Origin of the sequence: Arthrobacter sp. USHLN218 (genome assembly GCF_037144715.1) — a bacterium.
Lineage (GTDB): Bacteria > Actinomycetota > Actinomycetes > Actinomycetales > Micrococcaceae > Crystallibacter.
In genome coordinates this window covers 1-56,643 of the sequence record NZ_JBBCYT010000002.1, presented here as the reverse complement: position 1 = coordinate 56,643, position 56,643 = coordinate 1, and the positions used below count along the sequence as shown (strand labels likewise).

Here is a 56,643-nt window from a genome sequence, read left to right as displayed (position 1 = left end):
CTGAACCCGGCGAGCGCGGCCCGCGAGCAGATTCCCAACCAGGTGGACAAAAGCCTGCAGACCACCCGGCGCTTCGACGCCCTCAAGCTGTGGCTGACGCTGCGCACCATGGGAGCGGACGCCATCGGCACGCTGCTCGACGCTGCGATCGATCTGACCTTGCGGACCGCACGGCTGCTGGAAGCGGACCCGGATTTCGAACTCGCCGCTCCCCCGCAACTGAGCACCATCGTCTTCCGCTACCGCCCGGCGGGCGTAGGCGAGGACTGCGCAGACGACCTCAACCGCCATATCCGGCGCGCGCTCTTTGCCTCCGGCGACGCGGTCGTCGCGGGCACCACCGTGGACGGCCGCCATTTCCTGAAACTCACGCTCCTCAACGCGGAGACGACCCTGGCCGACCTGGCCGGGATCCTGGACCTCGTCAGCCGTACCGGCGACGCCTGGCTGAACGGAGGCGAAGCATGAGCGACCACGTCTACGACTTCCTCGCCATCGGCGCCGGCCCGTTCAACCTGGGACTGGCGGCCCTGGCCGAACCCATCGCGGAGCTCGACGGCCTCGTCCTCGAGTCCCGCCCCGGGTTCGACTGGCATCCCGGCATGATGCTCGAAGGCTCGCACCTGCAGGTCCCGTTCATGGCGGACCTCGTCACGATGGCGGATCCGACGTCGCCCTACTCGTTCCTGAACTATCTGAAGCAGGCCGACCGGCTCTACCGCTTCTACATCCGCGAGGACTTCTACCCGCTCCGTGCCGAATTCAACGCCTACTGCCAGTGGGTCGCCGGGCGGCTGCCGAACGTACTGTTCGGAGAACACGTCACCGGCATCGACTACAGCGGCGGCCTCTACCGCGTGCGCTCCCGGAACCGCTGCGGGGACACCGTGCGCACTGCCCGGCGGCTGGTGCTCGGCACCGGCACCGTGCCCTACGTGCCTCACGCCTGCCGGGAAATCCTCGGCGCCGGCGGCGCCGCCCTGCACAACTCCGCCTACCTGGCGCGGAAGGCCGAGCTGCAGGCCGGCCCCAGCATCACGATCGTGGGCAGCGGCCAAAGCGCCGCGGAAATCTACTACGAGTTGCTCCAGGACATCGATGCCTGCGGCTACGAGCTCAACTGGGTTACCCGCTCCGGCCGCTACTTCCCGCTGGAGTACACCAAGCTGACCCTTGAGCTCACCTCGCCCGAGTACGTGGACTACTTCCATGCCCTCCCCGGCGGGACCCGGCAGCGGCTCAACGCCGAGCAGAAGAACCTCTACAAAGGCATCGATGGGACACTGGTCAACGCCATCTACGACCTGCTCTACGCGAAGAGCCTCTCCGGACCGGTCCGCACCCGGCTGTTGCCCGGCTCCGCCGTGACCGGCGCCTCCTATGACCAGGCCTCCGGCCTCCACCGGCTGGAACTGCACCACGGCGAACAGGACCGCCGGCACCGGTTGGATAGCGCCGCCGTCGTCCTCGCCACCGGCTACCAGTACCGCGAACCGGACTTCCTCGCCGGTATCGGACACCGCATCCGGCGCGGCCCCGACGGCCGGTTCGACGTCACCCGCAACTACAGCATCGGCACCATGCCGGCCGAAATCTTCGTGCAGAACGCCGAACTGCACACGCACGGCTTCGTGACTCCGGACCTGGGGATGGCCGCCTACCGCAATTCCTGCATCATCCGCGACATGCTCGGCTGGGAGTACTACCCGGTGGAGCGGCGGATCGCCTTCCAGGAGTTCGGGGCGCCGCTGCCGGGGCCGGATCCAGAGCCGGTTCCGGTTTCCGCTGGCGCGGAGGCCCTCCGATGAGCGCGCTGCCGGAATTCCGCTTCGTCCCGGCGGACCCCGAGGCCGATGCCGTCCTGCTGCACGGGTGGGTCACCCGCGACTACGCGCGCTTCTGGGGCATGCTCACGGCGTCCCCTGAAGACGTCCGGGCCGAACTCGCCGGCATCGCCGCCAATCCGCACCATGAGGCGTGGCTGGGGTACGACGGCGGTGTCCCCGCCTTTCTGATGGAGCGGTACCTGCCGCAGCACTCGCCCCTGGCCGGGCTCTATCCGGCCGCGGAGGGCGACATCGGGATGCACCTGCTCGTGGGACCGCCGGACGCACCGAGGTCGGGGTACACCACGGCGGTCTTCCGCAGCGTGCTCGAATTCCTCTTTTCCTCCCCCGCTGTCCGCCGCATCGTGGTCGAACCGGACGTCCGCAACACCAAAATCCTGGACCTGAACCGGCGCCTGGGGTTCCGCCGGCAGAGCCGTCTCCGGCTGCCGGATAAGGAGGCCTGGCTGAGCTTCTGCACCCGCGAGGACTTCGCCCGCGCCAGCCTCTCCCTCGCAATCCCGACCTCGGTCCAAACCCCAGCCCGAACTTCCACCCGCACGTCCGAAGGAGCCACCCTATGACCGCCGCAGCACTCCCCCGCGCCGCAGCCCCCGGTACCGCAGCATCCGGCGCCGCAGCCCCCGAGCGCTCGTCCACTCCGGAACCCGCCCATCTGCAGCCCGACGCCTGGGTGGCGGCCAACCGCCTGCTGGTCCGCAAGGCAATTGCCGAGTTCTCGCACGAGCGCCTCCTGCGGCCCGAGCCCCTGGGCGGCGGCGCCTACCGGCTCGCCTCCGATGACGGCGCCTCGGTCTACCACTTCGCCGCCGACCGGCTGGAACTGGACCACTGGAGCATCCCCGCCGCCAGCATCCATCGGGTGCGCCAAGGCACGGAGCTTGCGCCGGATGCGCTGGACTTCATCCTGGAGTTCCGGCACGCCCTGGGTATCGGCGAGGAGATGCTGCCGGTGTACCTTGAGGAGATCAGCAGCACGCTCGCCGGGCACGCCTACAAGCTCACCGCCCGGGACCCCGGTGCTCCCCGGCTCGCCGCAGGATCCAGCGCCGGCCAGGACCCGGCGTCGGACTTCCAGGAGATCGAACGAAGCATGTCGGAAGGGCACCCCTGCTTCGTCGCCAACAACGGCCGGCTGGGCTTCGGGCTCACCGACTACCTGGCCTACGCGCCCGAGGCCGGGCAACCAGTGCGGCTGGTCTGGATCGCCGTCCACCGCGGCAACGCGGCGTTCAGCGCGCTGCCCGGGCTCGGTATCCGCGAACACCTGGCCGCCGAGCTGGGCAGCGACACGCTGGCCGCCTTCGAAGCGGAACTTGGAGCCCGCGGACTGGCCCCGGAGGACTACCTGATGATGCCGGTGCATCCGTGGCAGTGGGAGAACAAGCTCGCGGTGACCTTCGCTGCTGAGATCGCCCAGTCCCGGATCGTCCTGCTTGGCGAGGCGGCGGACAGCTACCAGGCCCAGCAGTCGATCCGCACTTTCTTCAACCGGAGCGCGCCGCACAAGTGCTACGTGAAGACGGCGCTGTCCGTGCTCAACATGGGGTTCATGCGGGGGCTCTCGGCGGAGTACATGGCCGCGACGCCGGCGATCAACCAGTGGCTGCACGAACTGGTCTCTACCGATCCCACGCTGCGGCGGCACGGCTTCGGCGTGCTCCGCGAAATTGCGGCGATCGGCTACCGGAACCGGTACTACGACGAGGGCGCACCGAGCGGTTCCGGGCACCGCAAGATGCTGGCCGCGCTGTGGCGGGAAAGTCCGCTGCCGCAGCTCAACCCGGGGCAGCAGCTCGCCACAATGGCTTCACTGCTGCACCTCGATAGCGCGGGGCGCCCGCTGGTCTCGGAATACATCCGGCGGTCCGGGCTGCCCGCCGCCGAATGGCTGCAGCGGTACCTGGAGGCCTACCTGGTGCCGCTGCTGCACTGCTTCTACCGGTACCAGCTGGTGGGCATGCCGCACGGCGAGAACATCATTCTGGTGCTCGAGGACGGGGTTCCGGTGCGGGCCATCCTGAAGGACATCGGCGAAGAAGTGGTGCTCATGGCGGACACCGTCCGGCTGCCGGACGAGGCCGCCCGCATCCGGGTCGAGGTGCCGGAGGAGGACAAGCTGCTGTCCATCTTCACCGACGTCTTCGACTGCTTCTTCCGCTTCCTCGCCGCCACTCTGGATGGCGACGGGCAGCTTGGCGAGGCCGCTTTCTGGCGCACCGTTGCAGGGACGGTGGCGGACTACCAAGCGGGACATCAGGACCTGCGCCCGGCGTTCGCCAGGTACGACCTCTTTGCCCCGCAGTTCGCGCTCTCCTGCCTGAACCGGCTGCAGCTGCGCAACAACCAGCAGATGCTGGACCTCGCCGATCCCTCCGGAAGCCTGCAGTTCGCCGGGAACCTGGCCAACCCGCTGGCCAAATTCCGGCCCTGACCCTGTCAGTCGCTGGGCGTGGTGTCCGTGGTCAGTCCCCGGTCGTCCGAGGTCTGCCGGTCCTTTTCCTCTGCGGGGCCGGCGGCCTCGTCCGGCTCCGCAGAGCCCGCATCCGCGCCAGCGGTGTCCGGGGCCGCTTCCGGTGTCTCCTCCGGTTCGAAGGTGGAGTCGGCACCGCCCGCGCCCACGCCGACGCCGTTCTTCGTATTGGGGATGGTGCCTTCGGGCCCGGCCTTGTCGTCGGCGCGGGACTGGGAACCGTTGTCTTCGCTCATGGCCGTCTCCTTATATCGGTTGCGTCATATCAGTTGTGCCGTCGGGTGCAGAACACGGCCCGGGGGCCGTAGACTCCACGCTAACAGCGGAACCACACGTTGGTCAGCAGGCTTACCTGATCCCGTGGACAGAAGGGAAACGTGCCATGGCAGACCGAACCCCCACCAACCAACCCGGAAACCGCGAGGGCGCGAGCGCCAGCCGCACCGCGATGATCTGGATCTTCACCATCGCGGCCCTGCTCCTGCTCGTCCTGCTGATCGTCTTCATCCTGCAGAACCAGGATGCCGTCATGGTCCGCTACTTCGGGCTGGAGGGGCAACTGCCCCTGGGAGTCGCCCTGCTCATCGCCGCCGTCGCCGGCGGGCTGCTAGTGGCGGCGTCCGGTGTCGCCAGAGTGACGGCGCTGCGGATCAAGGCGCGCCGGGAAGCCAAGCGGCAGGCTGGCCGCCCGGCCTCCGGCGCGGCCCAACGGGACGCAGCTGAAGCACCGGCCCCGGAAGCGCGCCGCCTTGATGCGGGAGCCGGCGATACGGGCACACCCGGGGCCGCCGCGGAGCCCCCGGCCGGAAGCCGGGACCGTTTCCCGGAAGGGTAGTCCGGTCCCCTGCATCGCCGGCCGTGGGCAGGCGACAGCCCCATGGCCGCGAGCGCCGGCTACCCGCTGGAGGACGTCTCCGTGGTCAGGCCCCGGTCGTCCGGAGTCTCGCGGTCGAGTTCCTCCGCAGGCCCCGGAGTGACCCCGGGTTCCGGGAACGTGATGTCCCCGGGACGGGCCAGCGGATCGTCGGCGGAGGCGACCTCGGCCGCCCCGAGTTCGGGCGCCTGCTGCTCAAATGCCACCGGCTCGGGCCCCGGGTACGTAGCCTCGGCCGCCCGGTCGCCGCCCTCCGGCGCGGCGTCCTGCGCCCGCTCCCGTTCCTGCCCGGACCCCGGCTCCTGCTGACCCTGGTCCCGGCCATCCGGCGCCGCCCGTTCCCCTGCTGCTTCCGGTTCCTCGCTCATCGCACGCTCCTCACCTCGGCACTGTCGTGCACGGCCACCGGCCGCGCACAGCCCACGCTAATCCGCCGGGCGCCGCCGGTAAAGGGAGCACAGGCGCGGCCTTCGGCGGAAGGTCAGTAGGGTAGAGGGATGAAGCGTCCGACCATACTTGCAGTCATTTTGGCCGGAGGTGCCGGAAGCAGGCTCGGCGTGCTGACGGACCGGCGGTCCAAGCCGGCGATGTCCTTCGGCGGCCACTACCGGCTCATCGACATCCCGCTCTCCAACCTCAAGCACAGCCACATTCCCGATGTCTGGATTGTCGAGCAGTACCTCCCGTACTCGCTCAACGACCACATCTCGAACGGCCGGCCCTGGGACCTGGACCGCACCAGCGGCGGGCTGCGCATCCTGCCCCCGTACGAGGGCGCGGAGGGCGAAGGCTTCGCCGAGGGGAACGCGGACGCGCTGCACCGGCAGGCCGGCCTGATCCGCGAATTCGATCCGGACCTGGTGCTGGTGCTCAGCGCGGACCACCTCTACCGGCTCGACTTCCGCGACGTCGTCGACACCCACCTGGCGGCGGAGGCCTCGCTGACCATGGTCACCACGACCATAAAAGGCGATGCGTCGCGCTACGGCGTGGTCCAGGCGGAGCGCGGGCGCGTGACCGGATTCGACTACAAGCCGGAGCGGCCCGAATCCGACCTGGTCGCCGCCGAGATTTTCCTGTATGACGCCGACGCCCTGCTGGAAGCGATGGACCGGTTGGCGGAAGCAGAGGGCGGCCTGAAGGACTACGGCGACAGCCTGGTCCCGGATTTCGTCGAGCGGCAGACCGTGGCCGAACACCGGCTGGACGGCTACTGGCGGGATGTCGGCACCGTCCGCAGCTATTGGGAAGCGCACATGGATCTGCTTACCGATGACGGCTTCGACCTGCACGATGCCGGCTGGCCCATCCTGACGGCCAGCCCGCAGCTGATGCCCGCGCGGGTCGCCGCCGGGGCACGGATCGAGGACAGCCTGGTTTCCGCGGGCGCCACGGTCCGCGGCACGGTCGTGCGCAGCGTCATCGGGCCCGGCGCGGTGGTCGAGGCCGGAGCCTACGTGGCCGAATCGGTACTGCTGCAGGACGCCAAGGCACGCAGCGGCGCCAAGCTGGTGCGGGTCGTGGCCGACGCTTCTTCCGAGGCCGGGGCCGGCGCCATGGCGGGCGCCTCCGACGGCGACATCACCGTCCTGGGCAGCGGCGCGTCCGTGCCGGGAGACCAAAGGATACCCGCCGGCGCTGAACTGGACCCCGAGGCCCCGTAGTTGTCCTCCACAGCGGCACGCGCGCAGGGCATACCGTCGGCCGCGCATGAAAAGATGGAAGGCGTGCCACAGCTTTCCTTCCCGCAGGTCGACGCCGGCGAAATCATCCGCCACGTCGGCGGGGCGGCCTTTGCCCGGGGGAAGACGTACTCCAGCGGACGTTCGGTCCAGGACCTGAGCTGGGACCCGGATACGGGGGTGCTGGCAAGCCGCGTCCAGGGCACGGCGGCCGTGCCTTACCGCTGCCGCATCCGGCTGAAGCAGACCGGCGCCGGCTACCGGCTCGAGGAAAATTCGTGCAGCTGCCCGGTGGGCTGGGACTGCAAACACGTCGCGGCCACGCTGCTCTTCGCCAACCTCAGCAATCTCCAGTCCCGGGAGGAACTCAAGCTGCCCGCCCCGGCCGCCTCCCCCTCGGGAGTACCGCAGTGGCAGCAGGCGCTGGGTCCCCTGCTCGAGCCTGCGGCGGCGGCTTCCGCACGTACGCCCCGGCTCGCCGGCAAACGGGCCGCCGGCAAGGTCCAGCCGCTGGGCCTGCAGTTCGAAGTACGTGACCAGACTCTGCAGGCGCATCAGCAGTGGCGGCCGGGCTCCGGCGTCAGCCACAGCGGCCGGGTGCCCACCAGCCGCCTGCAGCTGGGCGTCCGTCCGGTCGTCCGCAGCGACAACGGCCGCTGGGTGCGCAGCAACCTGCGCTGGAACTCGATCAGCTTCAAGACGTACGGGCTGAACCTGGACCCCGAACAGCACCGCTGGTTCTCCCAGTTCGTGCCGCTGCACCGCGCCAACGGCCAGCTGCATTTCGGCGAGGACAATGACTGGCTATACCTGGACGAGTTCAGCAGCCCCCTGCTGTGGCGGCTCCTCGACGAGGCGAGGCAGCTGGGGATCGAGCTGATGGGCGCCAAGGCGGACACCAGTCTTGTCATCGGCCGGCACGCGGAACTGCGGCTGGACGCGCGCTCCCCGGAGGAGGGCACCGGCCTCCGGCTCGATCCGGTGCTGTTCATCGATGGCGAGATCCAGCCGCTCGAGAGCGCCGGAGCCATCGGCAACCACGGTGCCTACAGCTACCAGGCGGAGCTGCGGCAAATCACGCTGGCTCCGGTGGACCGGAAGCTGAGCCGGGCGGAGCAGGAGCTGCTGCAGCGCCCCGCGACCGTGACCGTGCCGGCCGGGGACGTCCCGGAATTCCTGGAACGGGTCTACCCCCGGCTGCAGCGCACGATCAGCCTGACCAGCACGGACGCGTCCGTCGAACTGCCCGAAATCGTCCCGCCGGAGCTCGTGCTCACTGCCACGTATGGCAAGGCCAACACTCTGAAGCTCGGCTGGGGGTTCGAGTACCGTTCCGGCGACGCCGCGGTGCGCAAACCGCTCGACGCGGCCGCGTCGGATGGCGGGTACCGCGACACGGAGACCGAAACCGCGCTGCTCGCCGCGGTCCGCCGGATCCTCGGCTCCGAACCCGCGCAGGCGGAATCAACGCTGCGGGACATGGCCGCCGTCGAGTTCACCCAGGACGCACTCCCGCAGCTGGAGAAGCTGGACGGCGTCAGGGTGGACATCGTCGGCGAGCGCCCGGACTACCGGGAACTGACCGCCACGCCGGAGCTGACCATCAGCACCGTGGAAACGGAACAGACGGACTGGTTCGACCTGGGCGTCATGGTCAAGATCGAGGGACGCGAAATTCCCTTCGGCAACATATTCCGCGCGCTTTCCAGGGGCCAGAAGAAGCTGCTGCTGGTCGACAAGACCTACCTCTCCCTCGAACAGCCGGTCTTCGACCGGCTCCGCGCCCTGGTGGACGAGGCGATGGCGCTACAGGACCGGAACAGCGGCGAGCTCCGGATCAGCCGCTACCAGGCCGGGCTCTGGGAGGACCTCGAGGAGCTGGCCGTCGAGACGGAACAGGCCAAGGCCTGGCAGGACTCCGTCAGCGGCCTGCTGCAGCTTTCCTCCGTGGAGCCGACGCAGCTGCCCCGGGGCCTGCACGCCGACCTGCGGCCGTACCAGCGCGAGGGTTTCAACTGGCTGGCTTTCCTCTGGCGCTACCGCCTGGGCGGCGTGCTCGCGGATGACATGGGCCTCGGCAAGACCCTGCAAACATTGGCGTTGATCAGCCACGCCAAGGAGTCCGCGGATCCGCCCGTGGCCCCGTTCCTGGTGGTCGCACCGACCTCCGTGGTGCCGAACTGGGTCCACGAGGCCGCCCGCTTCACCCCCGGATTGCGGGTAGCCGCGGTAGCCGAGACCCAGGCGCGCAGCCGCCGGCCGCTGGCCGAAACCGCGGCGGGGGCGGACGTCGTCGTTACTTCTTACGCGATTTTCAGGATCAACGCCCAGGAGTACCAGGCGCAGGAGTGGGCCGGCCTCATCCTCGACGAGGCCCAGTTCGTGAAGAACCGCACCACCAAGGCGCATCACGCCGCGCGGGACCTGAAAACCGGGTTCAAGCTGGCCATCACCGGCACGCCGATGGAAAACAACCTGATGGAACTGTGGTCCATCCTCGCGATCGCGGCTCCCGGGCTGTTCCCCTCGGCGCAGAAATTCGCGGACCACTACCAGCGGCCGATCGAACGCTCCGGCAGCGCGGAGTTACTGGGCAAACTGCGACGACGCATCCGCCCTCTCATGTTGCGCCGCACCAAGGAAGCCGTCGCCACGGACCTCCCGCCGAAGCAGGAACAGGTGCTGGAGGTTGACCTCAGCCCGAAGCACCGCAAGATCTATGACACGCACCTGCAGCGGGAGCGCCAGAAGATCCTGCGGCTGGTCGAGGACATGGACCGGCACCGCTTCACCATCTTCCAGTCGCTGACGCTGCTGCGGATGCTCAGCCTGGATGCCTCGCTGGTCCACGAGGATTACTCGTCCGTGCCCTCCAGCAAGCTCGACGTGCTCTTCGAACAATTGGAGGACGTGCTGGGCGAAGGCCACCGCGCCCTGATCTTCAGCCAGTTCACCAGCTTCCTGAAGAAGGCCGCCGCACGGCTGGACGTCGAAGGCGTTGAGTACAGCTACCTGGACGGCACAACGCGCCGGCGGGCAGAAGTGATCAACCGCTTCAAGGAAGGCAAGGCGCCCGTCTTCCTGATCAGCCTCAAGGCCGGCGGTTTCGGACTCAACCTTACCGAGGCGGATTATTGCTTCCTGCTCGACCCGTGGTGGAACCCCGCGAGCGAGGCCCAGGCGGTGGACCGCACGCACCGGATCGGCCAGACCAAGAACGTCATGGTCTACCGGATGGTCGCAAAGGGCACGATCGAAGAGAAGGTCATGGCCCTGAAGGAAAGCAAGGCCAAGCTGTTCTCGTCGGTGATGGACGACGACGCGATGTTCTCCTCCAAGCTGACCGCCGAGGACATCCGCGGCCTGCTGGAGAACTGAGCGCCCGGGCTGGACCGGGCGTTCAGCGGTGCGCCAGCGCCCCGCGGTAGACCCACCGGCCCTCCTCGCGCACGAACGTGCTGACCTCATGCTGGTCCTGCGCCGCTCCGCCGGCCCGGAAGCGCGCGCGGAACTCGACCTTTCCTGCCGTGTCGTCCGGACCGCCCCGCACCACCCGGATGACCTCAAGACCCTCCCACTGCTGCTCCGGATCGAGCTCCAGCGAGCGCGGTCTTGTTTCCGATGACCAGCTGCGCAGCAGGTAGGCGCTGTCCCCGGCGACAAATGCCGAATAGCGCGAGCGCATCAGCTCCTCGGCCGTCGCCGCCTCTGCCAGGCCGGCATGGAGGCGTCCGCAGCAGTCGCGGTAGGCCGCCGAGCTGCCGCAGGGACAGGGGGCGGACGGCGCAATCGATTCGCGGAACATGGCTGCCATCCTAGGCAACCGCCTGCCGGGCCCCGAGGAAAGGCATCAGCTCGGCCAGGACCTCATCCGCCGGGAAGAGGGTCGAGGCGTGCGTGCGCCCCGGCAGCGGGACGAAGCGGGCCGCGGGCATCAGCGCGGCGGCGCGCCTGGAGTCGTCGAACCTGGCCGTGTCCTCGGTGCCGGCCATGAGCAGTACGGGCATCCCCAGCGAGGCCAATTCGGCTTCGGTGAGCCCGGGTTCCTCCTCGGTCCGTTCGAAATAGGCCGCCAGCGCCTGAGGGTCGTTGGCCTTGAAGGCCACCTTGGCGGCGGCATCCAGCGGCTTGCCCGCCGCTTCCAGGCCGTCGATGAAGCCTTCCATCCCGCCGCGGCGCAGTTCCTCGAGGTAGCCGTCGAAGAATATCCTGGCCACCTGCCCCTGCTGGGCCCGGTAGGTGCCGCCCAGCGTCGCGAGCCGTTCCACGCGCTCGGGGGCCGCCGCGGCCAGCGCGAAACCCACCCGCGCCCCGAAGGAGTATCCCGTCACCGCGGCACTGGCGATCCCCTCCGCGTCCAGGACTGCCAGGACGTCGCCGACGACCAGCGGCATCCGATAGGACTCGGCGTCGTGCGGCTTGCCGCTACGGCCGTGGCCCCGCAGGTCGATCCGGACCACGGTGAAATCGGCGGCCAACGCCCCCACGTACCCGAGCCCGCGCCAAATCGCGCGCGAGAGCGCGGAACCGTGCAGGAGTACGACGGCGGGTCCCTCCCCCGTGATGTCGTAGGCGATCGAGGTCCGGTCCACGGGGTTTGCAGCTTCAGGCATGACCTCAGTCTATGGACCGGCGCCCGAAGGAATGGTCATGCTCGCCGCAGCCCGTGCCGCCAGCGCCGGAACCTGCCGGTCAGTGACCGGCCGGCGTGCTGGTGTCCTTCCTGCTCGAACGGGTCGGAAACATCGTCCGGCAGCACTCCGTCCTCGCCCGCCCTGACGTGGCCGGTGCCGGGCCCGGGTATCTGGGCAGCCGCGAGGTTCGGCATCACCGGATCGTCTCCCGAGCCGTGCAGCGGCAGCGGGCCCATGCGTTCTTCCGGTGCTGCTCCAAAAATTCTCTTCCGCTTGGTCGCCATCGCTGCTCTCCTCCAACGCGCCACTGTTCCTATTGTCGCGCCGGTTCTACCGGAAAGTAAGGGGGCGGCGGTCAGTTCGACGGCGCCACCTCGACGGCAAACTGCCCCACCTGCCACGGGTCGATGGCAGGAACAGCCAGCTTCCGGAAGCCATCGACGTTCCGGGACACGATCGTCAGGCAGTGCTGCACGGCCGTCGCCGCTATCAGGGAATCCACGGCGGTGACCTCGGGATTCCCCGCCATCGGCGCCCAGGACATCGCCACGCCCAGGTCCACCGGCAGGATGAACCCGGAGAAGCGCGAGGCCAGTTCGCCGAGCCAGGCGCCGCCGTCGTCCGGTCCCCTGCCCTCCTGGCTGCCCAGCAGATGGAGCTCCGCCACTGACAGCGCGGAAATGTAGATGCCCAGGTGCCGGCGGCGCTGCAGGAAATCGACGACCGCCGGATGCGGTTCGGCGCGGCGCACTTCGGCGACGACGTCGGTGTCCAGCAACAGGCCCGAAGGACCCCTCACAGGCCCGCCGCGCGTGGCGTCCGCGCATCCTGCCGGGCCGGGAGGCCAGCGGGCCCGAGCAGGAAATCGACGAATTCCTGGCGTGCGGCCGTAACTTGTTCGTAGTCGGAAAGGCTCATCACGCCTAGGCCGGCGTGGGCAGTATTAGCTGTACTCATGGAAGCGGTGCCGGGCACCGGTCCTTTCACGTGCTCTTGCCCGCACCATTTGCCAGTAGGCGAATGCAGGCCGCTTCGTCATCCGAACCACCCAGAGAGCGTGGGGTTGGTACGCGGCCAAGTCGGAGCTTAGCGACCGCAATTCCTGAAGCTGAAGCGAGTATAACCAGAGCTTGTGCCGCCAGTCACGGGCCGCCTCGTCACCGGAAGTAATAAGGCCTAGCGGTCCGTCACGAAGGCCTAACGGGCTGTCACGGCGAGTAACGGGCCTACAACAAAATGTTTACTTCGCAGCAACCGTTTGGCTATGTGCATGCGGGACCCTATAGTTGGAAATGCTTCACGAGATGTGATCCGCAGCACACCGGCTCGCCGGGTACTGCAAGGCTCCGACCGATCACGCACCAACCCCATGTTCGCGGGTGGTTCGGATGACGAAGCGGCCTGCATTTCACAGGACAACGAGGTTCTGAAGGGGACTCGGTGCGGGCAAGAACAACCGGAGAGAACAAGAATGATGAGTGCATATCCAATAGAAAAAGACAGCCGCAGCGGCCACCGCGAGCGCACCGTCGGTCTCTGGGACAACAGCGTTCTGGACGAGTGGGTCGAGGTAGCCGTACATATCGAGGCTGAGCTGAGCCTGGTCCAGTTGTGCCGGGACGGCGTACAGAAAATGCTGTATTCCGAGGACATCGGCGCCGTGCTGGAAGCGGCCATGGACTCGGACGGCTCCGCGCTGTGGTGCGAGAAGTACTCCAAGCTGCTCATTCCCAGCACCCGTCCGGGCGCGGGCAACCGCTTCTTCTCGCTGCGGCGGATGCTGAACGACGACGGCGGAGCACCGGACTGCCACTAGCGCGCCTGGCGCTGCGGTGGGGTGTCCGTTCTGGGATGTCTGCTGATTTGTCCGTTACTTGGTTTGCGCCCTTGCCCGCCTGCCCGGTTTCGGGCGGTCCGGCCGGACGGGCGCAAACTGTCGGACACGGCTGATAGAAGTTGAGCATAAAGAGCCGCCCGCCGGCCCGGGGCCCCGACAGGGGTCTCGGAGCCGGCGGGACCAACTTCTCCTCCAGGAGGCACCGTGTTCCTGCTCGACCCGCTGCTGCCCGGCGCGCCACGGGACCTGATCTTCACCGCGAGCGACCTGGTGGTGGCGGCGCAGTGCGAGTACGAACTGCTGCGGAAGCTGGATGAGAAACTTGGGCGCAGCCCGAAGGCGGAGTTCCCGCCGGACGAGATGCTGGCCCGCACGGCTGAACTGGGCGACGTCCACGAGCACCGCGTGCTTCAGGGCTTCCGGGACACCTTCGGGGCCGGCGTGGTGGAAATCGCCGGAATCGCGGACTACACCAGGCCGTTGCTAGAGGCCAAGCACCGGGAATCGATCGCGGCGCTGCGCTCCGGTGCGGACGTGGTGTTCCAGGCTTCCTTCTTCGACGGCAGCTTCCACGGCCGTTCAGACTTCCTCGTCAGGGAAGGTGACGGCTCCTCGGCCCGCTACGCCGTGTACGATTCCAAGCTCGCCCGGCATGCCAAGGTCACGGCGCTGTTGCAGCTGGCGGCGTACGGCGACCAGCTGATAAAAGCCGGTATCGACCCTTCGCCCACCGTGACACTCGTGCTGGGCGACCGTTCCCGCAGCGACCATAGCCTGCGCGACCTGCTGCCGGTCTTCCGGGAGCGCCGCCGCCGCTTCCTGGAGCTCACGTCCGCCCACCGGGCCCAACGTGCCCCCGTGGCATGGGGAGATGACCGGCATACAGCGTGCGGGCGCTGCGACTACTGCGCCGAGCAGGTAGCGCTCCACCGGGACGTGCTGCTGGTTTCCCGGATGAGCCCGGTCCGTCGCCGCCGCCTGCGGGACCTGGGCGTCACCACGATCGACCAGCTGGCGGCCATGGAGCTGCCCCCGGGTGAGGCACCGGACGGCGTGCTGGCCCGGCTGCGCGACCAGGCGAGGATGCAGACCGGCATGGAGGAACCGGACGGGGCCGTGCAGTACACGGATGGCGACGGAACCCGGCACAGCCTCGCCTACCGGGTGCTGGCAGCAAACGCGCTCGGAACACTCCCCGCACCAAGTGAGGGAGACATCTTTTTCGACTTCGAAGGGGACCCGCTCTGGCAGGACCAGGCCGGGACCTGGGGACTGGAGTACCTGTTCGGGGTCATGGAGAACCCGCCGGCCCCCGGAGCCGCCCCGCCCTTCCTTCCGTTCTGGGCCCACAGCCGCGCCGAAGAAGGCAAAGCTCTGGCCGAATTCCTGGATTATGTGGGCCGGCGGCGGAAGCAGTATCCGGACCTGCACATCTACCATTACGCCAACTACGAGAAGGCCGCGCTGCGCCGCCTCTCGCTGCAGCACGTGATCGGCGAGGACGCCGTGGACGCCTTGCTGCGCGAAGGCGTCCTGATCGACCTCTACGACGTGGTGCGCAACAGCCTGCGGATCTCGGAAAAGTCCTACAGCATCAAGAAGCTCGAGCCCTTGTATATGGGATCGCACCTGCGCTCGGGGGATGTCAAAGATGCCGGCGGGTCCGTCGTCGCTTACGCACTCTACTGCGAAGCCCGGGACAGCGGCCGGCCCCAGGAAGCAGAAGCGATCCTGGCCAGCATCCGCGACTACAACGAGTACGACTGCCTCTCGACGCTCCGCCTTCGTGACTGGCTATTGGAGCGGGCCGACGAGCGCGGGATAGCACGGGCACGGGCCGCGGAGGCCGGTCCCGGCCCGGAATCCGAGGACCCCTCACCGGACGAGGCACGGCTGCTCAGGCACGTAGCGGCAGCGACCGAGCGCGCGCTGCACGCCGGCGGAGAGCTGACGCCGGACGAGCAGGCCGTCGCAATGGTGGCGGCGTCCGTGGGATACCACCGCAGGGAAGACAAGCAGTTCTGGTGGGGACATTACGACCGGCTGAATGCGCCGCTGGCGGACTGGTGGGAATCCCGGGACATCTTCACGGTGGAATCCGGCGAGGTACTGCAGGACTGGGCCAAGCCAACCGCAAGGTCAAACCCCGTCCGGCGGCTGCGCCTTACGGGCAGGCTGGCGCCGGGCTCCACCATCAAGGAGGGGACGACGGTCTGCCGCGTCTACGACCCGCCGGCCCCTGCACATCTGGACGGACAGGACAACGGCGTCAACTACCGTACCTACTGTTTTCGCAGCGAGGTCCTGGGCCTCGACGCCGAGGACGGAAAGGACATCCTGCTGCTCCTTGACCGGCTGCCCAAGGGCGCCGAGGAGTACCAGGACTTCCCTCTGGCGCTCACTCCGGACCCGCCTCCCGGCACCAAGCCGCTGCGGGACGCGCTGGCCGCCTTGGCCGCCGAGGTGGGACGCAACCTTCGGCAGCTTCCGCCCCAGCCCGCGCTTGACCTCCTGCGGCGGCTCCCTCCGCGGCTGGGCACCCTGCCGGAGCTGCCGGCCGTCGGCGCGGGGCCGGACGCCTATATCGAGGCCATTTTGGCTGCGGTGGAAGACCTCGACCGCTCCTACTTGGCGGTCCAGGGCCCACCCGGTTCCGGCAAGACGCATGTAGGGGCCCACGTCATCGGGCGCCTGGTGGAGCGCGGCTGGAAGGTAGGAGTCGTTGCCCAGTCCCATGCCGTCGTCGAACACATGATGACGGCTGCCGTGGACAAGGGCGGCGTCCCGGCGGACCGGGTGGCGAAGAAGTCCAGCGGCAACCCGGTTCCCTGGAGCCAGGCGACCGACGCGGATGTCGCGCGCCTCCTCGACGGCCCCGGGGGCGCCCTCGTTGGCGGGACGGCGTGGACCATGACCGGCAACAGCGTTCCCGCCGGCGCCCTGGACCTCCTGGTGATCGACGAGGCAGGGCAGTTCTCGCTGGCCAATACTCTCGCCGTGTCCCGGGCATGCCGAAGGATGCTGCTCCTGGGCGACCCGCAGCAGCTGCCGCAGGTCTCGCAGGGCACCCACCCGGAACCGGTGGACGAGTCGGCCCTCGGCTGGCTTTCCGCCGGCCACGCCACCCTGCCGTCGGATTTGGGCTATTTCCTGGCCCGGAGCTGGCGGATGCATCCGGAGCTGTGCCGGGCCGTCTCCGGCCTGTCCTACGAGGGACGCCTTGCGAGCGCGCCCGCCGCGGTCGGCCGGCTCCTGGAAGGCGCCCCTCCCGGCGTCGAATGCGTGCTCGTGCAGCACGAAGGAAACGCCACCTCATCGCCGGAAGAGGCCGCAGAGGTAGTGCGGCAGGTCGGGAGCCATCTGGGTCTGCAATGGTCGGATCCGCAGCATGGGCCGGCACCACGCCCCTTGACGCAGGAGGACCTGCTCGTCGTCGCTCCGTACAACGCACAGGTGCAACTGGTCCGCCACAGTCTGGAAGCCGCCGGCTACCCCGACGTGCGGGTCGGAACGGTGGACAAATTCCAGGGCCGGGAGGCGCCGGTGGTGATCGTCTCGACCACGGTATCGGATGTCTCCCAAGCGCCGCGGGGCATGGAATTCGTGCTGAACCGCAACAGGATGAACGTGGCCGTGTCGAGGGGCCAGTGGCGGGCGGTCATCATCCGATCGACGGCCCTGACCGCTTATTTCCCCGCCCGCCCGCATGGCCTGGAAGAACTCGGTGCGTTCATCGGGCTTTGTGAATGCAACCCTTCCCAATCTTCTACAACCTGTAGAACAATAGGGGCATGATGTTCGAACACGATGAGCCGGTCCTTGAACTCAGCGACGAGCAGTCCTGGAAGCTGCTCGGCAATACCCAGCACGGGAGGATAGTCCTGACGGCGGCTGGCGAGACAGACATCTTCCCGATCAACTATCTCGCCCATGACAATCTCCTGCTGATGCGCAGCGCGCCGGGCACCAAACTCGCTGAGATCACGATCAACGAGAACGTCGTCTTCGAGACGGACGGCATCGGTAGCGATGAGGCGTGGAGCGTCGTCGTCAAAGGCACCGCCAGGGTGCTGCAGTCCGGGGAGGAGATCGCGGCGGCTGAGCAGCTGGGACTCAAGACGTGGGTGCCGACGCTGAAGGACTTCTATATCGAGGTCAAGCCGACGCGAATCAGCGGCCGCCATTTCATCCTCGGAGAGCAGCCCGAGCGCTTCTAGCTCAAGCTGGCCGGGAAAGCCGCCCCGGCGGCGCCGCGGCCCCAGCCCGCCTCCGGCCGGAGTGCCCCGGCCCGGAGACGGGCTTTCCGGCTCAGTGGCCGACGCTGGCCAGGATCTCTTCGAAGCTCATGGACTCCACGCCGCCGCGCCCCGTTTCGGGGGCAGCGCTTTCGCGGACTAAAGCCACAAGTTCGGCCGCAGCGCGTTCGGCGCGCCGCGCGATGCTGCCGCCGGTTCCTTCGTCCGACCCCCAGTCCTCCGGCGCGGCAAAGACGACGGTCTGCGTTGTCCGGGCACGCAGGTAGCTGAACAACGGCCGGATTGCGTAGTCGAGCGCCAACGAGTGCCGGGCCGTGCCGCCGGTCGCCCCGACCAGTACGGGCTTGCCGGCGAGGGCATCCTTATCGATGACATCGAAGAAGGACTTGAACAGGCCGCTGTAGGACGCGCTGAACACCGGAGTGACCGCGATCAGCGCGTCCGCCGAAGCGACGGCGTCGATCATTGCGGCCAGCTTCGGTCCCGCATAGCCGGTCACCATATTGTTGGCGATATCGACGGCATATTCACGCAGCTCGAAGGTTTCGACCGCCACGCCTTCCTCGGACAGGGCAAAACGGCCGGCAACCGACTTCGCCAGCTGGTCCGCCAGCATCCGGCTGGAAGACGGGACGCCCAGCCCCGCGGACAGTACGACAATTTTGCGCTCGGACATGCTGTTCTCCTGGTCGCTCGAATCTTCATGCATTTGCATTCACCCATTCAAACCGCAGGGGGCAGCAGATTATTCCGGCGCCCTGGCGGCGGCCCGGGGCAGCAGATTACTCCTGCATCCCGCGGCGGCGCGCGCGGCAAACGGCCCGCATGACAAACGGCCCGCATGACGATGCCTCCCCGCCCGGCAAAAGCAAATCGACACGCCGCTTAAACGTTGATGTGTCGACAAACACCCATAACGAATTTGTAACAGCTCCGGGACGCCCGGTAACTTTGATTGCGCTTGCACGTAACGAGTGTTAGCCGCCTCGGCTGCCCGCCTAACCCTGTCAGCAGCCGACGGGTACCGTTCAATGACCTTCCCGACAGGGGCGGAGGAACCACTTCTGGCGCTCGAAGCGCCTTGGGGTGAAGTTCGCCCGGCCGCAGAGACCTCTGTCCTGCCTGCCAGCGAACCGAGCAGAACTCTCTGGCTCGAATCCGACAGCTAACTTCGCCGGCGCCCCGAGAGGAATCCTTGTGAACAGCAACTCCCCCATGCGCGGACGCCGACGCAACACCGACACCTCGCTGATCGCTATCGTCCGCGGCAATCGGGCCGCCGACCGCAGCGACAAGAAGATCGCATCCGCCACCCGTGGCCAGAAGTTCAGCGTCGCCCTGGCGGCAGCCGGCATCCTGGCCCTCGCCGCCGTCCCCACCGCGCAGGCCGGCGCCGAACAGCTTGCCGCGACCCAGGCGTCCAACGTCACTCCGGCAACGGTGACCGTCCCCGAGGATGCCAAGGCCGACTTGAAGCGGGTCGAGGTCATCAGCAAGGCCGCCCCGAAGGAGGCCAAGATGGAGGTCAAGGCCGCCTCGGTCAAGGACGCGGCCAAGCAGAAGAAGGAAGCGGCCAAAAAAGCCGCCGCCAAGGGCCTCGTGTCCCCGGTGCAGAAAATGGTCACCAGCTCCGGCTTCGGCTACCGCATCAACCCCGTCACGGGCGCGGCCGGAGAGTTCCATAATGGACTGGACTTCGCCCTGGGCTGCGGGACGCCCGTCAACGCTGCCGCGGCAGGAACCGTCTCGAAGACTTCCTCCAGCGCCGGCGGTTATGGCAACCGCATCGTGATCAAGCACGCCGGCGGAATGACCACCACCTACAACCACCTGCAGAGCATCGGCGCCCACAAGGGCCAGAAGGTCTCGGCCGGCGACAAAATTGGCGTTCTGGGCACCACCGGCAACTCGACCGGCTGCCACCTGCACTTCGAGGTCCTGAAGGGCGGGTCCGAGATAGACCCCGCGAAGTTCTTCTAGGTCATCTTCGATCTGGGTTTCCCGCGAGAGGGGGCTGTGCGGCTTGCCCGCACGGTCCCCTCTCGCGCTTCACCGGGTGCCGGGCCGGGCGGTCCACCCTAGCTACCTATAGTCATAGTGAGTCATCTCGGATAGCGTGAGCTACATCACCGCCGTTCGTCTGCACTAAGGAGCTGTCCCGTGACCGACCCGATGACCGCCAAGAACCTGCAGGATGTCCTGGACCAAGCCGGCAACACCGTCGACCTGCTGCGCAACTCGCAGATCGGCGCTTACATCTACCCCGTCGTGGCCCCCGAATTCACCAATTGGCGCAGCGAGCAGCGGGCCTGGCGCGAAACGGCCGTGCTCTATGACCAGTCACACCATATGGACAACCTGTTCATCAAGGGTCCGGACGCGCTCAGGCTGATCTCGGACACGGCAATCAACTCCGTGGCCAGCTTCCCGGTCAATAAGGCGAAGCAGTATGTCCCGACGACGCCGTCAGGCCACGTGATCGGCGACGGCATCCTGTTCCACGAGGCCGAGGACGAGTACGTCTATGTAGGCCGGGCGCCGGCCGCCAACTGGCTGCTCTTCCATGGGGAGACCGGCGGCTATGACGTGGAAATCGTCGTCGACCGCCGCTCTCCGTCGCGTCCGATGGGCCAGCCGGTGAAACGCAAGTACTGGCGGTTCCAGATCCAGGGCCCGAACGCGTGGAAGATCATCGAGAAGGTCAACGGCGGGCCCGTAGAGCAGTTGAAGTTCTTCACCATGGACCGCATGCATGTGGCCGGCTCCCAGGTCCACACGCTGCGGCACGGCATGGCCGGCGCTCCGGGCCTGGAGCTGTGGGGCCCCTACGAGACCTACGACCGGGCCCGTGATGCCATTCTGGAGGCCGGGCAGGAGTTCGGAATGCTGGCCGTGGGATCGCGCGCGTACCCCTCCAATACGCTGGAATCCGGCTGGATTCCGTCGCCGCTCCCGGCGATCTATACCGGCGAGGAACTGCGGCCGTACCGCGAGTGGCTCGGCGCGGACAGCTACGAAGCCACCAACGCCGTCGCCGGCAGCTTCGCCTCGGAGAACATCGAAGACTACTACCTGACGCCATGGGCGCTCGGGTATGGCTCGTTCGTGAAATTCGACCATGACTTCATCGGCCGCGAGGCCCTCGAAAAGATCGATCCTGCGAGCGAGCGCAAGAAGGTGACGCTGGCCTGGAATCCCGAGGACGTCACGAAGATTTTCGCCTCGCTCTTCGACACCGACGGAACCCCATACAAGTACTTCGACCTGCCGCTGGCCAACTACGGCTCATCCAACTACGACGCCGTGGTGGACGCAGGCGGAAAGACCGTCGGCCTGTCGATGTTCACCGGCTACAGCGCCAACGAGAAGCGCGCCCTCTCGCTGGCCACCGTGGAAGCCGACGTTCCCGAGGGCACCGAGCTCAAGGTGGTCTGGGGCGAGCCGGACGGCGGCACGCGCAAGACGACGGTAGAGCCCCACCGACAGCTCGAGGTCAGGGCCGTCGTCAGCCCGGTGCCGTACGCGGCGGCGGCGCGGCAGGATTACCGCGGCGGCTGGCGCACCGGCAGCAAGGCCTAAGCAGCCTAAGCCATCACAATCTCCGCGCGGCGAGGGTATCCCTGTCCGCGGGAAAGGCACAGCCGCTTACTCGGCGGCGAACTTGCGCGCCCATTCGGCCGTGGCCCTGAGGCCGCCGAAGGTGTAGAAGTGCAACTGCACCTGGCCGTGGTCCGCCGCGTCCAGCCGCCGGGCAAGCTCGCCGATGAACCTGTCCGGACCCGCCGTGCCCAGCAGGTTGGTCAGGGAGAAACCGTACTTGTGGACGATGCCCGCCGAGGAGGCGACGCCGAACCGGCGGGCAAAGGCCAGCAGCCGCTTGGCGCCGGCCGGCCCCGGCACGCCTATCCGCACCGGCGCATCGACGCCGCGGCGCCGTAGTTCGGCGAGCCAGTCCAGCACCGGATCGACGTCGAATCCGAATTGCGTGATGATCGTCGGCTGCAGGTTCTGCGCCTGCAGAGCCGCGCACTTCTCCAGCAGCACGGCCCAGAGCCGGGCGGTGTCGACGGCGGGATGGCCCTCCGGGTAGCCGCTGACGCCTACATTGCGGATGCCGTACCGGCCGAGCAGCCCGCTGCCGATCAGGGCCTGCGAGTCGTCGTAGGGGCCCATCGGTTCGGCGGGATCGCCGGCTACCACGAATGCGTCTTCCACGGCGGCCTCGGCTTCCAGCGCGCCGAGGAATTGCTCCAGCTCAGCCTGGGAGCCCAGGCGGCGGGCGGATATGTGCGGTACGGGGACGAAGCCGAGACGCTTGGCCGCCGCCGCCGCGGCAACGCGCATCAGCAGGTCCTCATTGCCTAGGAAGGTGACGTTGACGCGTGTGCCGGCAGGAATCGATCCGGCCGCTTCCTCCAGGCCGGGCACGTCCTTGCCAGTCATCTCGAGGGAGAAATCTTCGAGCAGGGCGCGCTCCGCGGCCCGATGGGGGGTCTGTCCAGCCATGTACCGATAGGTCCCTTCTTCCGGATGCCCCTGCGGGGCCCGAACGCCGGCATGCCCGTTGCTTCGTCCATGAAGCAGGTGGGCAAGCACGATTCTAGCCTCCTTTCCCTATCTTCATAGTGAGTTTCCAAGAGGCCGCCGGAGTCTCGCGGCCCGGCCTAAACTGGAGTCATGGCGGACAAGCTCACTCCGGAGCAGCGCAGCGCCAACATGTCGCGGATCAGGGGCAAGAACACCCAGCCGGAGCTGCTGGTGCGCCGGCTGCTGCATGCGCGCGGGTACCGCTTCCGGCTTCACGGCTCGGCGGCCGGGCGGAAGCTGCCGGGCAAGCCTGATCTTGTATTTGCCGGCCGGCGCAAGGTCATCTTCGTCAACGGGTGCTTCTGGCACTCGCACGATTGCCGGGCTGGGCAGCACGCACCCAAGTCCAACGCCGATTTCTGGTCCGCGAAGCGGGCGCGGACAGCGTCGCGCGATGCCGCACAGCGGGAGCAGCTGCAACAGGCCGGCTGGACCGTACTGACGGTATGGGAGTGCGAGTTCAAGAAGACTTCAGACCTCCAGGAACTGGAGGAACGGCTGGTCGGCTTCCTGGGCTGAGCCGAGCGCCGCCCAGCTGCGGCGGACGGCGAGGCCAGCACTCGGCAGGCGGATAGTTCCAGGCCCGGCATGGCCCCTTCCCCTTCCCCTGGGCAAGGGGAAGGGGCCGCCGCAGAAGCCGTTGCGCGGGATTACAGCTGGGCCTGCCCGCTGACGCAGTCGGCCTTGCCGGCGCCGGAGTTGGTGGCTACGGACTCGCCGTCCATGATGATTTCGCAGCTGACGCTGCCTTCGGAGACAGCGGACAGCGCCGCTCCCGGGAGTCCGGTGAACGTCAGCTCCTGCTCCCAGTCGCCGGTGATTTCCTCCTGCACCGGTTCCACCCCGTCGCTGTAGACGACGGTGGCGGGACCGTCCGCAGTCACCCTGTACTGCACCGTGTGTTCACCAACGGCCTGGCTCACCATTACCGCAATGAACGCCGTGATGATGCCCGCAATGATGGCGCCCAGCGCGCCGAGGACGATGCCGGTGATGGACATGCCCTTCTTCTGTTTCTTGACCAGGGCGATGATGCCGAAAATGACGGCCAGCGGGCCCAGCAGGAAGCTGATGAAACCGATGCCGGGAATGACGCCGAGGACGATCGCGACGATGCCGAGCACCAGCGCGGTGACCGCCAGCCCGCTCTTGGGCTTCGGCGCCTGCTCGTAGCCGTAGCCGGCCTGGCCCGGGTAGGCGGCGTAGGGCGAGCCCTGCGGTGCATTCTGGCCGTACGGCTGGGCGTTGCCACTGCCCGGCTGGCCTGCCGAATACTGCGGCTGCCCGTCCCCCTGCGCGGCGGTGCCCTGCGGGTTGGCGGACGACGATTCAAACTGGTTGGACACGGATTCCCCCGGAATAAAAGTGCGTGTGATCAGGCGCGATGCGAGTGCAGCGCCTTCCGCAGTCTATCCGAGCCCCGGCCGGGCCCTCGATGGGGAGCCCTCCCCATCGAGGCCGGTCGATCAGGTGGCCAGGTGGGTGGGGGCGAACATCTGCAGCGTCGTTTCAACAACGACGACGTTCGGCCCGTCCGCGGTGAGGCTTTCCTCCAGCGCCTCCCGGACGTCCTCCGGCCGCACCCGCCTGGCCGGCACCGAGAACGATTCGGCGAGCCTGACGAAGTCCGGCCGGGCCAGCTCCGTCGCGGTCGCCTGGCCGAAGGCATCCTGCATGTACTCGCGCAGGATGCCGTACCCGCCGTCGTCGACAATCAGCCAGGTGACCGGCAGGTTGTGCTGCCGGACGGTGGCGAGCTCGCTGATCGAGTACATCGCCGAGCCGTCGCCGGAGACGGCCAGTACGCGCGCGGGGAGCCCCTTGGACTCGAGGCCCACCGATCCGCCGATTGCGCCGGGGAATCCGAAGCCGAGCCCGCCGGCGCCCTGCGCCGAATGGAACTGCCCCTCGCGCGAGTCCCAGCAGCTCCAAGCCCAGTAGGCCGAGATGGTCATGTCCCAGAACGTCTGCATGCCGTCCGGAACGGCCGCGCGAATGTCCGCCATAAAGGCCCGTTCCCGGCCCAGGTCCTGGCCGTCGAGCCGCTCCTGGACCTTGGTGAGCGTCTCCTTGACCAGCTGCTCCGGGGTCTTGCCGTGCCAATCGGGGACGTTGGCCCCGGGGGCCAGTACCGCGTCGAGCGAAGTGTCCAGCGCCGCCAGCGCCTGTCCCGCGTCTGCCCGGATGCCGAGCGCCGGCCGATTGGACTCCAGCACCCGCGGCTCGGCGTCGACCTGGATAATCCGGCCTCGCGGCTCCAGGGTGAAGTAGTTGCTGGTCACCTCGCCCAGCGAAGAGCCCAGCACCAGGAGCACGTCCGCATCTTCGAGCACCTCCGTGACATACCGGTCCTCCACCCAGGACTGTAGCGACAGCTCGTGCTGCCACGGGAACGCCCCGTTGCCGCCGGGCGAGCAGACTACCGGTGCCCGCAGCTTCTCCGCGAGGGACAGCAGCCACGGTTCTGCCTTGCCGCGGCGGACGCCGCCACCGGCGATGATCGCCGGGCGCTGCGCCGCGGCGAGCCACTTCACGGCCTCCTTGACCAGCTCGGTCCGCGGCGGGTTGTCGAAGGCTTCCGCGAGCGCATCTTCCACCGGCGGGACCATCACGGGATCGAGGAGCACGTTCTGAGGGACCTCGATCCAGACGGGCCCCTGCGGCGAGGAGATGGCCTCGGTCCACGCATCCTGGATGGCCGATGGGATTCCGGACGCATGCTGGATCAGCCGCTGGCTCTTGGTGACGTTGGCCGCGGACGCCTTCTGGTCATCGAGCTGGTGCAGCATGCCCTTGCGCCGCGCACCCAGGCCCTCTAGCGGAATCTGGCTGGCGACCACCACCATCGGCACGCCGGTGGCATATGCCTCCTGGAGCCCGGCAAGCGAGGTCAGTGCCCCGGGACCGGTAGACAGGAACAGCACGCCGACCTCGCCGGTTGCGCGGGAGAAGCCGTCAGCCGCGAAGGCCGAGTTGTTCTCCACGCGGGAGGAGATGAAGCGCAAGCTGGAACGGGAAAGCGCGTCGAAGAGCCCGAGCGCGTGCTGCCCCGGGATCCCGAAGACGGTGGTTGCGCCGAGCGCACTGAGCGTTTCGACGACGAGGTCCCCGCCATTGCGGACGGCACCTTCAGAGGGCTGCGCGGTCACTTGCGGCTCACCGTCCTTCCGGAGCGCCGAGGGCGTTCCCGGCCAGCGGGTCACCGTGCAGCTTGCGCGAGCCGTCCTGCAGCACACCGTGGGCCCCGGCGCCAACCGAGGCACCGCCGTCGTTCTGGCCCGCCGTCCTGGCCCCGCCGGCGTCCTGCCGATCAGCGGCATTGGCGGCCAGCAGTGTCACCAGGTCGAAGGCTACATGGCTTGCGGCGACGCCTGTGATCTCCGCATGGTCATACGCCGGAGCGACCTCGACGACGTCGGCGCCGACCAGGTTCATGCCGCGGAAGCCGCGGATGATCTCGAGCAGTTCGCGGCTGGTCATGCCTCCGGCCTCGGGCGTCCCCGTGCCCGGGGCGTGGGCCGGGTCCAGTACGTCGATGTCGACCGAGATGTAGAGCGGCCGGTCTCCGATGCGGTCGCGCAGCTTCGCCACGACCTCCGCCACGCCCTGGTAGTAGACGTCGGAGCTCGTCACGATGCCGAAGCCGAAGCGGCGGTCGTCCTCCAGATCCTTCTTGCCGTAGAGCGGACCGCGGGTGCCGACATGGCAGATCGCCTCGGTGTCCAGGATTCCCTCCTCGACCGCGCGCCGGAATGGTGTTCCGTGGGTGTACTCGGCTCCGAAGTAGGTGTCCCAGGTATCCAGGTGGGCATCGAAATGCAGCATGGCCACCGGCTCCCCCGCGCGCTCCGACGCCGCGCGCAGCAGCGGCAGGGCGATGGTGTGGTCGCCGCCCAGGGTGACCAGGCGGGTGCCGCCGGCCGTAAGGTCCAGGGCGTTCTGCTGGATCGTCTCGATGGCCTCGTTGATGTTGAACGGGTTGACCGCCATGTCTCCGGCGTCCGCGACCTGCAGCTCCTCGAACGGGCTCACGTCCCACGCCGGGTTGTACGGGCGCAGCAGCCGCGACGCTTCCCGCACGGCGTTGGAGCCGAAACGGGCGCCGGGCCGGTAGGAGACGCCCGCGTCGAAGGGCACGCCGACCAGGGCGACGTCCGCGCGGTCCACCTGGTCCAGCCTGGGCAGCCGCGCGAAGGTCGCCGCGCCCGAGAACCGCGGCACGCGGGAAGAGTCGATGGGGCCGAGCTTGCCGTTGGTTTGGATCCTGATTTCTTCCATCATGGTCTCCTCGAAAAGTTGCCTGGTAGGCATCAAGTGTTTTTCAATACGCTAATTGTGGCCGGCGTCTCAGTCAAGGAAGTGCAATGTTCGGTGACGACTAGCGGGCGGCGGCCGGCACCAGGGTCCAGGTGACCACGGCAGCCTCGCCGCTCTCATTGATCCAGGTGTGCGGCTCCCGCCCGGGAAAGGAGATCGTGTCGCCGGCTTCGAGCTCGTAGCGCTCGGACGTAAAGATCAGGGTGATGCGCCCCGAGATCACCTGCAGGACGTCGACGTCGCAATCCACGGAGTACAGCTCGGCCTCGCCGCGGCCGTGCGGCTCGATGGTCGCCCGGATGACCTGCAGGCGGTGCTCATGCCGGGCCGTGAGCAGTTCCTCCCTGATGCCCTCGCCGCCGAGATTCACGCGCGGCCCCTCGCCCCGCCGGGACAGATGGGTCTCCGGCATGGTGAACAGATCGCCGATCGAGATTCCCAGCACCTGGCAGAGCGTGACCAGTGAGGCCACGGACGGCGAGGTCAGGTCCCGCTCGACGCGGCTGAGGAAGCCCTTGGTCAGCCCAGTGGAGTCGGCAACCTGCTCGATGGTCATGCGCTGGCCCTGGCGGGCTGCACGGATGCGCGAGCCGATGGCGACCGGGGCATTGCTGGGCTCGACGGGCAGTGCTTTCACGGCGTCCTCTTTCACAACGGAAGTTCACTAGAGCTTAACCACTCAACGGTTCACCACCGCCCCTGAGACGTCATGCCGGTCCGCGGCGGTTGACGGTGACTCCCGCCACAATTAGCCTAGCACTCAACACTTGTTGCCTACTAGGCAATTCTTCCGACTCGGCCCCTCCCCCGGAGTTCCAACATGAACAGTCAAGTCATCAACATCGTCATCGTCGTGGCCTATCTGGCTGCGATGCTGCTCTTCGGCTGGTGGGGCAAGTCCCGCACCAAGGACACCAGCGACTTCCTGGTGGCCGGCCGGCGCCTCGGGCCCATGCTGTACACCGGCACCATGGCAGCCGTGGTCCTGGGCGGGGCCTCCACAGTCGGCGGCGTCGGCCTCGGCTACCAGTACGGCATTTCCGGCATGTGGCTGGTGGTGGCAATCGGCACCGGCGTGCTCATCCTGAGCCTGTTCTTCGCGCCGACGCTGCAGAAACTGAAGATCTACACCGTGGCGCAGATGCTGACGCTGCGCTACGGCGTGCACGCCACGAAGTTCTCCGGCATCGTCATGCTCGCCTACACGCTGATGCTCTGCGCCACCTCCACCGGCGCCTACGCCACCATCATGGTGGTGCTCTTCGGATGGGAACGCTGGCTGTCCATCCTGGTCGGCGGCACGATCGTGCTCATCTACTCCACCGTGGGCGGCATGTGGTCCATCACCCTCGCCGACATGGCCCAGTTCATCATCAAGACCATCGGCGTCTTCTTCCTGATGCTCCCGCTGACCTGGTCCTCCGCCGGCGGGATCGAGGGCATCCGGGGCCGGGTGGATGCCGAGTTCTTCTCCATCGACGGCATCGGCGTGCAGACCATCATCACGTACTTCGTCGTCTATACGCTCGGCCTGCTGATCGGCCAGGACATCTGGCAGCGGGTGTTCACCGCGCGGACGCCCCGGGTGGCCCGGTGGGGCGGGGCGGCCGCCGGAACCTACTGCATCCTCTACGGCGCTGCGGGCGCCCTGATCGGCATGGCTGCCGCCGTCGTACTTCCCAATATCGAGGTGCCGGACGACGTCTACGCCGACGTTGCGATGAACCTGTTGCCGCTCGGCATCGGCGGCGTGGTGCTGGCCGCGGCCGTTGCCGCCATGATGTCCACCGCGTCCGGCACGCTCATTGCCGCGGCCACGGTGGCGAAGGCCGACGTGGTGCCGTTCGTGGCGTCCTGGTTCGGCAAGACCGTCCACTACGACCACGACAACGCAGAGCACGACGTCGCCGGCAACCGCTGGTGGGTCTTTGGGCTCGGCGCGGTGTCCATCCTCCTGGCCATCATGGTGCAGGACGTGGTCGCCGCACTGACCATCGCGTACGACATCCTGGTCGGCGGGCTGCTGATCGCGATCCTCGGCGGCCTGCTGTGGAAGCGCGGTACGGGCATGGGCGCCGCGGCCGCCATGGCCGTCGGCAGCATCGTCACCCTGACCACCATGATCGTCCTGGAGATCAATGCGGAGAACCAGTACGACGGCATCTACGCCAACGAGCCGATCTACTACGGCCTCGCCGCGTCGCTGCTGACCTACATCGCGGTCTCGCTGGCCACGCGGCCGACGGATCCGGAAGTCCGCGCGGCCTGGGAGCAGCGCGTGGCCGGACGCGTCGCCGAAGAGGTGCCGATGGAAGGGCCGGAAGAGCTCAGCCGCCGCTGAGCCCGCGATCGTGTGTGCAGATCAGGACGGTATCGCAGGCTTGGACGGTCCTGATCTGCACACGTTTTGCCGGGCTACCCGGGAACCGGCAGGAAGACCACGGTGAAGATTCCCAGGGCGGCCAGGGCCACCACGCTCAGGGACGTGAAGAGGACGGCAACGACGTCGGCATGTATCGTTTCGTTCGCGATGCCGTGGACGGCCCGGTGGTAGCGCACGCGCTGCGTCCCGTTGATGACCAGGGCCGCCAGCAGGGTGAGCGCGATGAGCACGCCCGTGAACAGGCCGTGATGCGGCGTCCAGCGCAGGAAGATTGCCGCGGCGACCACCATGGTCAGCGTGGTGCGGCCCCAGGCCAGCGAGGTGCGCTCGGGCTGCAGGCCGGGATCCAGATGTGCCGGGAAGTGGTTGCGGGGCGCCATCAGGCTGGCCGCAGCACAACGAACACGACGAAGATCGCCCCCACCAGTGCCCCGCCGATGGCCAGGATCGGCGCAAGCACAGGCAGCGGGAGCGGCGCCTTCTGCCGCATGGCCCGCTCCACGCCCAGCCAGCGGAAGAACGCCCCGGCGCCGATCACCATGGCCAGCACCAGCAGCAGGATGGCGGTCGTCTTGCGGATCTCCGGCCCCAGCAGGTCGCTGGTGAAGGCCTCGACCGCGATCCCGCCGGCAAGCAGCGCCAGGGACGTGCGGATCCAGGCCAGGAACGTGCGCTCGTTGGCCAGCGTGAAACGCGGATCGGGCTCGGCGCCTCCCCGCAGCAGCCTGGCGGCAAACTTGCTGCGGCCGGAGTCGGGAGCGGGATCGGAGGGGGGAACTGAGGTTGGCACGGCTTCATCCTAACGGCGGACGGCGGTGATCCCGGCCATACGAACCGCGCACTGCGGCGGGCGCCGGGTATGATGGAGGCTGCGAAGGGGAGTAGCTCCACCGCCGTCCGCCACGGACCGGCGCGGAGGGCTGTCGACATACTGGCCGCGGTTTGCGGCCCGGCAGTCCACCCGGCCTGCAGTTGCAGGATCGGGCGAGCGAGACCTTCGGTCAGTTGATGCCCAACTGGCCGGAGGCCCCTAGGTCTCCGGCCCATGACCAGGAGCACCGTGAACACGAGCCCCTCCCCCGAACGATTCACCAACCCCACCCAGGCACCGCCGTCGAACTCCGATATCAAGCGGTGGCGCCGCTACCTTGCCGACGAACGGGCAGAAGCCGCGATCTACCGGGGCCTGGCCCGCCGCCGGACCGGCGAAGAACGCGAGATCCTGCTCGAACTCGCGGACGCCGAAGGCCGGCACGAACAGCACTGGCGCGACCTGCTGGGCGATCACGCCAACAAGCCCATCCGCCCGTCGTTCCGACGGATCCTGCTGCGCTTCATGGCCCGCAGCTTCGGCTCCATCTTCGTGATGGCCCTGGCCCAGCGTGCCGAGGGGCGTTCCCCCTACAGCTCCGAGCCGGCGGCGACGGACGCCATGGCCGCGGACGAACTGATCCATGAAGAGGTAGTCCGCGGCCTGGCCACGCGCGGCCGGGCCCGGATTTCCGGCAACTTCCGCGCGGCGGTCTTCGGCGCCAACGACGGGCTGGTCTCGAACCTGGCCTTGATCATGGGCATCGGGGCCACCGGGGTGTCCAGCTCCTTCGTGCTGTTCAGCGGCATCGCCGGCCTGCTCGCCGGAGCGCTGTCCATGGGCGCCGGCGAGTATGTTTCCGTCCGTTCGCAGCGCGAGCTGCTGGCCGCAACCAAGCCCACCCAGATTACGCTGACGGCGGCGCCGGACCTCGACCTGAACGGCAACGAGCTGGTGCTCGTCTACCGGGCTCGCGGCATGTCGCAGGAGGCGGCCGAACACCGGGCGGCCGAGCGGATGGGCTACCTCGACTGCGACTGCGATCCCAGCCTGTCGCTCCAGACGCCTGACGTCTACGAGAACGAGTACCAGGAAATCGGCACCGGCTGGAATGCCGCCGTCTCGAGCTTCCTCTTCTTCGCCACCGGCGCGCTGGTCCCGATCCTTCCCTACATCTTCGGCTTGGAAGGCCTGGCCGCCTTGGTCGTTTCGCTGGTCCTGGTCGGCGTGGCACTGCTCTTCACCGGCGGCGTCGTCGGCCTGCTCTCCGGCTCCTCCCCCGCCAAGCGCGGTCTCCGGCAGCTGGCGATCGGCATCGGCGCGGCCGTGGCCACCTACCTGCTGGGCCTGCTGTTCGGCACCAGCATCGCCTGATGCAACCGGCGGGGTGCCGCACGGAGAGGACCTTCGTGCGGCACCCCGCATGGGCAGTCCTGCCCATCGCACCGTTGCAGCCGCTCCTTTAGAGTCCTCAAGTGGCGGACCTCGACATAGGGATGGCAGCAGGTGGAACTTGGACGCTTTTATTAGGTACGAGCCAGGTTCCCGCGGACACCTCCAAGGCTTCATCGAAGACAACCGCTTCGAATCCACCCTTGGGGACAATCGTTACCTGATCTTCTCCCTAGTGGCCGAGGACGCCCCGCACATTGTCTACAAGCCGGGAACGCACGGGAGTGCGCTGACGATCGACAGCCAGTGCATCACGGATCCGGCTATGGACGAGCCCACCGGCTGAGCGCCCTTGCGGGGCCCGGCCGGTGGGCTCGTTGCAGCAGTTGTCCTTTGGTTAGCGGCGGCTGGCTTCATCCGAGTTGATCAGCACGTTGCCCTCGGAAAGGGACTCCGGCATTACATCCGGCTCCAGCGAGGTGGCCAGCGGCTTCTCCTTGACGAAGCAGCACAGCACGGTGGCAATCAGCACGAGCGGAACCATGTACGCGAAGAGCGGCATCAGCGCGCCGTTGTAGGACTCGACCACGAGGCTGCGCACGGGGTCCGGCAGCCCGTGGACCAGTTCGGGCGTCAGCGAGTTCGCGCCGCCCGCGCCCCCGGATCCCGCCGCGGGCAGCCGCTCCGTGAGCAGCTCCACCAGGCGGTGCGCAAACAGGCTGCCGACGACGGCCGACCCCAGCGTGGCGCCGATCTGGCGGAAGAAGTTGTTGGCCGCCGTCGCCGTTCCCACCTGCCGCAGCGGGAAGGAATTCTGCACGATCAGCACCAGGATCTGCATGTTCAGGCCCAGGCCGAGGCCCAGTACGCCGAGGTTGACGCAGATGTGCCAGACCGCGGTCTCCGCGTGGACGGTTCCCATCAGGAGCAGGGCACCGGCCACGATGAGGGTGCCGGCGATCGGCATCCACTTGTAGCGGCCGGTCTTCGACACCAGCGAACCGGAGGTCAGCGAGGCGCCCAGCAGGGCGGCCATCATCGGGATCATCAGCAGGCCGGCTTCGGTCGCCGACGCTCCGGTTGCCATCTGCAGGTACGTCGGCATGTAGCCGATCGCGCCGAACATGGCCACGGAGACGAGCAGACCGGAGATCGTCGCCAGGTTGAAGTTCCGGTCCTTGAACAGCTCCATCGGGATGATCGGCTCGGCCGTCCGGCGCTCCACCATGACGAAGCCGACGGCGGCCAGCACGGTCGCGGCGATCAGGGCGAGCGTCTTGGGGTCGTTCCACTCCAAAGTGCTGCCGCCCCAGCTGCTGATCAGCACCAGGCCAGTGGTCGCCAGCGCCATCAGGATCATGCCCCAGATGTCGAGGGTTGGACGGCCCCGGCGCGCAGGCGACTTCAGGAAGTAGATGGCGCCGAACAGCGCCAGCACGCCGAGGGGCACGTTGAACCAGAAGGCCCAGCGCCATCCCGGTCCCTCCGTCAGCCAGCCGCCGATCAGCGGGCCGACGACCGAGGAGAACGCGAAGACGCCACCCATCGCGCCCATGTACTTTCCGCGCTCACGGGCAGGAACGACGTCGGCAATGATGGCCTGCGACAGGATCATCAGCCCGCCGCCGCCCAGGCCCTGCACCACGCGGGCCGCGATCAGCCAGCCCATGTCCGGCGCGAGCGCGCCCATGACCGAGCCGACCAGGAAAATCGAGATGGCGCCGACGAGGAGCCACTTGCGCCCCATCAGGTCGCCGAGCTTGCCGTAAATGGGCATCATGACCGTGGATGCCAGGATGAAGGCGGTGATCACCCAAAGCATCAGCGTGGCGCCGTTGAGTTCGCCGACGATGGTGGGCAGGGCCGTGCCCAGGATGGTCTGGTTCAGCGAGGCCAGTAGCATGGCCAGCACCAGGGCCACGAAGACCAGCGCCAGGTTGCCGTGCTTGGTCCCGGTGGCGTTCGGGGATGTTGTCATAGAAGTTCCTTCAGGACCGATCGCATCAGCGCAAGCCCCTCATCAAGGGCATCGAACTGGGATTCGCGGGTGGGACGGGAAATGGTCTTTTGCATAACGTTGCGCAGTCCGGCGCCGGCCACCATGACGATGGTCTTGGCGACGTCCTCGACGCTGTAGGGTTCGTCCCGGCGGCTGGCCCAGCGCTGCGAGGAGGCGAGCTGCTCCGTGACGATCCCCGTGACGAGCTGCTCCACCTTGACGACGTACTGGAACCGCCGGTGCGCCAGATGCGGGTACTTGTGCAGGATCGCGTGCCGGTTTTCGCCGGAGGCGCCGCCCTGGATGGACTGCAGCACACTCAGCATCAGGTGGCTGACCTGCTCCAGCAGATCGCCCTCCACGTTGAAGCTGGCCAGCATGGAATCGTCGACGGACGGCTCCTGCAGCCCGAGTACAGCATCTTCCTTGCACTGGAAGTAGTTGAAGAAGGTGCGGGTCGAGACACCGGCGGCGGCCGCAACGGCCTCGACGCCGACGTGCTCCAGCCCCTTCTCGAGCGCGGTTTCCGAAGCGGCGGCGTGCAGCGCGGACCAGGTCTCGGCACGCTTCCGTTCACGCAGGGAAATTGGTTGACTCACCGAACTATGTTGTCAGCCCGGCAAACTTTTCACAAGTGCAAACTTACATTAGTGCAAGAAATCACATCGGTTTGGGCGCCGCGGAGCCGCCAGCCGCTTCCCCGCCCTGTTCTGTTCGGTCCCGCGCGATTCCGCGCCGTCCCTCGCCGTCCCTCGCCGTCCCGCGCCGTCCCGCGCCGTCCCGCGCCGTCCCGCGCCGTCCCGGACGATTCTGCGAGGTCCCGCATGATTCCGCTCCGGTTTGGTCGGTTTGCTCCGGCTCGACGCGGAGCGGAAGAGCCAAAACGGAGCATTGGGTCACCGAACCGGAGCGGAAGAACCAAAGCGGAGCGCGGGCCTGGACCGACGACGAAGCGGGCGGCCGGTCGCGCGGAAGTGCGGGGAGGGCGACGAAGCGGCGCTGGCCGTATAGAAGCGCGGGAGGCCGGGACAGGTGAGAGTTTTGCCGCGAAATGGAATTCTGCCGACGATTCAGAACGCGAGCAGATCTCCGTTTCGCGGCAAAAAGGCTCAGGAGAAGAAAGAACGGCAGGTTCCGCCCGGGGAAAGGTGCCCGGCACGGGAGGGGCGAGCGGGGAAAGGAAGGCCGGGGGACGCTGAGAGTTCTGCTGCGAAATGGAATTCTGCCGGCGATTCAGAACACGAGCAGATCTCCGTTTCGCGGCAAAAAGGCTCAGGAGAAGAAACAACGGCGTGGGAGGGGCCGGCGGACGGGGAAAGGCGCACAGCATGAGAGGATCGGGCGGGAAAAGGCGCCCGGTTGGAGGAGGCACCACCAGCAGGACCCAAAGGGTGGATTAACGACGGCGGCGGCCACCTTGTCGGTGGCCGCCGCCAGACGAAATGCGGCGGAAGACCCGCCGGGAGATGCGTTGTCCTACCGCAGGACCACGGTCCGGTTGCCGTGCAGGATGACGCGGCCTTCGCAGTGCCACTTCACGGCGTCGGAAAGTGCCTTGCACTCGGTATCGCGGCCCGCGGCGACGAGGTCCTCGGGCCCGAAGGTGTGGTCAACAGCGACCACCTGCTGGGCGATGATCGGCCCCTCATCCAGCTCGGCGTTGACGTAATGCGCGGTCGCGCCGACGGTCTTCACGCCCTTCTCGTACGCCTGGTGGTACGGCTTGGCACCCTTGAAGCTAGGCAGGAAGGAGTGGTGGATGTTGATGACGCGGCCGGCCATGCGGGTGGCGAGCTGGTCGCTCAGCACCTGCATGTAGCGCGCGAGCACCACCAGTTCCACCTCGAACCTGTCCACAAGTTCCAGCAGCTTCGCCTCGGCCTCCGGCTTGGTCTCCTTGGTGACCGGGATGTGGAAGAACGGGATGCCGTGCCATTCCACGAGCCGCTGGTGGTCCAGGTGGTTGGACACGACGGCGACGATGTCGACCGGCAGTTCCCCGGTGCGGGCACGGTAGAGCAGGTCGTTCAGGCAGTGCCCGAACTTGGACACCATGACCATCACGCGCTTCTTGGCCGCGTGCTGGCCGAGCTGCCAGTTCATCTTGAACTGCTCGGCCACGGGCACGAAGTCCCGCCGCAGGGCTTCCTCGTCGAGCGGCTCGCCGGAGGCGGACGCCACGTGGACCCGCATGAAGAAGTGGCCCCAGCGGCGGTCGTCGAACTGCTTGAGTTCAACGATCGTGCACCCGTGCTCGAGCAGGACGGCGCTGACCGCGTGGACAATGCCGGCCCCCTCGGGACAATCGAGGGTCAGGACCAGTTCGTTGGCGCTATTTGGAGTTTTCACGCTGTTCAGTTCAGCATTCGATAACGTTGACGGCAAGGCCACCACGGGACGTCTCCTTGTATTTGATCTTCATGTCTTTGCCGGTCTCGCGCATCGTCTTGATCGCCTGATCCAGCGACACCTTGTGTTCGCCGTCCCCCTGCAGGGCCAGCCGTGCCGCGTTGATGGCTTTCACACTGGCGATGGCGTTCCGCTCGATGCACGGAATCTGCACCAAACCGCCCACCGGGTCGCAGGTCAGGCCGAGGTTGTGCTCGATACCGACCTCCGCCGCGTTCTCCACCTGCTCCGGGGTTCCGCCCGTGACCGCGCACAGCGCGCCGGCGGCCATGGAACAGGCCGAGCCGACTTCGCCCTGGCAGCCCACCTCGGCACCGGAGATGGATGCGTTCTCCTTGAACAGGATGCCCACCGCCGCCGCCGTGAGCAGGAAGTCCACCACGCCGTCGTCGTTGGCGCCCGGAACAAAGCGCGTGTAGTAGTGCAGCACAGCCGGAATGATGCCCGCCGCCCCGTTGGTGGGTGCGGTGACAATCCGGCCGCCTGAAGCGTTCTCCTCGTTCACGGCCAGCGCGTAGAGGTTGACCCACTCCATCGCCCACAGGGGGTCCGACTGCGCCGCGCCACCGGCGGCGGCCGCGGCCTCCGCCTCGCGGAGCTTGGTCCGCAGGCCTGGGGCACGACGGCGGACCTTCAGTCCCCCGGGCAGCCTTTCCTCGGTGCGGGTACAGCCGTTTTCCACGCATTCCTGCATGACGGCCCAGATGTGCAGCAGCCGCGAGCGCAGCTCCTCCTCGCTGCGCCAGGACAACTCGTTGGCCAGCATGATCTGCGCGATGGACTTGCCCTCGCGGCGGCAGTGATCCAGCAGCTGCTTCCCCGTGGTGAACGGGTACGGCAGCGGTGTCTCGTCTTGCACCACGCGGTCCGCACCGGCGGCGTCCTCGTCGACCACGAAGCCGCCGCCCACGGAATAGTAGGTCCGCTCGCGCAGCAGCACGCCGCCGTCGTCATAGGCGAAGAAGGTCATGCCGTTCGGGTGGGCCGGCAGCGAACGCCGCCGGTGCAGGATCACGTCCGCATCGCCGTCGAACTCCACGGGGTGGGTGCCCGCCAGCAGCAGCTTGCGGCCACCCACCGTTTCCTTGACCCGCGCATCGGCGGTGTCCGTGTCCACGGTCTCCGGGTCTTCGCCCTGGAGGCCGAGGATCACGGCCTTGTCGGATCCGTGGCCCCAGCCCGTGGCGCCGAGCGAACCGAAGAGTTCGGCCCGCACGCGCGCCACGGACTGCAGCTGGCCGTCCCGCTCCAGCCCGGCAGTGAACTGCCGGGCCGCACGCATCGGCCCCACCGTGTGGGAGGAGGAGGGGCCGATGCCGACGGAGAACAGGTCAAGGGCACTCAGTGCCATCAGTCGACCTCGGGCCCGGCGAATTCCGTCATCGCATCCAGGATCCAGCGTGCGGCGAAGTCCGCGAAGGACGCCCGCGGCAGGATCCGGTAGGTCTGCGAGCCGTTCTCCTCGCCGGTCTGCCAGAGCAGCACCGGCACGAGCCCGATCGTGGTGGTCACGGCAGTGCCGGGACCGAAGACCCGCGGGTGCAGGTCCGCCGGGCAGCCCGTCTCGAGGACCTTGCGGGCCGAGGGCCCGCTCAGTTCCAGCGTGGTGCGGTTGGCGGAGAGGTCGACGACGGCGCCCGGCTGGCTGCCGAGGGCCGCGGTCAGCTTGGCTACGGCGTCGGAACCATCGGGTGCGATCAGCAGGTACTCATCCGGTCCCAGCCAGAGCACCGCGATGCCGCCGCTGCCGTCGGTATCGCCCGTGGTCTCCCCCACCTTGGTCGGCAGGGGCACGCCGGCGGCGCTCTCCAGCGCCTTGGCTGCCGCGGAGCCCGGCTCCGCACGCAGGCCGACCTGCGTCAGGAACGGAATCTCGCGCAATGACACGGCGCGTTCACCGGCCACGGTCCCCTCGCGGAGGACGTCTTCCAGGTGGGCCAGCGGGCTGCGGCGCAGCTGGGAAATGTGGGTCATTACTTCAGCCATCACGACGGCTCCCTTCGGGGTCGAAAAGTACGGGTTCTGCGATGACGACGTCCACGAGCTGCCCGTCCAGCGGGGCCTGCAGCGTCTCTCCGATGCGGTTGCGGCCGTTCTTGACCAGGGCCAGGCCGAAGGACCGGCCCAGCGCGGCGCTGTGGTAGCTGGAGGTCACGTGGCCCTCCATCGTTACCGGCGCTTCGGCCGGAGCGATCCGGGTGCCCTGGTTGACCAGCTGCGCACCTTCCGGCAGCCGGAAGGACTTGTCGACCGGCAGCACGCCGACCAGCTGCTTGCGGTCCTCGCGGACGTTGTCCATCCGCGAGTAGGAGCGCTTGCCCACGAAGTCCTTGGCCTTGGAGACGATCCATTCCATGTTGGCGTCCTGCGGGGTCACCGTGCCGTCCGTGTCCTGGCCGACGATGATGAAGCCCTTTTCGGCGCGCAGCACGTGCATGGTCTCGGTGCCGTACGGGGTGATGTTGAACTCGGCCCCGGCCTCCGCCACCGCTTCCCAGACGTTCAGTCCGAACCAGGCGGGCACGTTGATCTCGTAGGCCAGTTCGCCGGAGAAGGAGACCCGGGCGATCCGGGCCGGAATTCCGGAGGCCAGCGTGACGTCGCGGAAGGCCATGAACGGGAACGCCTCGTTGGTGACGTCCAGTTCCGGTGCCAGCTTGGCGACGACGGCGCGGGACTTCGGCCCGACGACGGCGACGGTGGCCCACTGCTCGGTCACCGAGGTGGCCACGACGTCCAGCTCGGGCCACTCGGTCTGCAGCCACTCCTCGAACCAGTCCAGGACCTTCGCGGCGCCGCTGGTGGTGGTGGTGAGCAGGAAGTGGTCCTCGGCCAGCCGCATCACGGTGCCGTCGTCGAAGACCATGCCGTCCGGGGTGCACATGACGCCGTAGCGGCACATCCCGACCTTCAGCTTCGTGTAGGCGTTGGTGTAGATGCGGTTCAGGAACTCGGCCGCGTCCTTGCCGCGGACCTCGATCTTGCCCAGCGTGGTGGCGTCCATGAAGCCGACGGAATCGCGGACGGCGGCGCATTCGCGCAGCACCGCGGTGTCCATGTCCTCGCCCGGCTTCGGGAAGTACCAGGGCCGCTTCCACTGGCCGACGTCCTCGAACAGGGCGCCCTGGGCCACGTGCCACGGCTGGATCGAGGTGATGCGGGCCGGGTCGAACAGCTCGCCGCGCTTGCGGCCGGCCACGGCGGCGAAGGCCACCGGGGTGAAGGGGGCGCGGTAGGTCGTGGTCCCGATGCCGCCGATGTCGCCGCTCTTGAGCGCGTGCCCGATCACGCCGATCACGTTCACGCCCGACGTCTTGCCCTGCTCGTCGCCGGTGGAGATGGAGGTGTAGCGCTTCACGTGCTCCACGCTGCGCATGCCGGCGCCGGTGGCGCGCAGCACGTCTTTCACGCTCTGGTCGCGGTGCAGGTCCACGAAGTGGGCGGAGAAGTCCTCGGCGGTTCCCGGCACCAGCCACAGCTGGCGGAACACGCCCGCGGCGGCGCGGCGGACTTCCTCGGACGGCGCGACGACGGCATCCCCGGAGACCGGGAAGCCCGAGGCCTGTGCCGCGGTGCGCCCGGCCACGAGGCCCTCGAGCACGCAGCTGTCCGTGTCGTAGGTGCCGTTCAGGGCGCCCGCCACGTGCTGGTTGGCCACCGGGGCCACCGGCACGAAGGCGGCGAGGGCGTCATCCCAGCGGGACTTGCCCTGGCGCTGGCTGTGCAGGTGGATGGTCGGGGTCCAGCCGCCGGAGACGGCCAGCAGGTCGGCCTCGATGCGGCGGACTTCGCCGGTCGGGGCGCCGGCCTCGTCGAGGGCGCTGACGCTGACGGCGGAAATTCGCTCGGCGCCTTCGGTGTCCACCACGGCGGATCCGGTGATGACCTCGACGCCGGCCTCGCGGACTGCCGCGGCCCGGGCGGACAGCTCGGCACGGGCGTCGACGACGGCGGCAACCTGCACGCCGGCGGCGGCCAGATCCTCCACCGCGTCGTAGACGCTGTCATTGGTGGTGAAGAAGACTACGCTGCGGCCCGGCGCAACCGCGTAGCGGTTGACGTAGGTGCGCACCGCGCCGGCGAGCATGACGCCCGGCCGGTCGTTGTTCGCGAAGGTGATCGGCCGCTCCAGCGCGCCCGGGGCGAGCACGACCTGCGCGGCACGGATGTGCCAGAGCCGGCTGCGGGAGACGCCTGCCTGCGCTTCGCCGGCATGGCCGGTGCGGTTCTGGTTGGCCAGCAGGTAGTTGGAGTCGTAGGAACCGAAAGCCACGGTGCGCTTCAGCAGCGTGCAGTCCTCGGCGGCGGCCAGTTCGGCCAGCACCTCGGCAGTCCATTCCTGCGCGGGCTTGCCCTCGATCCGGGCCTGCGGCTGCGCCAGCAGCGAGCCGCCGAACTCGGCATCCTGTTCGATCAGGATGACGCGGGCTCCGCCGCGGACAGCCTCGCGGGCGGCGGCCAGCCCGGCCGGGCCGGAACCGACGACGACGACGTCGGCGTGTACGTACTTCTTGTCGTACCGTGCGGTGTCGTCGCGGGGGTCCATGGTGCCCAGGCCGGAGAGGAAGCGGGCGTCCAGGCCCTCGCGGAGCGCAACCGTGGTCGCGGTCAGCATGGACTCGTCGACCGGGTTGGCCGGTCCGGACGCGGAGACGTGGATCAGCGCGTTGGTTTCCTCGACGCCGGCGCTCATGATACCGCGCGGGCGGCCCAGGTACATCGAGTTGCCGCAGCGCAGCACCCCGTTGGCCAGCAGGGCACTGGCCACGGTGTCGCCTTGGTAGCCGGCGTAGGACTTGCCGTCCACGGTGAAGGTCAGCTCGGCGCCGCGGTCGATGCGGCCGCCTTCGGCCAGGCGGTGGGACTGGGTGGTGCTCACTTCGCGGCTCCTTCCTTGTTGTTTCCTGCCTGGCTCAGCGATGCCAGGTCCGGGCGGGGTTCGCCGGTGCGGTAGACGGCCTTGAATTCGTAGGTGACGGTGTCGCGCACGGCGTTGAACCAGCGGCGGCAGCCGCCGGTGTGGACCCAGCGCTCCGCGAACAGGCCCTTGGGGTTGTCGCGGTAGAACAGGTACTCGGCCCATTCCTTATCGGTCAGCTGGCTCGGGTCCTCGGGGTAGGCCACGTGGGCCTGGCCGCCGTAGTGGTACTCGGTCTCGTCCCGCGGGCCGCAGTTGGGGCATTCAATGAGGATCATGGTGAGGAATCCTTACGTCTTAGTGGGCCACGGCGGCGGCGCCGTGCTCGTCGATCAGGTGGCCGGTCTCGAAGCGGTCCAGCGCGAACGGGGCGTTCAGCGGGTGTGCTTCACCGGTGGCGATGGTGTGCGCGAAGGTGTAGCCGGCGCCCGGGGTGCCCTTGAAGCCGCCGGTCCCCCAACCGCAGTTGACGAACACACCGTCGACCGGCGTCGTGCTCACGATCGGCGAAGCGTCCAGGGTGGTGTCCACGATGCCGCCCCAGGTGCGCAGCAGGTGCGCCCGGGCGAAGATCGGGAAGAGCTCGACGGCGGCGGCCATCTGCTCCTCGATCACGTGGAAGGCACCGCGCTGGCCGTAGCCGTTGTAGCTGTCGATGCCCGCGCCCATGACCAGCTCGCCCTTGTGGGCCTGGGAAACGTAGACGTGCACGTGGTTGGACATGACCACCGTCGGGTGGACCGGCTCGAACAGCTCCGAGACGAGCGCCTGCAGCGGGTGGGACTGGATCGGCAGCCGGAAGCCGGCGAGCTCGGCGAGCACGCTGGAGTGGCCGGCGGCAGCCAGGCCGACCTTGTCGGTGAGAATCCGGCCGCGGGAGGTTTCGACGCCGACAACACGGTTGCCGTCCTTGATGAAGCCGGTCACCTCGCAGTTCTGGATGATGTCCACGCCCATCTCGTCGCACTTGCGGGCAAAGGCCCAGGCGACGTGGTCGTGCTTGGCGATGCCGGCGCGCGGCTGGTAGGTGGCGCCCATGACCGGGTAGCGGATGTCGTCGCCGATATTGACGATCGGGCAGACTTCCTTGACCTGCTCCGGGGTCAGCCATTCGGCGTCAACACCGTTGAGCTTGTTGGCCTCGACCCGGCGGACCGACTCGCGGACATCGCCCAGCGTGTGGGCCAGGTTGAGCACGCCGCGCTGGCTGAACAGGAAGTCGTACTCGAGTTCCTCCGGCAGCTGCTCCCAGAGCTTGAGGGAGTGCTCGTAGATCGCGGCGGATTCGTCCCAGAGGTAGTTGGAACGGATGATCGTGGTGTTGCGGGCCATGTTCCCGCCGGCCAGCCAGCCGCGTTCCAGGATGGCGATGTTCGTCATCCCGTGGTTCTTGGCCAGGTAGTAGGCCGTGGCGAGGCCGTGGCCACCGCCGCCGACGATGACGGCGTCATAGGAAGACTTGGGCTCGGGATTCCGCCAGAGGAAATCCGGATGCTCAGGCAGCAGATCGGCCATTACTCGGCTCCGTTCAGGTTCGGGTAGAGGGGGAATTTGTCGGCCAGGACGCCTACCCGCCCGCGCAGCTCGGTCGCGAGCTCATCGGTCAGTTCGTGCGTCAGGGCAGTGGCGATGATGTCGGCGACCTCGGCGAATTCCGCAGCGCCGAAGCCGCGGGTGGCCAGCGCCGGGGTGCCGATCCGCAGGCCGGAGGAAACCATCGGCGGGCGGGGGTCGAAGGGGACGGCATTGCGGTTGACCGTGATGCCGACCCGGTGCAGCCTGTCCTCGGCCTGCTGGCCGTCCAGTTCCGAGTGGCGCAGGTCGACGAGCACCAGGTGTACGTCGGTGCCGCCGTTCACCAAGCTGATCCCAGCCTCGGCGACGTCGCCCTGCAGCAGCCGGTCCGCGAGGATCCGGGCGCCGTCAAGGGTGCGCTGCTGGCGCTGCTTGAAGTCCTCGGACGCGGCAACCTTGAATGCCACGGCCTTGGCGGCGATGACGTGCTCCAGCGGCCCGCCCTGCTGGCCCGGGAAAACGGCCGAGTTGATCTTCTTGGCCAGCTCCTGCTTGGACAGGATGACGCCGCCGCGCGGACCGCCGAGGGTCTTGTGCGTGGTGGTGGTTACGACGTCGGCAAACGGCACCGGGTTCGGGTGCAGTCCCGCTGCCACCAGGCCGGCGAAGTGCGCCATGTCCACCATCAGGTAGGCGCCGACCTTGTCGGCGATCCGGCGGAACTCGGCGAAGTCGAGCTGGCGGGTGTAGGCGGACCAGCCGGCCACGATCAGCTTGGGCTGGTTCTCCACGGCCAGCCGCTCCACTTCGGCCATGTCGATGCTGTGGTCCTGCTCGGAGACGCCGTAGGAGACGACGTTGTAGAGCTTGCCGGAGAAGTTGATCTTCATGCCGTGCGTCAGGTGGCCGCCGTGGGCCAGATCCAGTCCGAGGATCGTGTCCCCCGGGTTCAGCAGCGCGAACATGGCGGCCGCGTTGGCCTGGGCGCCCGAATGCGGCTGCACGTTGGCGGCCTCTGCATCAAAGAGGGCCTTCACCCGGTCGATGGCCAGCTGTTCGATCACATCAACGTGCTCGCAGCCGCCGTAGTAGCGCCGGCCCGGATATCCCTCGGCATACTTGTTCGTCAGGACGGAGCCCTGCGCTTCCATCACGGCGCTCGGGGCGAAATTCTCCGAGGCAATCATCTCCAGCGTCGACTGCTGCCGCTCAAGCTCGCGTCCAATGGCGGCTGCGACCTCGGGGTCCGCCGCGGCCAAGGTTGTTGACAGATTCGTCATCCGGCCTCTCCTTCAAGAACTAAAGACTAATGTTTGACTGATATATCAGTGCTGGTTGAAATGGTATGCTGTAGATCACAAGGAGTCAACAGCAATAAAATGTGACTTCGAAACGACCCGTCATAAGGCACCCGAGGAGAGCAACCATGAGCGCAACCGCCGCTGCAGAAGCAACTGACGCGGCCCTGTCGCTGGCCGAACGCGCTTACCGCGAGCTAAGGGACCGGCTCATCATGCTCGACATCCGGCCGGGCGAACCGATCAACGACGGCCAGCTCGCAGCGGCCCTGGGCATCGGGCGCACCCCCGTGCGCGAAGCGCTGAAGCGGCTGGAGATGGACCACCTCGTTGTCTCCTATCCGCGCCGCGGCACCTTCGCCACCATCGTGGACATCACCGCCCTGGCCGACGTCTCGGAACTTCGCCGCGTGCTCGAACCCATGGCCGCCCGAAAGGCGGCCATGAGCGCAAACGCGATCATGCGGCAGGAGCTGTCCGTCCTGGCGGAAGACATCCAGCGCCTCGACGAGCAGGGCCTGGGCAAAGCCGCCGACCTGATGCGCTACGACCTGAGCGTGCACCGCAGCATCTACCACGCAGCCGGGAACCCGCATCTGGAAGAAACCCTCATCCGGCTCGACAACCTTGCCACCCGCATCTGGTGCCTGGTCCTCGACAAAGTGCCGTCGGTGACCGGCCATATCACCGAGCATGTGCGGCTGCTGAAGGCCATTGTCGACGGCGATGCGAACCAGGCCGCGGACCTCGCCCTGGAGCACATCAGCAGTTTCGAAGAGACCATCCGCAAGGTGCTGTAGCAAAAAACAGAGCTCCCCCTGTGGCCAGTGTGAGGCAGATCACTTATCGTTGCTGATACGTCACGGACCAGGAGGATGCCATGCCCCAGGACCACGAGGCCCCGGCCGCCGCAACCAGCACGGACATCGAGCAGCAGCTGCAGCCCATCCCGGAGAACGCCCGCACCTCGAGAGTGTCCGGCCAGTTCTGGATTTGGGCCGGCGCCAACCTCGCCCCGATCAACTGGGTCCTGGGCGCGCTGGGCATCAATCTTGGCCTGGGCTTCGCCGATACGATTACGGTCCTGGTTCTGGGCAACTTCATCGGCATGGCACTGTTCGGCTTCTTCGTCCTGCTCGGCCAACGAACAGGGGCGACGGGCATGGTCCTGGCCCGCGCGGCGTTCGGCCGACGGGGCAACTACCTTCCGGCCGCCATCCAGGCGGCGCTCGGCATCGGCTGGTGCGCCATCAACACCTGGATCATCCTGGATCTGGTCATGGCACTGTTCGGCAAGCTGGGCTGGGTGGATCCCGACCAGCCCAACTACGGATGGAAGATCGCGGTCGCCGCGGGGCTGATGATCCTCCAGGTCCTCATCGCGTTCTTCGGCTACAAATCGATCGCCGCCTTCGAGCGCTGGACCGTCCCGCCGACCATCCTGGTCCTCACGGCCATGTCCGCCGTCGCATGGTTCGGCATGGACATCGACTGGACGTATGCGGGCCCTCCCGGCGAGGTCCTGACCGGCGTGGACCGGATCGCCGCCATGAGCGCCGTTATGACGGCCATCGGCATCGGCTGGGGCATCACCTGGTTTACCTATGCGGCCGACTACTCGCGCTTCGTATCCCGCGAGGTGCCGCGGAAGCGCCTCTACTTCGCATCCGTCTTCGGCCAGTTCCTCCCGGTGGTCTGGCTCGGCGTCCTCGGTGCCAGCCTTGCCACCAAGAGCGGGAGCATCGACCCCGGCGAGCTGATTGTGGAGAACTACGGTGCGCTGGCCATCCCCGTGCTGCTGATGGTCCTGCACGGCCCCATCGCGACCAACATCCTCAACATTTACACGTTCTCCGTCGCGACCCAGGCGCTGGACGTTCGCGCCAAGCGGCAGGCCCTGAACCTCATCGTCGGCGTTTTTGCGCTGGTCGCGGTCGTCTTCTTCATTTACCAGGAAGACTTCGCCGCTGTCCTGGACTCCTGGCTGATCGGCCTTGTTGCCTGGGTCGCAGCCTGGGGCGGGATCATGCTGGTGCACTACTACTACATCGACCGCCGGCGCCCGGCGGACACGGCCCGGCTCTTCGACCCGGTCGGCACCCCGCGGCTTCCGGTCATGAACTGGGCAGGCATCGGGGCCCTGCTCGCGGGCATCTGCGCCACCTGGCTGTTCATGTACGGGCTGCTGCCGGCAACTCAGGGACCAATCGCGGTCGCCCTCAACGGGCTCGACCTGTCCTGGCTGGCCGGCGGGCTGACCAGCGCCGCCGTCTACGCAATCTTCGGCCCCGGCGTCCACCGGCGCTACCTCGTTCCCGCTCCCGGGGAACGCCGCCGGGTCCCCAACGCCTAGAAGCGCAACCGCTTACTGCAGCTCGATACTCCGCGCGAAGCCCAGCGCCGACCAGCCAACCTAGCTTCGGCGGATATTCGAAAGTCCTGCGCTGCCGCTCACCCCTGGGAACACGCCGGCGGCACTCGAGCGGCGAGCGCATCCCCCGCTGAGCCAGCATCCCGGAGATCCGTTCGTCGCGCTGTGTGAGACGCAGTTGCGGCAGGCAGCACCGCGGTTCCCTGCGGCCGCGTCCTCAGGAACGGGGCCCAAACGCCGTCGTAATGTGCCGCTCCGGTACGCGATCGACGCCGAATCCATTGACAGTGACGAGAGCCACACTCTAGTCTGCTGCAACAAGGTTGCATTTATCGCAACGACTGACAATTTGGTGGTTCTCCCCATGACAGACCGTGATAATCCGGCCAACAGCGCCGCCCCTTCAACCTCCGTGAGAAACATGACCAATCTTCCTTCCCAGGCCGACCTCGGCGGACAGACCCGGACCAATGGAGGTCCGGCCGTTGATCTGCAGGTCCGCCGCCGTGTCGTCGGCGCCAGTTTCATCGGCAACTTCGTCGAGTGGTTCGACTACGCCGTGTACGGCTACCTTGCCGCCACAATCGCCGTCGTATTCTTCCCCGAAGCCGATCCCCAGACGGCATTGCTTTCCACCTTCGCCCTGTTCGCGATCTCGTTCCTCGTTCGCCCCATGGGCGGATTCATATGGGGCCATATCGGCGACCGCGTCGGCCGAAAGAACGCGCTCTCGCTGTCGATCCTGATCATGTCCCTGTCCACCTTCTGCATCGCCCTGATCCCGGGCTACGATGCGATCGGCCTCTGGGCTCCGGCACTGCTGCTGATCGTCCGCGTGGTGCAGGGATTCTCCGCATCCGGCGAGTACGCCGGGGCTTCCGCTTTCCTGGTCGAATACGCGCCGGCCCACCGCCGCGGCCTCTATGCCGCAGTGGTTCCGGCCAGCACTGCCACCGGCCTGCTGCTGGGCTCGCTGCTGGCCGCCGGACTGACCGGCCTGCTCTCCGAAGACCAGCTTCATTCCTGGGGCTGGCGGCTGCCTTTCCTGCTGGCCGCCCCGATGGGCCTGATCGGACGCTACATCCGCACCAAGCTCGAGGACACCCCGGCGTTCCGCGAACTCGAAGTCGAGGAGCATTCCGAGGCAGCACCGGTGAAGAGCCTGCTCGTCAACCACTGGCGGCAGTTGCTGCTGGCGGTCGGCGCGGTGCTGCTCAACGCCGTCGGCTTCTACGTCATCCTCAGCTACATGCCCACCTACCTGTCGGAAGAGCTGGGCCTCGGCACGACCGAGTCCTACCTCGCCACGACGATCGCGCTGCTGACCTACATCGGCTTCATCTTCGGCACCGGCATGCTCTCGGACCGGTTCGGCCGGAAGAAGGTTCTCATCAGCGCATCTTTGCTCTTCGTGGCGCTGTCCGTCCCGGCATTCATGCTGCTGGAAACCGGCAGCTTCCTGGTCATTGTCCTCGTGCAGGTCCTGCTGGGCGGTATGCTCACCCTCAACGACGGCACGCTGCCCAGTTTCCTGGCCGAGATGTTCCCCACGAAGATCCGCTACAGCGGCTTCGCGGTCAGCTTCAATCTCTCCAACGCCCTCTTCGGCGGAACAGCCCCGTTCGTCGCCACCCTGCTCATCTCGCTGAGTGGCAATGCGCTCGCCCCGGCCTGGTACCTGGCGGCCGCCGCGCTCGTATCCTTGGTCGCCGTTGCCCTGTCCAGGGAGACCAGCCGGATGCCCCTGCGGCACCAGTGACTGCGCGCGGCACTCCCGCCGACGGCACTTTTCTCTTATCCTTCACCCAGATCCAACAGAACAGAATGGAACAACGATGCGACAGAGCGTCTATATGGAAGACCTCGACGCCTTCAGCTACCGCGAAGCCGTCGCCCGGAAAGAGACGGTGGTCCTGATCCCGGTCGGCTCCATCGAGCAGCACGGCCCGCACATGCCGCTGAACGTCGATGTCCTGCTGTCCCGGGCCATGGCCGGCCAGGTGGCGGAGGAGCTGCGCGGACTGGTGGCCGCGCCGGTGGTCTACGGCTACAAGTCACAGCAGCGATCCGGCGGCGGCAACCACCTGCCGGGAACCACGAGCCTGGACGCGGCAACGATCATCTCGATTGCCAAGACCCTCACCCTGGAGTTTGCCCGCCATGGCGCACGGAAGATCGCGTTCATCAACGGCCACTTCGAGAACTACCAGTTCCTCTACGAAGGTGTCGACCTTGCCCTCCGCGAGCTGCAGCTGGCCGGGATCGAGGACATGAAGGTCGTCTTGCTCTCCTACTGGGACTTCATCGACGATGCCACGATCGCCGAGCTCTACCCGGACGGCTTCACCGGCTGGGACCTGGAGCACGGCGGCGTCCTCGAGACCTCGCTGATGCTCCACCTGTTCCCCGAAAAGGTGGACATGGCCCAGGTGGTCGATGCTCCGCCGGCGGTCATGCCGAACTATGACGTGCTTCCGGTCCGGCCCGAGCTGACCCCGGAGTCGGGCTGCCTGTCCTCGGCGGCGGCCGCGACAGCCGACAAGGGCATCACCCTGCTGAAGCGCGCCCGGGCCGCCATGTCGACGGCGCTGACATCGGAATTCAGCCTGCGCGGCCGCTAACCCCAGCGCCCCTGTCGGACGGTCCCCGAGCATACGGGGGCCGTCCGATTTTCATTTTCCGGGACGGCTTCGGGGGCCAAGAGCAACACTGTTGCACCGCGGGAAGAAAATGCGACGAGCGCCACAAAAAGCCCTTGACAGTGAATCCACTCACACATAATCTGGTGCAACAAGGTTGCAGTGAACGCAACTTTCAGACTTTCACCCAGCACGACAAGCAATCCACCCCATTCAGAAGGGACTGACGATGACCATCGCCAACACCGCCGCAACCAGCGTTTCCGAACTCGAGCGCCTGAAGGTCCTGCACAACGGCACGAAGCAGCAGCTGACTTTCTCCGACGCTGAATTCGAGCGCCGCCTGGGCGGCCTGCGCCAGATCATGGCTGCGAAGGATCTCGACGCGGTGATCCTGACCAGCTACCACGGCATTAAGTACTACTCGGACTTCCTGTTCACGACGTTCGGCCGCAACTACGCCCTGGTCGTCACCGCCGACGACTCGGTCACGGTCACCGCTAACATCGACGCCGGCATGCCGTGGCGCACGAGCTACGGAGAGAACATCGTCTACACCGACTGGAAGCGCGACAACTTCTACTTCGGCCTGCAGGAAGCCCTGCGCCAGCGCGGCGTCACGGCCAAGCGCGTCGGCGTCGAGGACGACGCCCTGCCGCTGATGACCCGCCAGCGCATCCAGGCAGCCTTCGACGGCGCCGAACTGCTCGACGTCTCCCAGGACGCCATGCGCCAGCGCATGATCAAGTCCGCCGAGGAAATCGAGGTCATCAAGCACGGTGCGCGCATCGGCGACCTCGGCGGCGAGGCCATCAAGGCCGCCATCCGCGAGGGCATCACCGAGTACGAGGTCGCGCTCATCGGCACGGAAGCCATGGTGCACGAGATCGCCAAGACCTTCCCGCACCGCGAAGTACGCGACACCTGGGTCTGGTTCCAGTCCGGCATCAACACCGACGGCGCACACAACTGGGCCACCACCCGCAAGCTGCAGCGCGGAGACATCCTGTCCCTGAACTGCTTCCCGATGACTTCCGGCTACTACACCGCCCTGGAGCGCACGATGTTCCTCGGCCAGCCGGACGAGGAGAGCCTGCGCCTGTGGAACATCAACGTCGAGGTGCACCGCCGCGGCCTTGAACTCATCAAGCCCGGCGCGGTCTGCAAGGACATCGCCGCCGAGCTCAACGAAATCTACATCGGCTACGGCCTGCTGCCGAACCGCACATTCGGCTACGGCCACTCCTTCGGCGTCCTCTCGCACTACTACGGCCGAGAGGCCGGCCTGGAACTCCGCGAGGACATCGACACCGTGCTCGAGCCGGGCATGGTCGTCTCGATGGAACCCATGATCACCGTCGCCGACGGCCAGCCGGGTGCCGGCGGCTACCGCGAGCATGACATCCTTGTCATCGGCGAGGACAAGGTCGAGAACATCACCAAGTTCGGCTTCGGTCCGGAGCACAACATCGTCGATGCCTAATCAGTTAGGCGACTCGCTGCGGGTTGCGGCACGGCCACGGGTCGTGCCGCAACCCGCAGCCATATCCGGGAAGATAGTAGACATCATGAACCGCCTTCCAGACAACGCAGCCGCAAACGGTTCCGAATCGGCCAACGGCGATTCCCGCGGAGCCTCCGTCCTAGTCAACGCCATAGCCGTCCTGCGCTGCTTCAGCGTGGACGAGCCCCTTCTGGGCGTGACCGAAATCGCCTCCCGGGTGGGCCTGCACAAAAGCACGGTCTCGCGGATCCTCTCTACGCTGGAGCAGGAGGACCTGGTGGAACGGGACGAGACGTCGCGACGGTTCAAATTGGGCCTCGGGCTGATCGGCGTCGCAGGGCCCCTGCTGGCCGAACTGGACGAGCGCCGCGTGGCCTACCCCGTGCTGCGGGAGCTCACCGAGCGGACCCAGGAAACCAGCGCCCTGCTGACGTGGACGGGCTCCAGTTCAGTCTGCGTGGAACAGATTCCCAGCCCCCAGCAGGTCAAGCACACCTCGCCCCTCGGCACCCGCTACAGCACCGCCCTGAGTGCAAGCGTCCAGGTTTTCCTCGCAGCGGAGGATCCAGAGCGCGCCCGCGCGCTGCTCACCAGCGGCGTCATTGAATACCCATCGCCGACGCCGGCCCGCGTCGACGAATTCATCGAGCGGCTGAAGACCGTGGCGACCGAAGGTCATGCCTCCAACTACGGCGAGACCAGCATGGATGAGGTCGGCGTTGCCGCGCCGGTGCATGACCACCGCGGCAGCATCGTGGCCGCCGTCATGCTCGCCGCTCCCCGCTACCGGACCACAGCCGAGCATCTGCAGCTGCTGGCCGAAGCCTGCTGCGCCGCGGCGGCGCAGATCACCGTCCGGATGGGCGGCCTGCCTCCGAAGTAGCGGAGCCAAGCACGCCCATCCGCACGGAGGGGCTATTCGGCGATGTCTTCCGCCCACAGCTCCGGGTGCTCGTGCTGGAAGGAAGCCATCATTTCCTTGCAGCGCGGGTCGTCCAGGACCGTGACCTCAACGCCGCGGGAGCGCAGCAGGTCGAACTCTCCTTCAAACGTCTCCGCTTCCCCGACCACCACGCGGGGAATCTTGAACTGGATGATGGTTCCGGTACACATGGCACAGGGCGCAAGCGTCGTATACAGCGTGGTGTCCCGGTAGGTCTTCTGCCGTCCGGCGGCGCGCAGCGCTGCCATTTCGCCGTGCGCTATCGGATCCGAGTGCTGTACGCGTTCGTTGTGCCCGGTAGCGACAATCTTTCCATCCCGGACCAGGGCTGCGCCGATAGGTATCCCGCCTTCGCGCAGGCTCTTCTGCGCGGCCTCGACGGCAGCTTCAAAACCCGGATCCATCATCTGCTTGTCCCTTCATCGCATGTCCATGCCGGATATCGGCGGCTGCAGCCGATCATTCCACGAACTCCGGCACCAGCGAAGTCCGGGCCAGCCGCACGGCGAAGTGCAGCCCCGCCATCTTGCCGCTGCCCCGGGGGTCTCCGCCCAGCAGCTCGAACGCCCTGGTCAACCGGTTGTGCATGGTCTGCCGCTCAAGGAAGAGGGACTTGGCAGCTTCGGTGGAATTGCAGCCAAAGGTCAGCCACTGGTCGAGGGTCTCCAGCAGGCTGGTCCCCTTGCGCCGGTCGTAGGCCAGCAGTTCGCCCAGCACTTCCTGGGTCAGCCTCTCGATGACGGCTCCCGGCAATTCATGGGCGCCGAGGCGTTCGACCACCAGGTTCTCGCTGTCCTGGATATTGCCCCGGAACTCGGTGGCCGGCCCGAGGGACAGGGCCAGCTTTGCCTCGGCGAGGGACCATGCGGCCTGCACCGGCGAGGTAACGGTCGGCCCCATCACGCCTGCCACGGGCGTGTCCACGAGGGCAGCCCGCAGGTCCTCCAGCAGTTCCGAGCGCTTGGTCCTGGTCCCGTTGGGCCGCAGCGGGACGAGTGCGTAGAGGTTCTCGCCATCCATATGGGTTCGCACGCCGGGACAGCATCGCCGCAGCGCCTGCTCGGTAACTCCCTGCAGTTGGGCCATACCGAAGCTGCGGAACACCAGAATGAACACGGGCCGGCCAATGTCCAGTCCGACTGTTCGGCAGAGCTCCCGGATCTGGGTCGGACCGGCTCCGGCGACGATGGCGCGCATGAGGGCGGTATCGGCGATCTGCGCCAGCGTGGGTCGATGGCGCTGGGACATGGCAAGGGCAAGGATGTTGGTCAGCCTCTCCCCCACGGTCTTCAGATAGTCCCGGTCCGTGCCCGAACGGCTGTGCATCCTCAATTTGGCCGCGACGATGCCTCCCACCACGACGTCGACTTCGGAATAGTCGGGCGTCGAATCGTCGGGGAGTTCGCCGGCGGATTCGAGCACCTCGCCGTTCGCATCTACGAGCTGGACCCCGACCTGGAGGGCTTCCGTGATCAGCTCCAGCAGGGGCTGCAGGGCAGGGCCGGAGGAGGCCAGCCGCTCCGCGATGCGCTGGGACACCGCATCGGCTGTCTGCAGGGCCGTGACCTGCTGGGAGACGATCCGACGGTTCACTTCCTCGGCGACGTCGACGAAGGGCACGACCTTCTGGAATTCGATCAAGGGCAGGCCGGCCTCTTCGGCGGCCTGCACCAGGTCCGCCGACAAGGGCCTGCCCAGGCTTGCCGTTTCGATCGCCAGCGCGGTGACGTGGCGTTCAGCGAGGCTGCGGATGTAGTCGTGCTGCGCGGCGGGCTTCAAGGCAAGCAGGGCACTGCCTCCGGTCAGCAGGAGTTCCTCGCCCCTGAGCAGCGGCGCGATCTGGAGCACCTCGCTGGAGTGCACCCAGCGCACCTGCGCCGTCTCCACCAGCTCTTTGCCGGCCCGGATGCGCGGATTGGCCTGCTGCACCAGTTCGGTCGCCAGGACCTCAGTTAAGCGGATCACCATGGAATTACGCCGATCGTTCGTTGATAATGGGGCGCGCTGTCAAAACGCTTTGACAAACCGTCAATCGAAAACGGAGAAACATGCTCATACCGTCTATATGGTATGGCACACATCACACCTATGCTGTTTGAAGGCTTTAGCTCCCACAGCCTCCTGAAGAGAGAGATGCAATGAGCACTAGATCAGCAACCAGCTCAGAGAGCGCTACGCACGACGTCGAAGACGTCCTCCAGCCCGTCCCCGAATCGTCCCGCACCACCAAGCTGTCCGGGCAGTTCTGGATCTGGGCCGGCGCGAACGTCGCACCGATCAACTGGATCCTCGGCGCCCTGGGCATCAACCTGGGCCTCGGCCTCGCCGACACCATGACGGTACTCGTCGTCGGCAACATTATCGGAATGGTGGGCTTCGGTTTCTTCGTCCTGCTCGGGCAGAAGACCGGGGCGACGGGCATGCTGCTCGCCCGCGGCGCCTTCGGCCGGCGCGGAGCTTACCTTCCCGCGGCCATCCAGGCGATTGTCGCGGTCGGCTGGTCCGCGGTGAACACGTGGGTCATCCTCGACCTGGTCATGGCACTGTTCGCCATGATCGGCTGGGTCGATCCCAACGAATCGAACCTGGTCTGGAAGATCGCCGTGGCGGCCGTCATCATGGGCATCCAGGTTGCCATCTGCTACCGCGGCTACAGCGCGATCGCGAAGTTCGAGCGCATCACCATGCCGCCGACCGTCCTCGTCCTCATCGCCATGTCCCTCATCGCCTGGACCCAGCTGCCGATCGACTGGAGCTACGCCGGTCCGGAAGGCGCAGTCCTCACCGGCGGCGAGCGCATCGCCGCAATGTCCGGGATCATGACCGCCATCGGCATCGGCTGGGGCATCGGCTGGTTCACCTACGCTCCCGACTACTCCCGCTTCGTCTCGAAGAGCATCGCTCCCCGCAAGCTGTACCTCACTTCCGTCCTCGGACAGTTCCTGCCGGTCGTGTGGCTGGGCCTGCTCGGCGCGAGCCTCGCGACGATGAACGGTAGCGCCGATCCGGGCGAGCTGGTCGTCAAGAGCTTCGGCGGCCTCGCCATTCCGGTCATCCTGCTCGTCATCCACGGTCCGATCGCCACCAACATCATCAACCTCTACACCTTCGGCGTCGCCACCCAGGCCCTCGACGTCCGCATCTCCCGGAAGAAGATCTCGCTCATCGTCGGCTGCTTCTCGATGTGCGCGGTGATCCTGTTCCTCTTCGCCGAGGACTTCGCGACCCTCCTCGACAGCTGGGTCATCGCAATCGCGGCGTGGGTCTCGACCTGGGGCGGCATCATGGCGGTCCACTACTTCATCTTCGAGCGCAAGCACAAGAACTTCAGCTACCTGTTCGTATCGCCGCGCGACACCCACCTGAAGGCGGTCAACCCGTCCGCCATCATTGCCTTCCTCGCGGGTATCGTCATGACCTGGATGTTCATGTACGGCGCCATGCCGGTCTTCCAGGGACCGATCGCGACGGCGATGGGCGGGGTCGACCTCTCCTGGCTGGCAGGTGCCCTCACCTCCGCAACGTTGTACTTCGCCTTGGGTTACCCGCGCTTCCGCTCCCGGATCAAGAGCGGCGTACCGCTGGGCATCCATGCCGGAACCTCGGACGAGAAGTTCCTTGCAGAGCACGGCGACTGCGAGGAAGCCCGGCACGAAGAGGTGCCGGCCACCGTAGCCGGCGGCACCGAGGGCGAAGGCCGCGAGGAGGCCCGCTCGGCGGCTCCCGCCTCCTGATCCCTCCGGCCCCGGCCGGTAACGCAACGCACCGCGACGGCGGATGGTCTCCAGGGGGACCATCCGCCGTCGTACTTTGCCCAGTGCACCGGCCGGAAGACAGCCCCCGGCCATAACCACGGATGGAAGGACCCATCATGCTCGAACGCCGCGGCAGCTACGCCTTCGACTACGACCTCCACGGCGGCAGCGCGCCCGTGCGCATGCAATGGCTGTTCCACGGCAGGTCCGAACTGCCCGTTGCCGTCCAGGTCTGGGAGCTTCCGCCGGGCGGGACCGAAGGAATGCATGCCCACGCCCGGGAGGACCGGCCGCTCGAGGAGCTCTACGTCATCATGGAGGGGACTGCGCGGATGCATCTCGACGGCATCAGCCATGACCTCGCCGACGGGGACGCCCTGCTCGCCCCCGTCGGATCCGAACACGACCTGGCGAATACCGGCACGGTCCCGCTGCGCGTCCTCGTCGTGTGGGGCGAACCAGGCACGGCCGACTATTCGTCCTTCGGCTCCTGGCGGTCCGCCAACGCCGCCCGGAACCCTGCCGACGGCACGCCGACAGGCCAATGACCGCGGCCTGGAACGCAGGAATGCACGCTTCCGCAAAGGTTCTGAGACGATGGGCTTATGGCAGAGCTTGAAATTTTCGACGAGGAGGATGCCGCCGGGCAGCTGAGCCGCGGCGTGCAGTCTGTAGACCGCGCGATCGCCGTCCTGGAAATCCTGCGCCGGCGCGGCGGGGCCGGCGTGAGCGAGATCGCCGACGAGATGGGCGTGCACAAGTCCACGGCTTCCCGCCTGCTCGCGTCGCTGCTGCAGGGCGGCATGGTCCAGCAGAACTCCGAGCGCGGCAAGTACCAGCTCGGCTTCGGCATCCTGCGGCTGGCCAACTCGATCCCCGGCCGGCTCAGCCTGGTCCAGGAGGCCCGCCCGCTCTTGGACGCCCTCGCGGAGCAGTACAAGGAGACCGTCAACCTCGCCGTCCTCCGCTCCAACTATGCGGTCAACGTCGACCAGGCCATGGGCCCCTCGTCGCTGGCCACGCACGACTGGATCGGCAGCCTCACCCCGCTGCACGCCACCTCCAGCGGCAAGATCCTGCTGGCCGGACTCAGTTCGGAGCAACGCGAGAAGATCCTCAAGGAAACCGGGCTGCCGACGCAGACCGCCAATACCATCACCTCGCGGCGCGAGCTGGAGAAGCAGCTGATGGAAGTCGCCTCCGCCGGGTACGCCGCCGTGTACGAGGAATTCGAGATCGGACTGAACGCCGTCGCCGTCCCCGTCCATGACCACGCCGGCGCTGTCATCGGAGCCGTCAGCGTTTCCGGGCCCGCCTTCAGGTTCAAGCCGGAGGAAATGCCGGACCTGGTCCAGGACCTGAAGCAGGCCGGGCTGGAAATCAGCTCCCGGATGGGCTACTCCCCGGAGTAATCCAACGCAAGCAACGACGACGGCGGCAGCCGCCCCGTCCGGAACCCGCAGGTTCCCGGCGCGGTCGGCTGCCGCCGTCATCAGCTCCAGCGTTTCCGGTGGCTAGAGCTCCACGACGGAGCGGAGGACTTTGCCTTCGTGCATTTTGTTGAAGGCTTCTTCGATTTGGTCGAGGGTGATGCGTTCGGTGACGAAGGCGTCGAGGTCGAGGTTGCCCTGCTTGTAGTGGTTGACGAGCATGGGGAAGTCCCGGGAGGGGAGGCAGTCGCCGTACCAGGAGGACTTCAGGGCGCCGCCGCGGCCGAAGACGTCGAGCAGGGGCAGTTCGAGGGTCATGTCCGGGGTGGGGACGCCGACGAGGACGACGCGGCCGGCGAGGTCGCGGGCGTAGAAGGCCTGCTTGTAGGTTTCGGGGCGGCCGACGGCCTCGATCACGACGTCGGCGCCGTTGCCGCCGGTCAGCGCCTGGATGGCTTCGACGGGGTCCTGCTGGCGGGAGTTGACGCCGTGGGTGGCGCCGAGGCGTTTGGCCATGTCGATCTTGTTGTCATCGATGTCGACGGCGATGATCGTGGTCGCTCCGGCGAGTTTGGCGCCGGCGATGGCGGCGATGCCGACGCCGCCGCAGCCGATCACGGCGACGGATTCGCCGCGTTTGACGTCGCCGGTGTTGATTGCGGCGCCGATGCCGGCCATGACGCCGCAGCCGAGCAGGCCGACGGCGGCGGGGTCGGCGTCGGCGTCGACCTTGGTGCACTGGCCGGCGGCGACCAGGGTCTTTTCGGCG

51 protein-coding genes and 3 riboswitches (1 of these 54 only partly in view) are annotated in these 56,643 nt (G+C 67.4%); of the genes, 25 read left to right on the top strand and 26 right to left on the bottom strand.

What is annotated here, in order from left to right; all coding sequences use genetic code 11:
* The 4 genes in view from WFH44_RS03820 to WFH44_RS03805 are tightly spaced (each overlapping or abutting the next) and all read left to right on the top strand, a layout consistent with a single transcriptional unit that may run on beyond the window.
* Nucleotides 1-468: the 3' end of a pyridoxal phosphate-dependent decarboxylase family protein gene (locus WFH44_RS03820; RefSeq protein ID WP_336711915.1), read on the top strand. 1,062 nt of this gene lie to the left of the window's left edge; only the last 468 of its 1,530 coding nucleotides appear in the window; its start codon lies beyond the left edge, outside the window; the stop codon is at nt 466-468.
* Nucleotides 465-1,808 (top strand): lysine N(6)-hydroxylase/L-ornithine N(5)-oxygenase family protein, encoded by a 1,344-nt coding sequence (locus tag WFH44_RS03815; protein WP_336711914.1) that lies wholly within the window; start codon nt 465-467, stop codon nt 1,806-1,808. Before WFH44_RS03820 ends, WFH44_RS03815 begins: the two co-directional genes overlap by 4 nt.
* Nucleotides 1,805-2,410, top strand: coding sequence for a GNAT family N-acetyltransferase (locus WFH44_RS03810; protein ID WP_336711912.1), 606 nt, complete (start codon nt 1,805-1,807; stop codon nt 2,408-2,410). Before WFH44_RS03815 ends, WFH44_RS03810 begins: the two co-directional genes overlap by 4 nt.
* Nucleotides 2,407-4,281 (top strand): IucA/IucC family protein, encoded by a 1,875-nt coding sequence (locus WFH44_RS03805; RefSeq protein WP_336711910.1) that lies wholly within the window; start codon nt 2,407-2,409, stop codon nt 4,279-4,281. Before WFH44_RS03810 ends, WFH44_RS03805 begins: the two co-directional genes overlap by 4 nt.
* A gap of 5 nt (nt 4,282-4,286) precedes the next feature.
* On the opposite strand, the gene WFH44_RS03800 is transcribed toward WFH44_RS03805, so the two are convergent.
* The gene (locus tag WFH44_RS03800) at nt 4,287-4,556 is read right to left on the bottom strand and encodes a hypothetical protein (RefSeq protein WP_336711908.1); all 270 of its coding nucleotides are present in this window, start codon (nt 4,554-4,556) and stop codon (nt 4,287-4,289) included.
* Between the two features lie 146 nt (nt 4,557-4,702).
* Here WFH44_RS03800 and WFH44_RS03795 point away from each other — a divergent pair, with 146 nt between their 5' ends.
* The gene (locus WFH44_RS03795; RefSeq protein WP_336711906.1) at nt 4,703-5,155 is read left to right on the top strand and encodes a LapA family protein; all 453 of its coding nucleotides are present in this window, start codon (nt 4,703-4,705) and stop codon (nt 5,153-5,155) included.
* Between the two features lie 59 nt (nt 5,156-5,214).
* Here WFH44_RS03795 and WFH44_RS03790 read toward each other — a convergent pair whose 3' ends face one another.
* The gene (locus tag WFH44_RS03790; protein WP_336711903.1) at nt 5,215-5,562 is read right to left on the bottom strand and encodes a hypothetical protein; all 348 of its coding nucleotides are present in this window, start codon (nt 5,560-5,562) and stop codon (nt 5,215-5,217) included.
* 129 nt (nt 5,563-5,691) lie between these two features.
* Here WFH44_RS03790 and WFH44_RS03785 point away from each other — a divergent pair, with 129 nt between their 5' ends.
* Together WFH44_RS03785 and WFH44_RS03780 are read left to right on the top strand one after the other, a co-directional pair.
* Nucleotides 5,692-6,858: a glucose-1-phosphate adenylyltransferase family protein gene (locus tag WFH44_RS03785; RefSeq protein WP_336711901.1), complete on the top strand. Its 1,167-nt coding sequence runs from the start codon at nt 5,692-5,694 to the stop codon at nt 6,856-6,858.
* Nucleotides 6,859-6,921: 63 nt separating this feature from the next.
* Nucleotides 6,922-10,254 (top strand): DEAD/DEAH box helicase, encoded by a 3,333-nt coding sequence (locus tag WFH44_RS03780; RefSeq protein WP_336711898.1) that lies wholly within the window; start codon nt 6,922-6,924, stop codon nt 10,252-10,254.
* Between the two features lie 22 nt (nt 10,255-10,276).
* On the opposite strand, the gene WFH44_RS03775 is transcribed toward WFH44_RS03780, so the two are convergent.
* The 4 genes from WFH44_RS03775 to WFH44_RS03760 all read right to left on the bottom strand — a co-directional run bounded on the left by WFH44_RS03775 (nt 10,277) and on the right by WFH44_RS03760 (nt 12,309).
* Nucleotides 10,277-10,681 (bottom strand): YchJ family protein, encoded by a 405-nt coding sequence (locus tag WFH44_RS03775; RefSeq protein ID WP_336711896.1) that lies wholly within the window; start codon nt 10,679-10,681, stop codon nt 10,277-10,279.
* A 10-nt stretch (nt 10,682-10,691) separates the two neighbouring features.
* Nucleotides 10,692-11,489, bottom strand: a complete 798-nt coding sequence (locus WFH44_RS03770; protein WP_336711894.1) for an alpha/beta fold hydrolase — start codon at nt 11,487-11,489, stop codon at nt 10,692-10,694.
* Nucleotides 11,490-11,524: 35 nt separating this feature from the next.
* Complete coding sequence (locus tag WFH44_RS03765; protein ID WP_336711892.1) at nt 11,525-11,794, bottom strand: hypothetical protein; 270 nt, start codon at nt 11,792-11,794, stop codon at nt 11,525-11,527.
* 71 nt (nt 11,795-11,865) lie between these two features.
* Nucleotides 11,866-12,309: a PIN domain-containing protein gene (locus tag WFH44_RS03760; RefSeq protein WP_336711891.1), complete on the bottom strand. Its 444-nt coding sequence runs from the start codon at nt 12,307-12,309 to the stop codon at nt 11,866-11,868.
* Between the two features lie 185 nt (nt 12,310-12,494).
* Nucleotides 12,495-12,618, bottom strand: a riboswitch (SAM riboswitch).
* A 187-nt stretch (nt 12,619-12,805) separates the two neighbouring features.
* Nucleotides 12,806-12,969: riboswitch (SAM riboswitch) on the top strand.
* A gap of 12 nt (nt 12,970-12,981) precedes the next feature.
* Here WFH44_RS03760 and WFH44_RS03755 point away from each other — a divergent pair.
* The 3 genes from WFH44_RS03755 to WFH44_RS03745 all read left to right on the top strand — a co-directional run bounded on the left by WFH44_RS03755 (nt 12,982) and on the right by WFH44_RS03745 (nt 17,564).
* The gene (locus WFH44_RS03755) at nt 12,982-13,326 is read left to right on the top strand and encodes a hypothetical protein (RefSeq protein ID WP_336711889.1); all 345 of its coding nucleotides are present in this window, start codon (nt 12,982-12,984) and stop codon (nt 13,324-13,326) included.
* A 225-nt stretch (nt 13,327-13,551) separates the two neighbouring features.
* Complete coding sequence (locus WFH44_RS03750; protein ID WP_336711887.1) at nt 13,552-17,142, top strand: TM0106 family RecB-like putative nuclease; 3,591 nt, start codon at nt 13,552-13,554, stop codon at nt 17,140-17,142.
* Nucleotides 17,139-17,564, top strand: a complete 426-nt coding sequence (locus WFH44_RS03745; protein WP_336711885.1) for a pyridoxamine 5'-phosphate oxidase family protein — start codon at nt 17,139-17,141, stop codon at nt 17,562-17,564. Before WFH44_RS03750 ends, WFH44_RS03745 begins: the two co-directional genes overlap by 4 nt.
* 91 nt (nt 17,565-17,655) lie before the next feature.
* Here the strand turns inward: WFH44_RS03745 and WFH44_RS03740 are convergent, their stop codons facing one another.
* Nucleotides 17,656-18,279 carry a CE1759 family FMN reductase gene (locus tag WFH44_RS03740; RefSeq protein ID WP_336711881.1) on the bottom strand — a complete coding sequence of 208 codons (624 nt, stop codon included), beginning with the start codon at nt 18,277-18,279 and terminating at the stop codon, nt 17,656-17,658.
* A 347-nt stretch (nt 18,280-18,626) separates the two neighbouring features.
* Nucleotides 18,627-18,797: riboswitch (cyclic di-AMP (ydaO/yuaA leader) on the top strand.
* Nucleotides 18,798-18,800: 3 nt separating this feature from the next.
* On the opposite strand from WFH44_RS03740, the gene WFH44_RS03735 reads away from it, so the two are divergent.
* Together WFH44_RS03735 and ligM are read left to right on the top strand one after the other, a co-directional pair.
* On the top strand, nt 18,801-19,583 hold the full coding sequence (locus WFH44_RS03735; RefSeq protein ID WP_336711880.1) for a M23 family metallopeptidase: 783 nt from the start codon (nt 18,801-18,803) through the stop codon (nt 19,581-19,583).
* Between the two features lie 192 nt (nt 19,584-19,775).
* Nucleotides 19,776-21,182: a vanillate/3-O-methylgallate O-demethylase gene (gene ligM / locus WFH44_RS03730; RefSeq protein ID WP_336712881.1), complete on the top strand. Its 1,407-nt coding sequence runs from the start codon at nt 19,776-19,778 to the stop codon at nt 21,180-21,182.
* A gap of 66 nt (nt 21,183-21,248) precedes the next feature.
* On the opposite strand, the gene WFH44_RS03725 is transcribed toward ligM, so the two are convergent.
* Entirely contained in the window at nt 21,249-22,109 is an 861-nt protein-coding gene (locus WFH44_RS03725) for a methylenetetrahydrofolate reductase (protein ID WP_336711879.1), read from the bottom strand.
* Between the two features lie 171 nt (nt 22,110-22,280).
* Between WFH44_RS03725 and WFH44_RS03720 the strand changes: the two genes are divergently transcribed.
* The gene (locus WFH44_RS03720) at nt 22,281-22,709 is read left to right on the top strand and encodes a very short patch repair endonuclease (RefSeq protein ID WP_336711877.1); all 429 of its coding nucleotides are present in this window, start codon (nt 22,281-22,283) and stop codon (nt 22,707-22,709) included.
* A 131-nt stretch (nt 22,710-22,840) separates the two neighbouring features.
* Here WFH44_RS03720 and WFH44_RS03715 read toward each other — a convergent pair whose 3' ends face one another.
* From WFH44_RS03715 to WFH44_RS03700, 4 genes are all read right to left on the bottom strand, one after another.
* Nucleotides 22,841-23,536: a DUF4190 domain-containing protein gene (locus WFH44_RS03715; RefSeq protein WP_336711876.1), complete on the bottom strand. Its 696-nt coding sequence runs from the start codon at nt 23,534-23,536 to the stop codon at nt 22,841-22,843.
* A 120-nt stretch (nt 23,537-23,656) separates the two neighbouring features.
* On the bottom strand, nt 23,657-25,339 hold the full coding sequence (locus WFH44_RS03710) for a thiamine pyrophosphate-binding protein (protein WP_336711874.1): 1,683 nt from the start codon (nt 25,337-25,339) through the stop codon (nt 23,657-23,659).
* A 7-nt stretch (nt 25,340-25,346) separates the two neighbouring features.
* Complete coding sequence (gene speB, locus WFH44_RS03705) at nt 25,347-26,468, bottom strand: agmatinase (protein WP_336712880.1); 1,122 nt, start codon at nt 26,466-26,468, stop codon at nt 25,347-25,349.
* 100 nt (nt 26,469-26,568) lie between these two features.
* Nucleotides 26,569-27,144, bottom strand: a complete 576-nt coding sequence (locus WFH44_RS03700) for a helix-turn-helix domain-containing protein (RefSeq protein WP_336711872.1) — start codon at nt 27,142-27,144, stop codon at nt 26,569-26,571.
* A gap of 183 nt (nt 27,145-27,327) precedes the next feature.
* Here WFH44_RS03700 and WFH44_RS03695 point away from each other — a divergent pair, with 183 nt between their 5' ends.
* Nucleotides 27,328-28,848, top strand: a complete 1,521-nt coding sequence (locus WFH44_RS03695) for a sodium:solute symporter (protein WP_336711870.1) — start codon at nt 27,328-27,330, stop codon at nt 28,846-28,848.
* Nucleotides 28,849-28,922: 74 nt separating this feature from the next.
* Here the strand turns inward: WFH44_RS03695 and WFH44_RS03690 are convergent, their stop codons facing one another.
* Complete coding sequence (locus WFH44_RS03690; RefSeq protein ID WP_336711868.1) at nt 28,923-29,270, bottom strand: DUF202 domain-containing protein; 348 nt, start codon at nt 29,268-29,270, stop codon at nt 28,923-28,925.
* The gene (locus tag WFH44_RS03685) at nt 29,270-29,680 is read right to left on the bottom strand and encodes a YidH family protein (RefSeq protein ID WP_336711866.1); all 411 of its coding nucleotides are present in this window, start codon (nt 29,678-29,680) and stop codon (nt 29,270-29,272) included. Before WFH44_RS03685 ends, WFH44_RS03690 begins: the two co-directional genes overlap by 1 nt.
* 255 nt (nt 29,681-29,935) lie before the next feature.
* On the opposite strand from WFH44_RS03685, the gene WFH44_RS03680 reads away from it, so the two are divergent.
* Together WFH44_RS03680 and WFH44_RS03675 are read left to right on the top strand one after the other, a co-directional pair.
* On the top strand, nt 29,936-31,075 hold the full coding sequence (locus WFH44_RS03680) for a VIT1/CCC1 transporter family protein (protein ID WP_336711864.1): 1,140 nt from the start codon (nt 29,936-29,938) through the stop codon (nt 31,073-31,075).
* Nucleotides 31,076-31,214: 139 nt separating this feature from the next.
* Nucleotides 31,215-31,439 (top strand): hypothetical protein, encoded by a 225-nt coding sequence (locus WFH44_RS03675; protein ID WP_336711862.1) that lies wholly within the window; start codon nt 31,215-31,217, stop codon nt 31,437-31,439.
* A gap of 51 nt (nt 31,440-31,490) precedes the next feature.
* On the opposite strand, the gene WFH44_RS03670 is transcribed toward WFH44_RS03675, so the two are convergent.
* The 9 genes from WFH44_RS03670 to glyA form a co-directional block, all read right to left on the bottom strand.
* The gene (locus WFH44_RS03670) at nt 31,491-33,071 is read right to left on the bottom strand and encodes an MDR family MFS transporter (RefSeq protein ID WP_336711860.1); all 1,581 of its coding nucleotides are present in this window, start codon (nt 33,069-33,071) and stop codon (nt 31,491-31,493) included.
* On the bottom strand, nt 33,068-33,691 hold the full coding sequence (locus WFH44_RS03665; protein ID WP_336711858.1) for a TetR family transcriptional regulator: 624 nt from the start codon (nt 33,689-33,691) through the stop codon (nt 33,068-33,070). Before WFH44_RS03665 ends, WFH44_RS03670 begins: the two co-directional genes overlap by 4 nt.
* Before the next feature lie 877 nt (nt 33,692-34,568).
* Nucleotides 34,569-35,441, bottom strand: coding sequence for a formyltetrahydrofolate deformylase (purU, locus tag WFH44_RS03660; RefSeq protein WP_264795884.1), 873 nt, complete (start codon nt 35,439-35,441; stop codon nt 34,569-34,571).
* 10 nt (nt 35,442-35,451) lie between these two features.
* The gene (locus WFH44_RS03655) at nt 35,452-36,852 is read right to left on the bottom strand and encodes an L-serine ammonia-lyase (RefSeq protein ID WP_336711857.1); all 1,401 of its coding nucleotides are present in this window, start codon (nt 36,850-36,852) and stop codon (nt 35,452-35,454) included.
* Nucleotides 36,852-37,487 (bottom strand): sarcosine oxidase subunit gamma, encoded by a 636-nt coding sequence (locus WFH44_RS03650; RefSeq protein ID WP_336711855.1) that lies wholly within the window; start codon nt 37,485-37,487, stop codon nt 36,852-36,854. Before WFH44_RS03650 ends, WFH44_RS03655 begins: the two co-directional genes overlap by 1 nt.
* Nucleotides 37,480-40,380 (bottom strand): sarcosine oxidase subunit alpha family protein, encoded by a 2,901-nt coding sequence (locus WFH44_RS03645; RefSeq protein ID WP_336711853.1) that lies wholly within the window; start codon nt 40,378-40,380, stop codon nt 37,480-37,482. Before WFH44_RS03645 ends, WFH44_RS03650 begins: the two co-directional genes overlap by 8 nt.
* Nucleotides 40,377-40,697, bottom strand: coding sequence for a sarcosine oxidase subunit delta (locus WFH44_RS03640; RefSeq protein ID WP_336711851.1), 321 nt, complete (start codon nt 40,695-40,697; stop codon nt 40,377-40,379). The genes WFH44_RS03645 and WFH44_RS03640 overlap by 4 nt, the downstream gene beginning before the upstream one ends.
* A gap of 19 nt (nt 40,698-40,716) precedes the next feature.
* Entirely contained in the window at nt 40,717-41,934 is a 1,218-nt protein-coding gene (locus tag WFH44_RS03635) for a sarcosine oxidase subunit beta family protein (RefSeq protein ID WP_336711850.1), read from the bottom strand.
* Nucleotides 41,934-43,214: a serine hydroxymethyltransferase gene (glyA, locus tag WFH44_RS03630; protein ID WP_336711849.1), complete on the bottom strand. Its 1,281-nt coding sequence runs from the start codon at nt 43,212-43,214 to the stop codon at nt 41,934-41,936. Before glyA ends, WFH44_RS03635 begins: the two co-directional genes overlap by 1 nt.
* Nucleotides 43,215-43,360: 146 nt before the next feature.
* Between glyA and WFH44_RS03625 the strand changes: the two genes are divergently transcribed.
* The 6 genes from WFH44_RS03625 to WFH44_RS03600 all read left to right on the top strand — a co-directional run bounded on the left by WFH44_RS03625 (nt 43,361) and on the right by WFH44_RS03600 (nt 50,629).
* Nucleotides 43,361-44,032: a GntR family transcriptional regulator gene (locus tag WFH44_RS03625; RefSeq protein WP_336711848.1), complete on the top strand. Its 672-nt coding sequence runs from the start codon at nt 43,361-43,363 to the stop codon at nt 44,030-44,032.
* 80 nt (nt 44,033-44,112) lie between these two features.
* On the top strand, nt 44,113-45,585 hold the full coding sequence (locus WFH44_RS03620; RefSeq protein ID WP_336711847.1) for a purine-cytosine permease family protein: 1,473 nt from the start codon (nt 44,113-44,115) through the stop codon (nt 45,583-45,585).
* A gap of 439 nt (nt 45,586-46,024) precedes the next feature.
* Nucleotides 46,025-47,362: an MFS transporter gene (locus tag WFH44_RS03615; protein WP_336711846.1), complete on the top strand. Its 1,338-nt coding sequence runs from the start codon at nt 46,025-46,027 to the stop codon at nt 47,360-47,362.
* A 76-nt stretch (nt 47,363-47,438) separates the two neighbouring features.
* Nucleotides 47,439-48,224, top strand: coding sequence for a creatininase (locus WFH44_RS03610; RefSeq protein WP_336711845.1), 786 nt, complete (start codon nt 47,439-47,441; stop codon nt 48,222-48,224).
* A 247-nt stretch (nt 48,225-48,471) separates the two neighbouring features.
* The gene (locus WFH44_RS03605; protein ID WP_336711843.1) at nt 48,472-49,725 is read left to right on the top strand and encodes an aminopeptidase P family protein; all 1,254 of its coding nucleotides are present in this window, start codon (nt 48,472-48,474) and stop codon (nt 49,723-49,725) included.
* An 85-nt stretch (nt 49,726-49,810) separates the two neighbouring features.
* Nucleotides 49,811-50,629 (top strand): IclR family transcriptional regulator, encoded by an 819-nt coding sequence (locus tag WFH44_RS03600; RefSeq protein ID WP_336711841.1) that lies wholly within the window; start codon nt 49,811-49,813, stop codon nt 50,627-50,629.
* A 32-nt stretch (nt 50,630-50,661) separates the two neighbouring features.
* Here the strand turns inward: WFH44_RS03600 and WFH44_RS03595 are convergent, their stop codons facing one another.
* Together WFH44_RS03595 and WFH44_RS03590 are read right to left on the bottom strand one after the other, a co-directional pair.
* Entirely contained in the window at nt 50,662-51,096 is a 435-nt protein-coding gene (locus WFH44_RS03595) for a nucleoside deaminase (RefSeq protein ID WP_336711840.1), read from the bottom strand.
* A 52-nt stretch (nt 51,097-51,148) separates the two neighbouring features.
* A complete protein-coding gene (locus WFH44_RS03590) occupies nt 51,149-52,657 on the bottom strand; it encodes a PucR family transcriptional regulator (protein WP_336711838.1) in 1,509 nt (502 codons plus the stop codon).
* Nucleotides 52,658-52,827: 170 nt separating this feature from the next.
* Between WFH44_RS03590 and WFH44_RS03585 the strand changes: the two genes are divergently transcribed.
* The 3 genes from WFH44_RS03585 (at nt 52,828) to WFH44_RS03575 (ending at nt 55,856) form a co-directional block, all read left to right on the top strand.
* On the top strand, nt 52,828-54,423 hold the full coding sequence (locus WFH44_RS03585) for a purine-cytosine permease family protein (RefSeq protein ID WP_336711837.1): 1,596 nt from the start codon (nt 52,828-52,830) through the stop codon (nt 54,421-54,423).
* Nucleotides 54,424-54,560: 137 nt separating this feature from the next.
* Complete coding sequence (locus WFH44_RS03580; RefSeq protein WP_336711835.1) at nt 54,561-54,992, top strand: cupin domain-containing protein; 432 nt, start codon at nt 54,561-54,563, stop codon at nt 54,990-54,992.
* 57 nt (nt 54,993-55,049) lie between these two features.
* Nucleotides 55,050-55,856, top strand: a complete 807-nt coding sequence (locus WFH44_RS03575) for an IclR family transcriptional regulator (protein ID WP_336711832.1) — start codon at nt 55,050-55,052, stop codon at nt 55,854-55,856.
* A gap of 102 nt (nt 55,857-55,958) precedes the next feature.
* Here the strand turns inward: WFH44_RS03575 and WFH44_RS03570 are convergent.
* The coding region (locus WFH44_RS03570) for a zinc-binding dehydrogenase (protein WP_336711831.1) at nt 55,959-56,643 on the bottom strand (685 nt) is incomplete at its 5' end.

Bases quoted from the DNA above. Each gene is read 5' to 3' on its own strand.
- WFH44_RS03680 (WP_336711864.1), top strand. From the start codon at position 29,936: ATGACCAGGAGCACCGTGAACACGAGCCCCTCCCCCGAACGATTCACC.
- WFH44_RS03625 (WP_336711848.1), top strand. From the start codon at position 43,361: ATGAGCGCAACCGCCGCTGCAGAAGCAACTGACGCGGCCCTGTCGCTG.
- WFH44_RS03795 (WP_336711906.1), top strand. From the start codon at position 4,703: ATGGCAGACCGAACCCCCACCAACCAACCCGGAAACCGCGAGGGCGCG.
- WFH44_RS03640 (WP_336711851.1), bottom strand. From the start codon at position 40,697: ATGATCCTCATTGAATGCCCCAACTGCGGCCCGCGGGACGAGACCGAG.
- WFH44_RS03605 (WP_336711843.1), top strand. From the start codon at position 48,472: ATGACCATCGCCAACACCGCCGCAACCAGCGTTTCCGAACTCGAGCGC.
- WFH44_RS03790 (WP_336711903.1), bottom strand. From the start codon at position 5,562: ATGAGCGAGGAACCGGAAGCAGCAGGGGAACGGGCGGCGCCGGATGGC.
- WFH44_RS03815 (WP_336711914.1), top strand. From the start codon at position 465: ATGAGCGACCACGTCTACGACTTCCTCGCCATCGGCGCCGGCCCGTTC.
- WFH44_RS03770 (WP_336711894.1), bottom strand. From the start codon at position 11,489: ATGCCTGAAGCTGCAAACCCCGTGGACCGGACCTCGATCGCCTACGAC.
- WFH44_RS03655 (WP_336711857.1), bottom strand. From the start codon at position 36,852: ATGGCACTGAGTGCCCTTGACCTGTTCTCCGTCGGCATCGGCCCCTCC.
- WFH44_RS03775 (WP_336711896.1), bottom strand. From the start codon at position 10,681: ATGTTCCGCGAATCGATTGCGCCGTCCGCCCCCTGTCCCTGCGGCAGC.
- WFH44_RS03810 (WP_336711912.1), top strand. From the start codon at position 1,805: ATGAGCGCGCTGCCGGAATTCCGCTTCGTCCCGGCGGACCCCGAGGCC.
- WFH44_RS03610 (WP_336711845.1), top strand. From the start codon at position 47,439: ATGCGACAGAGCGTCTATATGGAAGACCTCGACGCCTTCAGCTACCGC.
- WFH44_RS03720 (WP_336711877.1), top strand. From the start codon at position 22,281: ATGGCGGACAAGCTCACTCCGGAGCAGCGCAGCGCCAACATGTCGCGG.
- WFH44_RS03635 (WP_336711850.1), bottom strand. From the start codon at position 41,934: ATGGCCGATCTGCTGCCTGAGCATCCGGATTTCCTCTGGCGGAATCCC.
- WFH44_RS03765 (WP_336711892.1), bottom strand. From the start codon at position 11,794: ATGGCGACCAAGCGGAAGAGAATTTTTGGAGCAGCACCGGAAGAACGC.
- WFH44_RS03785 (WP_336711901.1), top strand. From the start codon at position 5,692: ATGAAGCGTCCGACCATACTTGCAGTCATTTTGGCCGGAGGTGCCGGA.
- WFH44_RS03690 (WP_336711868.1), bottom strand. From the start codon at position 29,270: ATGGCGCCCCGCAACCACTTCCCGGCACATCTGGATCCCGGCCTGCAG.
- WFH44_RS03585 (WP_336711837.1), top strand. From the start codon at position 52,828: ATGAGCACTAGATCAGCAACCAGCTCAGAGAGCGCTACGCACGACGTC.
- WFH44_RS03740 (WP_336711881.1), bottom strand. From the start codon at position 18,279: ATGTCCGAGCGCAAAATTGTCGTACTGTCCGCGGGGCTGGGCGTCCCG.
- WFH44_RS03600 (WP_336711841.1), top strand. From the start codon at position 49,811: ATGAACCGCCTTCCAGACAACGCAGCCGCAAACGGTTCCGAATCGGCC.
- WFH44_RS03725 (WP_336711879.1), bottom strand. From the start codon at position 22,109: ATGGCTGGACAGACCCCCCATCGGGCCGCGGAGCGCGCCCTGCTCGAA.
- WFH44_RS03620 (WP_336711847.1), top strand. From the start codon at position 44,113: ATGCCCCAGGACCACGAGGCCCCGGCCGCCGCAACCAGCACGGACATC.
- WFH44_RS03745 (WP_336711885.1), top strand. From the start codon at position 17,139: ATGATGTTCGAACACGATGAGCCGGTCCTTGAACTCAGCGACGAGCAG.
- WFH44_RS03670 (WP_336711860.1), bottom strand. From the start codon at position 33,071: ATGACAACATCCCCGAACGCCACCGGGACCAAGCACGGCAACCTGGCG.
- speB (WP_336712880.1), bottom strand. From the start codon at position 26,468: ATGGAAGAAATCAGGATCCAAACCAACGGCAAGCTCGGCCCCATCGAC.
- WFH44_RS03805 (WP_336711910.1), top strand. From the start codon at position 2,407: ATGACCGCCGCAGCACTCCCCCGCGCCGCAGCCCCCGGTACCGCAGCA.
- WFH44_RS03590 (WP_336711838.1), bottom strand. From the start codon at position 52,657: ATGGTGATCCGCTTAACTGAGGTCCTGGCGACCGAACTGGTGCAGCAG.
- WFH44_RS03650 (WP_336711855.1), bottom strand. From the start codon at position 37,487: ATGGCTGAAGTAATGACCCACATTTCCCAGCTGCGCCGCAGCCCGCTG.
- WFH44_RS03575 (WP_336711832.1), top strand. From the start codon at position 55,050: ATGGCAGAGCTTGAAATTTTCGACGAGGAGGATGCCGCCGGGCAGCTG.
- WFH44_RS03615 (WP_336711846.1), top strand. From the start codon at position 46,025: ATGACCAATCTTCCTTCCCAGGCCGACCTCGGCGGACAGACCCGGACC.
- WFH44_RS03580 (WP_336711835.1), top strand. From the start codon at position 54,561: ATGCTCGAACGCCGCGGCAGCTACGCCTTCGACTACGACCTCCACGGC.
- WFH44_RS03755 (WP_336711889.1), top strand. From the start codon at position 12,982: ATGATGAGTGCATATCCAATAGAAAAAGACAGCCGCAGCGGCCACCGC.
- WFH44_RS03695 (WP_336711870.1), top strand. From the start codon at position 27,328: ATGAACAGTCAAGTCATCAACATCGTCATCGTCGTGGCCTATCTGGCT.
- WFH44_RS03800 (WP_336711908.1), bottom strand. From the start codon at position 4,556: ATGAGCGAAGACAACGGTTCCCAGTCCCGCGCCGACGACAAGGCCGGG.
- WFH44_RS03595 (WP_336711840.1), bottom strand. From the start codon at position 51,096: ATGATGGATCCGGGTTTTGAAGCTGCCGTCGAGGCCGCGCAGAAGAGC.
- glyA (WP_336711849.1), bottom strand. From the start codon at position 43,214: ATGACGAATCTGTCAACAACCTTGGCCGCGGCGGACCCCGAGGTCGCA.
- ligM (WP_336712881.1), top strand. From the start codon at position 19,776: ATGACCGCCAAGAACCTGCAGGATGTCCTGGACCAAGCCGGCAACACC.